Consider the following 57,671-nt stretch of genomic DNA (forward strand, 5'->3'; position numbering starts at 1 on the left):
CCCCAAGCTTGTCCAGCAGGCCCTTCTTGGCCTTGATCCGCGAAGCCTTGGCCGCGGCCTTGGGGTCGTTGACCAGCTGGCCCAGCGTCCCGTCCTCGTCGCGCGCGCCCCACTCGGCCTGGTACTCGCCGGCATAGAGGCCTTCGGACCCCAGCACCCGCCGCGCCAGGGCCACGTCGTAGCCCTCGCCCGTGCGTCCGTCGGCCCACACGAAGCTGATGGTGTTCTGCACGAAGCTGTCGGTGGTCATCTCGCGGGTGTAGCCGGTGGCGGCCCCGCCCAGGTTGATGGCCTTGATCCCGGCCTCTTCCAGGGTGCGCAGCTCCTTGCTGGTCGAGCGGCCGTTCTGGTTGGCGTCGACGAACAGCAGGATCCTGCCGAAGTCCTTGTCGGCCTTGTCCAGCACCCCGTCGGCGTTGGTGTCCCAGGTGCGCAGGCCTTCCAGGTCGCTGGTCGCGCCCGGCTTGTCCTGCACGAACGAGATCTCCGACAGCGTGTTGATCGCCCCGTCGCCGTTGCGGTCCACCGCCAGGAAGCCGTCCGTGGGTCCCACCCAGCCGATCCTCGACAGCCCGCCCTGGGCCGTCTTGACCACCACGTTGGAGGTCTCCACCGCCGCCAGGTTCAGCCCGTCGCCGTCCAGGTCCAAGGCGATCGGGTAGTAGTAGTCGTAGTTGTCGCTGTACTGGATGGTCCAGGCGATATCGAGCTTGCGCAGGTCGATCGAGGTCCCGCCGGCGATCACATATTCCACCGTGTTCAGGCTCTCGTACATCACCGTCTGGGTGGAGCCGTCGCGGACGATGGTCTTTACCCCGCCGTTCCAGATCTGGACGTGGTCGGGAACCCAATACGCGGTCTGGGTGGCGTCCAGAGGGTTCTTGGCCCCGATATAGAGGTGGTCGCCGACTACCTGGTAGATCACGTCCTCGGCCGCCACCGTCGGGCCGAACACCAAGGTGTCCTCGCCGCCGGCGTCGTTGATGCTGTCGAGGCCATCGCCGCGGTCGTAGGCGAACTGATCGTCGCCGCCCGAGGTGGTGATCACGTCGTTGCCCAGGCCGGCGATGATGACGTTGCCCTTGTCCTCCCAGGCTCCGCCCGAACCGGTGATGGCGTCGTCGCCGTTGTAGGCCAAGATCAGGTCGCGCCGCCCAGACCAGCCGTTGACGGCCTCGCTGTAGTCGCTGGCCGCCGGCGCGTACTCGATGCCGTCCAGATCCAGCTGTCCCGCACCGTTCAGGTCCAGGGTCTTGATCTTGCTGCTGTTGAGGTTGGCGAAGTTGGCCGCGACGCGGAACTGGGCGTTGTCGCCGCGAATCCCCACGTCCAGCCAGCCGCCCGACCCGCCCGCCGTGCCCATCCACAGGTCCGAGAACTTCACGTTCTCGCCGAACGACAGCACGTTCCAGCCGGTGTTGTCCTCGGTGACCGTGTCGTAGCCGTCGCCGCGGTTCAGCACATAGGTGTCGGCGCCCGCCGCCCCGGCCAAATAGTCCGATCCCCGTCCGCCCACGAAGGTCTGGTCGCCGTCGCCGCCGTACAGGTAATCGGTGAAAGCGGTGCCGACGACACCCTCGATGTTATTGTATCGATCACCCGCGGCCATGCCGCTATAGCCGTTGCCGTCATACTGGAAGGTCGGCGTATAGGAGCTGAGGACCAGATAGACACCCTCGGCGGCTTCCGAATAGTCGATGAAGTCCTTGCCCTCGCCGCCATTGTAGAAGCTGGATCCGCCCACCGTCGCCACGAACCAGTCGTCGCCGCCCAGGCCCTCGATGCTGTCGCCCCACTGGTGACCTTTCAGCTGATCGGCGAACTGGCTGCCGCGAATGGCCAGCAGATTGACCAGGGTGTCGCCGTCGGCGTCGCCGCCGAACACCTCGCCAGTCCCGAGATCGACATAGACGCCCGCGGACGAATGCTCGTAGCTGACCGTGTTCCAACCCGTGCCGCCATCCATGTAGTCGGCGCCGGCGCCGCCTTCGAGGATGTCGTTGCCGTCGCGCCCGAACAGCTGGTCGTCGCCGGCGAGCCCCCTGAGCACGTTGTCCCCGACAGTGCCGTAGAGCCGGTCATTGAAGTTCGAGCCCGTGCCGTTCTCGACATTGACCAGGCCGATGGAGCTGTAGAACCTGCCCGTCACGGCGTCGTTGACGATCGCCGCCCGGCTGGCGGAATTGCCGGCCGTGGCGTCGGGGTGCCCGTTCCAGTCCGGCGGCCGGTAGTCGAGGTCGAACGTCACGCCGCTGGTCATCCGCTCGGCGCTGAGCGTGTCCTTGCCAGAGGGGTCGCTGGCGAAGTTGAAGTTCCCGCCCACGAACCAGTTGAACGTATAGTCGGCCGAGATCAGGTAGGTGTCGTCGCCATCCTCGCCTTGGGTGGTGTCGCCGCCCGTTCCGCCCACGATCGTGTCGGCGCCGGCTCCGCCCAGGATCGAGTCGGCGTCGTCGCCGCCCGAGAGATAGTCGTCGCCGTTCTCGCCGTAGAGGGTGTCTCCGCCGGCCCCGCCGATCAGCACGTCGTTCTGGTCGCCGCCGAGCAAGGCGTCATTGCCCGCCCCGCCGTCCAGCCAATCCCAGCCGGACCGGCCGATGAGCGTGTCGCTGCCCGCCCCACCGACGAAGATGTCATCGCCGCCGTCGCGCGTCTCCCAAGTGGAGGTGTCGATCCACTCGTAGTCCCAGCCGTTGTACTGATAGTAACCGCTCTCGACATATTCTTGGTGACTGTCGTCGATCGTCACGCCGCCGATCGCCAGGCGCTGATCGATCAGGTCGTTGCCCGAAGTGGCCCCGCCGAGCGCGCGCACGCCGTAGCCGACCAGGGACATGTCCTCGATCCGCACCGCCTCGCCCTTGGTCGTCCAGTCCGGAAGGATGTTGGCGATTGTTCGCGATACGGGATGGGTGAAGAAGGCATAGGGCGTGGTCTGGCCGGTTGAGGACAGTCGCAGCATCTCGCGGCGGAAAGCCGTCCCCGTGGGCGCGGTGGCGGTCACGGACAGCTTGTTATAGGTGGCGATATCGCCCTGGGAACTGCCGGATTCCTGCGCGCCCCCGACGACTGAGGAGTTGCCCAGCCAATTGGAGTTGGCGTCATAAAAGGCCACGTAGAGCTGGGCCAAGCCGCGATGCTGCGCGGCCATGACCGACGTCTCATAAGTCTCACCTCCCTTGGAGGCGATCATGGCCGAGGCGTGATCGATATATCCGGTGGGCGAGCTCTCGGGGATCACCGTCCACAGCACGTCGTTGCCGTTGCCCGACCAGCCCGCGAGATTGACGCCGTGCTGGGGCGTCGCGACCTGCCAACTGGACATCGACCAACTGGCCAAGTCCTGGAAACGCGCATCCACGATGTCGTTCGGAACGGTCCGGGACGTCGGCTGCGTGAAGAAGGCGAAGGGATCGCCGCCGCCGGTCGAGGCGAGACGCAGCACGACTCGCCGATACGCTGTACCGGTCGGGGCCGTCGTCGCGCCGGTGAGCAGGCCATAGGAGGCCAAGTCTCCCTGACTGGAACCGCCCTCGGTCGCCGCGCCGTTCAGCATGCCGTAGCTGATGAAATTGCGGTTGGCGTCGTAGAACTCAACAAAGGCGCTGGCCTGGCCACGATGTTGCGCGGCTCGGACCGATGTCTCGTAAGTCTCCCCGGCCCGGCTGGCGATCCAGTCTGATCGCGTGTCGATCAGGGACGCCCCAGCAGCGGTCGCGCCCGGCATGTGAACCCAGTAGCTGTCGTTGCCGCCGCCGGACCAGCCGGGCATGTCCACGCCGCGCACCGGATTGGCGACGTTCCATGTCGCCATGTCCCAGCCGGCTATGCCGCTCTGGAAGCGGGCGTTGAGCACGTCGTTGTCGCTGGCGCCGTCCATCGCCTGGGGCAGGATCGAGAACACCCCATCGGTGGTCTGGCCGCGCGCCTGGATCTCGGCCGTGTTGCCCTGAGCGCTGATCTTGACGTTCTCGAACGCCGTGCCGTGACTGGCCAGGTCGAAGCTGGAAAGGAACCCTTGCAGGCCGCCGTAGAAGTCGGATGTGGTCCACTTGTCCAGGCCGAGCTCACTGACCCGCTGCAGGGTGATGATCCAGGGGTTGGCCACGGCCTGGTTTTCCAGGGCGGTGATGATCTTGTCGATGCTGGGCTTATAGGTGTTGTAGAAGCCCAGTTCGCTGGCGGTCAGGGCTGCCTGTCCCTGGGTTTTCAGCTTGTCGATCAACGCCTTATGTGGCGGATGACCGTAGAAATCCTGCTCCCATTGGCTCAGGCTGGCGTAAGCGCCGGTGATGAAACTGTTCACGTGAGCTCGATTGCTCCCGTAGAACCGATAGTCACTCGCGATCTGCAGGTCGCCGCTCAGCGACGTCAGGTCGGCGGCCGGCGAGCGGGCGATCGCCCGCTTGGCGAAGATGTCGCCGCCGACGATCTTGGTGTTGCGGATCGCCGCCAGGGTCCCGAATTCGACGGCCTGGTCGGCCGAGGCGAAGTTGGTCTGGACGCCGTTGATCTTCACATAGATCTGGCTGCTGGTGTGGCCGTAGGCCTGGGTCGTGCCATAGCCATTGAGGTTGGACACATAGGCGGTGGTGTCGGTGTAGGCCACGAGGGCGATCAGGCCGTTCAACGTGTCGCGGGCCGCCGTCGCCATCGAGGTGACCAGGTCTCGATTGCCGTTGTTGGTGACCGTGATCGCGCCCAGCTCATAGCGCGCGTAGGGAAGCTGCAGCACCGTCTCGGCGCTGGCGCTCGGAATCTTGGGCTTTTTCTTGCCGAACAGGTTGCCGATGAGAGCGCCCAGCACGAAGCCAACGAAAGCGCCAATACCGGGAACTACAAAGTTGCCCAGCATGGTGAGTTGATAAAGACCACCTTGCAGGGCGATCTGGACCGCCGCATATGAGCCGACAGCCGAACCGATTGAAGATAATGCCACCCCCGCTTGGGTTTGCGGGCTCACCACCATCGCGCCAAGTTTGGCGCCAAGGAACGAGCCAATGGCGTTGGCCAGAAGGCCGCTGATCTGCGACGGGCCCGTTGTGGCCGAGAGATCCGGCTTGAGCGTCGTCTCGGGATGGAAGCCATCCCAAATAGCCGCCGGCCCGTTCGCCAAGAGATTGTTGATAACTTGACCAGTTACGGTCGATCCGACCGTCGTGAAGAGCTCAGCGCCGAAACCTTTCAAGCCAAGCGCTTCGCCCACCTCCATCGACAACCATGAACTAATGGAACCGATCGCGGCCTGACCGGCGCGAGCTCTAACTTCGCTACCGAACGAGGCCAACCCACCTTCCACGGCAGCGTGCATTGCTCCTTCCACGGAGGTGGCTGTAATGGCGGCGGCAAGCCGCTCGCCGATCTCACCCAAAAGTGAGCTATAAATAACACCCTTAACTGGATCTCCGTCAGATAGATACTGCCCAAGCGAAGACCCAAACATGTCACCATAAACTGACGCCATCTGCTGCTTAGGGGTCAGCTCAAACGGGTTGATAAGTTCAACTATATTTGAACCATCAAATTGCGGCGACCCGGACGTCAACCCCAAACCGGTATCCATAAGCCCAGCATCGTCATTATTCATAGCCATCAGCCCATAGGCTGGAGATTCATTAGCTATGGCGCCCTCTATACCATGCTGGGCTATATACTTCGCCGCACCCTTACCCCAGTAGACAAATTTACCATCTACCACAAATTTAAATATAAGACCTTCATCATATAACGCTCTCGTCACAATAGGATTTATATCCTTGTTGTGATTATCAATTACACCTTTTCGAAACTTATCATTCGCTTCGGCATATCCAACAGGTCCGGAATTTGCCAAATTAATATCGTAGAATAAAGGGTTTGCCGCGTGGCCATACTCATGGCCCAATATGAATGCTAGGAATTTACTTGCAAGACCTCCAGCATTTGCCCAACCTTTGGATGAGACCACTATAACTGCGTCATAAACCCCATTTGTCGCCCCAGGCACAGATCCCGGATCAAAAGCCACGCCAGCATTTACAGAACCCGACTGAGCAACATAGCCAGTATTGGCATACACGCCACCGTAGTCACCACTACCTCTTGCCCAGGATACATTAGAATTATTGAAGTTCCAATAAGATCCATCGCTCGCATAATCGACGTAAATTAGAACATTTCTGCCCTTCTTGTTTAGTTCGTTAATCCAAGCAGCCATTCCTTTGTAGGAAGGAACAGATCCAAGCCTCTTCAGGGCATTATTAATATTGTCAATATCTGCAAGCGTTCCTTGTATGGTCGTTCCCGCGCCAATCTTTCCGGCATTGGCATGAGCCCGATATGTTCCAGGCTGAGACGGCGGAGCTAATGGCATTCTACCTGACCCCAAACTCTGAATAGATTGGCCAACATTTCCCATCCACAGATGGTACAGCTGCATTGCGTCGGTTGATTTCCGAAATCTTCGCCACGACACGCCCGCTGTCCTTAGCGTTCGGCGACATGGCGGCCAGATAGATCGTCCTATCCATCAGGGTGCTACAATTGATTCCGGGAGTTGAATAAGACACCCCATGACTGGGGCTTGGAGCCTCCATTACGACAATGGCACCATTCGCAGGAATATCGGCGTCAGAAATATCTCTATATTTTTCAATAAATAACACTCTAGCCCTACTAGAGCATTCCTTTGATTTGCGAATTGCGCTCTGCTCTGCTATTTCATCATTTCGATAGGTCCAATCTGCAAACTTCTTGCACATGAAATCCACCCTAGATCTATCGCTTGGATTTAGATTTTCATCTCGGACGCCGCAAGAAGCCAGCAACGAAACAACTAGACAACACCCGAATAAACTCGCCGCCGTCTTCAGCATGGTTCTCGTTGATCCATCAAACTCAGACAGAATGAGCGTCGACGACGGGCCGTCCGACAGTTGCCTCACCGCTCTCTCCCCGCCTCGGAAACCGTCTTCGCCACCGGCGACCACAGGAAATCAATCACCCGACGTTTCCCCGTCACGATCTCGACCGACGCGCTCATGCCAGCCGATAGCAAAGCTTGGCGTCCGTCAACCCTAAGTCGCGTTTGTGACAGCTTCACACGCACGGGAAAGACGAGTCCGCGCTTCTCGTCGACGATGGCGTCCGGCGAAACCTGGACCACTTCGCCCTCCAGCGTGCCGTAGCGGGTGAAGGGATAGGCCTCCAGCTTGACCACCGAGCGGTCGCCGACATGGACGAAGCCGATGTCGCGGCCCAGGACCAAGGCCTCGACCACCAGGGCCTCGCCGTCGGGCACGATGGTGACGATCGGCTTGCCGGTCTCGGCCACCTCGCCGAGCGTGGTCACCGACACCGCCTGGATGATGCCGCCGACCGGGGCGGTCAGGGTCTGCAGGCCGCGCTTCTGCTCGGCCTTGCGCAGGGCGTCGCCGCGGGTGGCGGCCAGGCCTTCGGCCTCGGCGCGCTCCTGGGCGGCCTGGCCGACGAACTGCTGGGTGAGCTCGGCGCCGTCACGCGACAGCGAGGCGACCTGGGCGCGGGCTTCGTCCAGGCGGCCGCGCTGGGCGATCAGGTCCTGCTCGGCGGTGACCATGGCCTGTTCCTGCTGCAGCAGTTTCTGGCGGGCGCCGTAGCCCTTGGCCTCCAGCATCTTCTGGTCGTCCAGCTGGCGTTGCAGGATCGGCAGGGTGCGCTCCAGCTTGACGATCTCGGCCTGGGCCGAGCGGGCCGAGGCCTCGGCGCCGGCCCGACGCTCCACCAGCGAGGCGCGCTTGGCCTCGTAGGCCTGGATGCGGGCGGACACCACCTGGCGCTCGGCCTCGGCGGCGCTGCCCTCGGATCCGGGCGGGGCGATCACCGCCGCGCCGCCGCCGCGGCTATAGCTGAGCAGTGCGTTGGCCCGGGCCAGGGTCAGGCCGGCGGTGGAGAGTTCGGTCGTGGCGCTCTCGGCGTCGGCGTCGGCCACCGTGGGGTCCAGGGCGATCAGCAACTGGCCGGGGCGCACGTGCTCGCCCTCGCGCACGGCGATGGCGCGGACCGTGCCGGGATCGGACGGCTCGACCGAGCGCAGACGGCCCGTCGGCACCAGCCGTCCTTCGGCCACGGCCACGGTGTCGACCTTGGCCCAGCACGCCCAGACCAGGGTCCCGACGGCGCCGGCGACGATCGTCCAGGTGATGGCCCGACCGATCGGCGAAGGCGGGGTTTCGGCGATCTCCAGGGCGGCGGGCAGGAACTGGGTTTCGATGCGGGCGCCGGCGCCGGTCCGGCGGCGGACGGTCTCATCCTTCCAGGCCTGGACCAGGGCGCGGGCGTGGCCGAGCAGGCTCATTGGTCAGCTCCGTAGCCGTGCGTCTGGGCCCGCCAGAGTTGGGCGTAGCGACCGCCGGCCGCCATCAGGGTCTCATGGTCGCCGGTCTCGGTGATGGCGCCGTTCTCCATGGTGACGATGCGGTTGGCGATCCGGATGGCCGACAGCCGGTGGGCGATGATCATCACCGTCCGGCCACGGACGATCTGGCGCATGTTCTTCTGCAGGATCGCCTCGCTCTCGGCGTCCAGGGCGCTGGTCGCCTCGTCGAGGATCAGCAGGCGCGGGTTGGTGATCAGGGCCCGGGCGATGGCGATGCGCTGGCGCTGGCCGCCGGAAAGGTTGGCGCCGCGCTCCTCCAACACGGTGTCGTAGCCCTCGGGCAGTTCGAGGATGAACTCGTGGGCGCCGGCCATGCTGGCGGCGGCCATCACCGCCTCCATCGGCAGGGCCGGATCGGCCAGGGCGATGTTGTCGCGCACCGAGCGGTTGAACAGCAGGTTCTCCTGCAGCACCACGCCGACCTGCCGGCGCAGCCAGGCCGGATCGACCTGGGCCAGGTCCACCCCGTCGACCAGCACCCGGCCGCTCTCGGGCACGTAGAGGCGCTGGACCAGCTTGGTCAGGGTCGACTTGCCCGAGCCGGAGGGACCGACGATGCCCAGCACCTCGCCGGGCTCGACCGACAGGCTGACGCGGCGCAGGGCTTCGCGCCCGCCGGGCTTGTAGCGGAAGGTCACGTCGTCGAAGGCGACGCGCCCCTCGATGCGCGGCAGGGCGGCGCGCGACGGCGAGAACTGGGCCTCGGTCGGGGTGTTGAGCACGTCGCCCAGCCGCGCGACGCCGACCCGGGCCTCCTGGAACTGCTGCCACAGGCCCGCCAGGCGCAGCACCGGTTCGGCGACCCGGCCCGCCAGCATGTTGAAGGCCACCAGTTCGCCGACCGTCATGTGGCCGCCCAGGGCCAGGCGCGCGCCGATATAGAGGATCAGCACGGTCGAGGCCTTGTTGATCAGCTGGATCGCCTGGCCGCCCCAGATGTTCAGCCGCGCGGCCTTGAAGCCGGCGGCGACATAGGCGGCCAGCAGGCGCTCCCAGCGGCTCTGCATCTGCGGCTCGACGGCCGAGGCCTTGAGCGTCTGCATGCCGGCGACGCTCTCGACCAGGAAGGCCTGGCTCTCGGCGCCGCGCTGGAACCGTTCCTCGATGCGTCGGCGCAACGGGCCTGTCAGCAAGCCGGCGACCAGGGCGTAGAGGACGATGGCGATCAATACGATCAGCATCAGCCACGGCGAATAGAACCACATCACCACCAGGAAGATGACGGTGAACAGCAGGTCGATGACCAGGGTCACCGACGAGGAGGTCAGGAACTCGCGAATGGTGTCCAGCTCGCGCACCCGGGCGATGGTGTCGCCCACCCGGCGGCTCTCGAAATAGGCCATCGGCAGGGCCAGCAGGTGGCGGTAGAGCCGCGCGCCGAGCTCGACGTCGACCCGGCTGGTGGTGTGGGTGAACAGCGCCGCCCGCAGCCCGCCCAGCAGGGTCTCCATCACGATCACCGCGCCCAGGCCGATGGCCAGGACGTCCAGCGTGGTCAGGCCGCGATGCACCAGCACCTTGTCGATCACCACCTGGAAGATCAGCGGCGTGGCCAGGGCGAACAACTGCAGGGTCAGCGACGCGGCGAGGACCTCGCCCAGCAGGCCGCGATAGCGGACCAGGGCGGGAATGAACCAGGTGACGTCGAACTTCGCGCCGCCTGGGATTTCGGAGCGGGTGGTGACCAGCACCGCCTCGCCGGCCCAGATGGCGGACAGGTCGCTCAGCGACAGGGTCTTGGGCGGCTGGCCGGGCCACTGGACCAGGGCCTCGCCGTCCTTGACCCGGGCCAGGATGAAGAAGTCGCCGCCGCGTCCCCGGGCGATCGCCGGCAGCGGGGCGTCCTCCAGGCGGGACATCGGCAGGGACGCGAGCTTGGCCTTGGCGCCGAGTCGGCGAGCCAGACGCACAAGGTCGCCGGCTTCGGCCTTGCCGGCCTGGCCCAGCGCATGCCGAAGTTGCTGCGGATCGGCGCCGATCTGGTGAAAGCCCAGCAACAGAACCAGACACGCGAGGCCTTCATCGGCCTCGACTTGGTACTCACTCACACGCCGCCCCCGCAACTTACGGACGCAAAGTCGCGGAGCTGCAACATAATTGCAAGGGGGATGTCAGCTGAAATCTTTGCCGTCGTCCGGAGGGCGTGATCGCCCCCTTCGACGGCCCGGCTGACCTGTTGGAACTAGCGGGGGTAGCTGCGCTCGGCGAGCGGCCGGGGCGCGTAGTCGACCTGGAAGTGGCAGGCCTCGCCATAGGCGGCGACAGCCGCCTGGCAGCCCGCGGCCAGCGAGGTCGGCGACGGCTTTTCGCCCCGCTCGATCCAGGCGCTCATCGCCCGAAGCAGCGCGGCGTATTCCGGCGTGGCCAGCTTGCTGTGCTCATGCTCGTCGGTGAACGACTGGACCAGCAGGTCGCCGGCGCCGGCCTTGGCGACGGTGTCGTGGAACACCTGGTCCAGCTCGACAAAGGCCGTGGGGTCGTCGATCGCGTGCATGGTCAGGGTCGGAACCGTCAGCTTGCCGGTCAGGTCGGCGTCGAAGGCCAGGCGGCGCACGCCCTCGGGGTCGGCCGCGAACCGCGTCACGCCCTTGTTGAGCGCGGCGTCGTCGTCGGAGCCGGCATAGACCACGCCGACATTGCTGAACGGATTGTGGCCGTCCAGGCGCTTGTTGACCATGTCGGCGAAGGTGAAGGTCGCCCAGCCCAGGTGGCTGTCCAGCGTCCGTTCGGGAATGCGGGTCACGGCCAGGATGTTGTCGAGGTTGCGCTGCTGGGCAGGCGTGCGCTGGGCCTTTGGCAGGTTCACCCCGGTGCAGGCCTCCAGGCGCTCGTCCAACTGCTTGTTGGTCAGGGTCGAGCCAACCGGCTGGCCCTGCCATAGCGGATAGGCCGGCTCGTCGGGCCGGGGATGGTTCTGGCAATAGTACTGGTAGACGGCCCGCAGGTCGGCGCGGAAGTCGTACGACCGCGTGCCGCCGGCCAGCACCGCGCTGGTCAGGATGACCCCGTCATAGACCGGCTTGCCGTCGGCCCCCTGCCCGTACAGCTCGGCCGTCTTGGCCGCGACGTTGCCGCCCCAGGACTGGCCGTGCAGGATCGTGCGCTTGGGCCGGCCGAACTGGTCCCAGAAGATCTTGCGCAGGTTGTCGCTGTCCTCGGCGGCGCTGCGCACGCCGTAGCCCGCGCGGCGGTAGTTCGTGCCGGCCCAGGCGAAACCCTCCTTCACGGTGACCGAGAACCGCTCCAGGTCCTCCAGGGCGTCGTCGGGCTTAGGGGCCTTAAGGCGCGGCCCGCCGTGGGTGTGCACCACCAGCGCGCCGTTCCAGGCCTTGGGGATGACGATCCAGTAGTACGCGCCGTTGGCGTCCTGACCGGCGAAGCAGCGGGACTCGGCCGGCAGGTAGTCGGGACAGTCCTTGGTCGCTTGAGACGCCGTCTGGGCAACCGGGGCTGGAGCCTGGGCATGGGCGCAGCCGCCGGCCATCAAGCCCAGGGCCGCGATACCCATCCAAACTCGGCGAAGCGGAGAACCCATGGCGGCGTCTCTTGAAAGCGGATCGAAACTAGAGGGCGGCCCCGGCGCCCAGGGGGGAGGAAGCGCCGGGGCCAGAGGTACGTCAGAACGACTTGCTGACGTTGACGTACCAATAGCGGGCATAGGGGTTGTACAGCGAGCCGATGTAGCCGCTCGACGACAGGGGCGGATCCTTGTCGAAGATGTTGCGCGCGCCCACCCGCAGGCGGGTGTCGTCCAGCGGGCTCTTCTTGTCCTCGATCCGGTACTGGACGTAGAGGTTGGCCGTGGTCAGCGACTTGACGGTGTAGGGCGTGCCGTCGGCGGCCAGGAAGTCGGTGTCGAGCACCGAGCCGGTGTAGAGCACCGAACCGCCGATCTGCACCGGACCCTGGCGCCAGGTCATCGTCGCCGTGCCCTTCCATTCCGGCTTGCCGTTCTTGCGCAGCAGGTCGCCCGGATCGGTCAGCGGCGTGGCCGGATTGATCGTGCCGGCCCCGCGGGCGTCGAACAGCTCCTGGATCGGCGGGGCCAGGTCCTGCGAGAACTTGTCCATGTAGGTCGCGTCGACATTGACCGTGAAGCGGCCGTAGTCCTCGGTGCGCAGCACCCAGTTCACGCCGATGTCGACGCCGCTGACCGTCTGCGGCTGCAGGTTCTTGAACTGGTCGCGGATTTCGGTGATCTGGCCGACCGGCGCCAGGCCGGTGCCGGCGAAGAAGGCCACGTCGTCGGCGTTGGGCGCGGCGCGGATCGTGTTCGGATTGCTCGAGCCGGTCATGCGCGCCAAGTAGTCCTGGACCGCGATGTTGGTCGAACCCAGCGTGCCGACGATGCCGTCCTGCTCGATCTGCCAGCGGTCGACGGTGATCGTGAAATCACCGAACCGCTCGGGGATGAACCGGGGCTGCAGGACCAGGCCGACCGAGTAGCTTTCGCTCTCTTCGGCCTTCAGGTCCGGGTTGCCGGCCGTGGTGAAGCGGATGCCGACGCCGCGGTTGCAGGCCCCGAAGGTGGCGATGCGGCCGGCGCGCAGGTCGGCCTCGCAGCGGTAGTAGTCGGTGACGCTGTTGGTCCGCGAATAGCTGAACGGGTTGGTGGTTTCCAGGTTGGGGGCCCGGAAGCCCTGCTGCCAGGAGCCGCGCACCCGCACGCCGTCGACCAGGTCCCAGGCGAAGGCCACCTTGGGTTTGGCCACCGATCCGAAGTCGCTGTAGTTCTCGAAGCGGCCGGCCAGCTGCACGTCGATGGCCCGCACCAGCGGGATGTTCATCTCCGGCGAGACCAGCGGCAGGGCGAACTCGATGAAGGCCGAGCCGACGTCGCGCGAGCCCTTGGTGCTGGGCGTGTCGTTGACGCCCGTGACGTTGCTGTTGCTGGTCGCGCCGGTCACCGGATCGGTGAAGGGCGTGCGGCCGTCCAGCTGCGGGTCGCGGCGGTCCTGCTGGGTCTCGTGGCGGAATTCGACGCCGGCGGCGACGCCGACCGGGCCGGACCAGATGGTCAGCAGGTCGGGCTTGGAGACCTTGAAATCGGCCAAGGTCAGGGTGGTGGTCGAGTGGCGCTTCAGGCGGAAGCGGATGGCGTCGGTCGCCGCCTTGGAGCTGGGCGTGCAATCACGGCCGCCCTCCCCGTTCAGGCACCCGCCGTTGAAGGGGTTGTAGGCGTCGGGGGTCGACAGGGCCAGCTGGGCGGCCAGCTTGGCGCTGTCGATGCCGTCGGACTCGTCCTTGGCGTCGGCCTTCGAATACAGCAGCGCCGAGTCCCAGTCCCAGCCGAACGCCTCGCCCTTCAGCCCGCCCAGGAAGCGGGTCTGGTAGTTCTCGACCTCGACCTTGTTCGGGCCCAGGTCGTTGAAGCGGTAGTTGGTGAAGGTCACCGCGCGGCCGGCGGCCGGCACGTTGGTCAGGTTGGGCAGGCGGTTGGGATTGACCGTGCCGTTGGCGAACACCGCCATGCCGAACGGATTGTAGTAGTTGCTGGCCGGCACGCCGATCGCCACCAGGCTGGTGCCCTGGGTCGTCAGGCCCTCGGACTCGGCGTGGTAGAGGCCCAGTTCGCCGTAGGCCGTGACGGTGTCGGTGATGTCGTAGTGGCCGTTGAGGAAGACGTTCTGGCGGCTGATCTTCGGGGCCACGGTGATGGCGTCGTTCTGCGGCGCGTTGTAGCGCAGGAAGTTGGCCGTGCTGCCGGTGGCCAGGTTGCCGGTGCCCAGGCACAGGCCGTTGCCCAACTGGGCCGCGCAGCCGGCGATGGTGTTGGGTTGGACGTGGGTGGCGCCCGCCGCCGTGGTCAGGGCCGTCGCGCCCTGGCGGACGATCCCGCCAGCGTTCAGCACCGTGATGTTCGAGAACGAGTTCTGGTTGCCGCGGTTGTCGGGCGTGGCGCTGTCGGTGTAGCGCGGATCGTTGTCGAACAGCGGCCGCAGGTCCTGGGTCGCCGTATAGGGCCGGTCGCTGGGCCGCTGGGCCGTGCGCTCGGTGAAGTTGGCGTTGATCGACACGTTGCCGCGACCGTCGGCGAAGTTGCGGCCGGCGAAGATGTTGCTGGTGTATTCCTTGCGGTGCGTGCCCTCGGCCCAGCCGTACTGGGCGTCCATGGTCAGGCCGTCGAAGTCGGTCTGCAGCACGGTGTTGACCACGCCGGCCACCGCGTCGGCGCCGTAGATGGCGGCCGCGCCGTCGCGCAGGATCTCCAGGCGCTCCAGGTTCGAGGTCGGGATGGCGTTGGCGTTGTAGCCCAGCAGCGGCACCGTGCCCGACGACTGGCTGGTCGGGTGCGACACCAGGCGGCGGCCGTTCAGCAGCACCAGGGTGTTGCCCACGCCCAGGCTGCGCAGGTTGATCGAGTTGACGTCGCCGCGCGTCGAGTTGCTGGTCTGGGCCGCGTTGCTGGGGTTGATGAACACGTCGCCCATGATCGGGATCGAGCGGAACAGGTCGTCGCCCGAAACCGCGCCGGTCGCGGCGATCTGGGTGTTGTCCATCACCGTGACCGGCAGGGCCGCCGTGGTCTTGGCGCCCTTGATCTGGCTGCCGACGACGACGACTTMCTCGACCTTGGTGACGTCGTCGGTCGCGGGCGCCTGTTGGGCGTGGGCGGCGCCGGCCAGCAGCAGGCCGGCGAAGGCGGTCCCGCAGATGAGCCTTTGGCGAATGTTGGTGGTGGTCATGAGAGCTCCCCGATTTTCTTGTTTTGGTGGTTCTAGGTTGAAAGTTTGGCCTATGGCCGGGCCCTGCCGGCCGCCGGGATCGCCGACGCGGCCTGTTCGGCGGCCAGCTTGGCGGCTTTCTTGGGATTGAGGGCGGCCCGCAGCTGGTCGGCGTCCAGACCCCGCTCCCAGCGCGAGACCACGATGGTGGCCACGGCGTTGCCCGTGAAATTGGTCAGGGCGCGGCACTCGGACATGAAGCGGTCGACGCCCAGGATCAGGGCCATGCCGGCCACCGGCACCGACGGCACCACCGACAGGGTGGCCGCCAGGGTGATGAAGCCCGCGCCGGTGACGCCCGCCGCGCCCTTGGAACTGAGCATGGCCACGCCCAGCAGCAGCACCTGGTCTTCCAGCGACAGGTGCACGCCGGTGGCCTGGGCGATGAACAGGGCCGCCAGGGTCATGTAGATGTTGGTGCCGTCGAGGTTGAACGAATAGCCCAGCGGCACGACCAGCCCGACGACCGACTTGGGACAGCCGGCCTTCTCGAGCTTCTCGATGAGGCTAGGCAGGGCCGCTTCCGACGAGCTGGTGCCCAGCACCAGCAGCAGCTCGGCCTTCAGGTAGCGGATCAGGCGGAAGATCGAGAAACCGTTGGCCCAGCACACGAGGCCGAGAACCACGATCACGAAGAACAGCGAGGTCAGGTAGAAGGTCCCCACCAGGAGCGCGAGATTGGCGATCGAGCCGATGCCGTACTTGCCGATGGTGAAGGCGAACGCCCCGAACGCCCCGATCGGCGCGGCCTTCATCAGCACGTGGACCAGGCGGAAGAACGCCTCGGCGGTCGCCTCCAGCACGGTCAGGACCGGCTGGCCGCGATCGCCGACCATGGCCAGCGACAGGCCGAACAGGATCGAGAAGAACAGCACCTGCAGGATCTCGCCCTCGGCGAAGGCGCTGACCACGGTGTCCGGGATGATGTGCATCAGGAAGCCGACGATCGTCTGGTCGTGGGCCTTGGCCTCGAAGGCCGCGATCTTGGTGGTGTTCAGCGTGGCGGGGTCGATGTTCATGCCGGCGCCCGGCTGGACGACGTTGGCGACGACCAGGCCGACGATCAGGGCCAGGGTCGAGAACACCAGGAAATAGACGAAGGCCTTCAGGGCCACGCGGCCGACCTTGTCCAGGTCGCGCATGCCCGCGATGCCGGTCACCACCGTCAGGAAGATCACCGGCGCGATGATCATCTTCACCAGCTTGATGAAGGCGTCGCCCAGCGGCTTGAGGCTTTCACCCAGCCCCGGATAGTAGTGGCCGACAGCCGCGCCCGCCGCGATCGCGAGCAGCACCTGGAAGTACAGGTGCCGATAGAACGGCGTGGGCCGCGCAGGGGCGGTCGGGCTGATCGTCTTCACTGGCGCCTCTTGGCCGGCCGGGTGGCCGCGTTTCCATCCCGCGTCCCTTTGCGAAGACGCTTGGTTAGACGATCCTTGTTGCGAAGAAGCGGCGCAAGCACGCCAGGTTGAAGCTTCTTTCGTTTGTTTTCATTGATGTTTATCGAAAGCGCCCTTAGCTCGGCCGCCCCACGGGCGGCGATTTTCCGCCCAGGATTTTGTGATTTGTGCGAAAATCCGCACATCTTGCCGAAGCGCCGCCGATGAACAGACCCGCCATGCCGAATCCGGCCGACCCGATCGTCCGTCGCTGGGCGGTTTTCTGCGGCGTCTGCGCCGTCCTGCTGGGCGCGGCCCTGTGGATCGCCGGCGAGGTCGCCGAGCGTCGCGCGACCGCCGACCTGGCCCGCCAGGCCCAGGCTTCGGCCGCCTTGCACGCGGCGGTGCTGCGCAGCGAATTGGCCAAGCACCGCTCCCTGCCCTTCGTCCTGGCCCAGGACCCCGACGTCGCCCAGGTGCTGCGGGCGGCCGACGCGCGCGGGATCGATGCGCTGGACCGCAAGCTCGAGACGCTCAGCGGCGGCACGCGCGCCGCCGTGATCTACGTCCTGAACGCCAAGGGCATGACCATCGCGGCCAGCAACTGGCGCGAACCGACCAGCTTCGTCGGCTCCGACTACAGCTTCCGCCCCTACTTCCGCGACGCGCGGGCGGCCGGGGTGGCCGAGTTGTTCGCCCTGGGCACGGTCAGCCGTCGTCCCGGCCTGTTCATGTCACGGCGGATCGACGGCCCGGACGGCATGCTGGGCGTGGTGGTGGTCAAGGTCGAGTTCGAGGCGCTGGAGGCCGATTGGTCGGCCGCCGAGCCGGCCTTCGCCGCCGATCCGCGCGGCGTGATCCTGGTCACGTCGGTGCCGGCCTGGCGCTTCTCGACCCTGACGCCCCTGCCCAAGTCCGAACAGCAGCGACTGCGCGCCGAGCATCGGTTCGGCGAAGCGCCGTTCAACCTGCTAGACGTGCGTCCTCCGACGGTCGCCGGAAGACCGCCGCGCCTGACGACCACCGCCCTGCCCGGCCAGCCGCCCGCCCACTACATGGCGGCCAGCGCCGACCTGGGCGCGTCGGGCTGGACGGTCTTCACCCTGACGCCCACCGGTTCGATCCTCAGCGGCGCGGTGGCCGGCGCGCGGGCCGTGGCCCTGCTGGTCGGCCTGGCGATCTGCGGCGTGGCCGGAGCGGTGCTGCGCTGGCGCGGCCAGGCCAGCCTCCGCGCCGCCCGCCAGGAAGCCGCCCGCGCCGAGCTGGAGGCCCGGGTCGAGGAGCGCACCGCCGAGCTGCGCAAGTCCAACCGCCGCCTGACCGTCGAGATGGAGGAGCGCCGACGAGCCGAGGCCCACGTCCACCTGATGCGCGACGAGCTGGTCCAGTCCAACAAGCTGGCGACGCTGGGCCAGATCGCTGCCGGGGTGGCGCACGAGATCAACCAGCCGGTGGCCGCGATCCGCGCCTATGCCGACAACGCCTCGATCTTCCTGGACCGCGCCGATCCCGACACCGCCAAGAGCAATCTGGGCCTGATCTCGGGCCTGACCGACCGCATCGGCCTGATCACCGACGAGCTGCGCGCCTTCGCCCGCAAGACCAGCGCGCCGGCCGCCCCGGTCGCGGTGCGCGAAGCCGTCGACGGCGCCCTGCTGCTGGTCGGGCCCCGCCTCCGCCAGACCGGCGTCCGCATCGTCCGCCGCGAGGCCGACGAGGAGGCCCTGGTCATGGCCGAGCGCTTCCGGCTGGAGCAGGTGCTGGTCAACCTGCTGCAGAACGCCCTGGAAGCCCTGGAAGGGGCGGCCGATCCGGAGATCGCCATCCAGGTCGCGGCCCGGCGCTCGCAGATCCGGATCATGATCGCCGACAACGGTCCGGGCCTGGCGCCGCAAGCCGCCAAGACGCTGTTCACCCCCTTCGCCACCACCAAGCCCCGGGGACTGGGCCTGGGCCTGGTCATCAGCCGCGACATCGTCGCCGAGTTCGGCGGCGAGCTGTCGCTGGATCCCGACGCCCCGGTCGGGGCGCGGTTCGTCATTTCATTGTCCAAGGCGCGTTAGATGCAGATTTCCGTCAACCAGGTCGCCTTCATCGACGACGACGACGCCCTGCGCGGCGCCAATGTCCAGACCCTGCAGTTGGCCGGCCTGGAGGTGCTGGAGTTCGCCTCGGCCGAGGCGGCCCTGGCCGTCCTGCCCGAAGGTTTCGCGGGCGTGGTGATCAGCGACATCCGCATGCCCAACATGGACGGCCGCCAGCTGTTCCGTCGGCTCAAGGACCAGGATCCGGACCTGCCGGTGATCCTGATCACCGGCCACGCCGACGTGGCCGAGGCGGTAGAGGCCATGCACGACGGCGTCTACGACTTCCTGCCCAAGCCCTACGCGCCCGAGCGGCTGGTCAGCAGCGTGCGGCGGGCCCTGGAGAAGCGCCGTCTGGTGCTGGAGAACCGCTACCTGCGGACCCAGGCCGAGGCGGCCCAGTCCGACTGGCCCCTGATCGGCCAGACCCAGGTGATGGAGCGGCTCCGGTCCACCCTGCGCCAGCTGGCCAGCGCCGATGTCGACGTCCTGCTGGAGGGCGAGACGGGCGTCGGCAAGGAGCTGGCGGCCCGGGCCCTGCACAACTGGGGTCGGCGACGCGACCGCGAGTTCGTCGCCGTCGACTGCGCGGCCCTGCCCGCCTCGACCCTGGAAAGCGAGCTGTTCGGCCACGAGCTGGGCGCATTCAACGGCGCGGTGCGCCAGCGGGTCGGGCGGATCCAGCAGGCCGACCGCGGCACGCTGTTCCTCGACGAGATCGAGACCCTGGCGCCCGACGCCCAGGGCAAGTTCCTGCGCGTGCTCGAGGAGCGCGAGGTGGTGCCGCTGGGCTCCAACCGCGTCCACACGCTGGACATCCGGGTGGTGGCGGCGGCCAAGCCGGCCCTGATCGACGCGGTGGCCAGCGGCGCGTTCCGCCAGGACCTGTTCCATCGCCTCGACGTCGTGCGTATCCGCATCCCGCCGCTCAGGGAGCGCCGGGAGGACGTGCCGCTGCTGTTCGCGCATTTCCTGGCGCGGGCGTGCGAGCGCCTGGGCGGCCCGCCGCCCGCCGTCGACGACGCCATCCGGTGGCGGCTGCTCAACCACGACTGGCCCGGCAACGTGCGCGAGCTGAGCCACTACGCCCAGCGGGTCGCCCTGGGCCTGGCGGCGACCGCCGGCGATGCGTTGGACGAGCCGGCGCCCCTGCCCGAGCGCATCGCCGCCTACGAGGCCCACCTGATCGAGGAGACGCTGGCCGCCTGCGGGGGCGACGTCCGCACGGCCCTCGAGGTCCTGAAGGTTCCGCGCAAGACCTTCTACGACAAGGTCGAGCGCCACGGCCTGGACCTGGCGCGGTACCGCCAGAAATCCAGCGCCCGCTGATCCCTCTAGGCTTGTGGCGCGCCCTTGCCGCACACCTGAAGGAAGCCCGCCGCCATGAACGACGCCATGCGCTCCTTCACGGCCATGAAGTCGTCGGACCGGCACACGCCGCCCGACAACTTGTCGATGCGGCCCGTGCGCGCCAAGGTCAGCATCAGGGCCCCGGTCACGAAGTGGTAGCCCCAGAAGATGTCGGCCTCGCTGCAGCCGGGCAACGCCTTCCGGAGGATGGAGATCAGGCGCAGCACGACGGGATCGAAGTGCTCGTCCATCAGGGCCGCGCCCCATTCGGGCGTGTTGGCGACCAGGGCGCCCAGGGCGGCGTAGTTCTTCCAGCCCTCGCCGCCCTCGGTATAGAGGTCCAGGTCGGTGTCCAGGAACGCGCGCAGCGCCCCCTCGACCGTGGGCTTGTCGCCGGTCGCCGCCTCGTATTCCGCGAGCGCCTTCATCCGCCGCTCGTTGGTGATCACCGCCCGGCGGGCGAAGACCGCGTCGAACAGCTTCTGCTTGTCCTCGAAATAGTAGTTGAGCAGCGTGTGGTGAACGCCGACCCGCTTGGCCACGTCCTTCAGCGTCACCCCGTAGAGCCCGTGCTTGGAGAACAGGTATTCGGCCGCGTCGAGGATCTGCTCCATCGTCTCGGCGCGCTGTTCCGCCTTGGTGGAGCGCGGCCGGGGTTTCACGTCTTCGGACACTAGGCTTCTTTCCGTCTCAGCTTGGGCGAGGTCGACTGGGCGGGACACCTTACCCGCCTCCGAATTCGAACCTTGGTCTTATCTTGTCGATCTTGCCGATGGACGCCAGAGGCATGTGCGGCAGGCGGACGATCGCATCGTCGCCGTCAGCATCGAGGATCTCCGGGCGGCAGCGGCGGCGAAAGGATTCCGACGTTCCAGTTCCAGGGCACGCCGCCCTTGGCGCGGCGTCGGCAGACGACCTGTTCGTTCAGTTCGTACATGCCGGGCATCAGGTGCGCGCCGGGCTTGGGCGCGTCGGCGAAGGCCATGTAGGCGCGGCCCTCGCCATAGGGACGCCAGGCCGGCTGGCCGGCCGCGCTGGGTGCGCCGTCGCGGGCGAAGGCGGTCCAGTAGCCGACCATGGCGTCGGAGAGCCCAGCCTCTTCCGCCGTCGCCGGAACCTTGGGCCAGGCCGGGGGCGTCCGGTCGGCCGTGCCGAAGACGTAGGGGATCTCGCTGGCGTGGAAGGCGCGCAGGCCCGCCGTGTCCGCGGCCGGATAGCCGTGATCGAACAGATAGAGGAAGCCGGGCGCCCCCGCGGCCGTCTGCTTGGCGACCAGCCGCTCGGCGGTCCAGCCGTAGAGCGCGTCGCGCGGCGTCGCCAGCACGCTCTCGGCCAGGTCGGTCGGCGGATAGAGTTTGAGATAGGCGTCGGCGAGGTCGCCGTAGCGCTTGCGGATCTCGGCCTCGTAGGTCGCCGCGTCGGCGGGCGGCGGCGGGGCCAGGACGCGCAGCGAACGGATCTCGCCGCTGTTGAAGCCGGCCAGGATCGGCACGCGGGCCTGTTCGCCCAGGTCGAACACGTCGACCAACTGGCGGGGCAGCACCCGGCCGTCGACCGTGCCGAACGGGGCGTAGCCGGCCTTGGCGGCCGCGTCCGTGATCTCCCCGGGACTCATCGCCCGCAAGGCGGCGACGTCCTTGGCGCCCAGCTTGTAGGCGACATAGGTCCCGACCGTCTCGGCCGGATAGTCGCCGAACGCGCCGGCCCGCAGTTGCGGCGTCGAGATCATGTAGGCGCTCTGGGCGATCGCCTTGGCGAACAGTCCGCGCGCCTGAGGCGCGGCCATCAGGTACATGACGCTGAGCGCCCCGGCGGACTCGCCCGCGATGGTGACGTTCGAGGGATCCCCGCCGAACGCCGCGATATTGGCCTTCACCCAGCGCAGCGCGGCGATCTGGTCGAGCAGGCCGTAGTTGCCCGAGACGCCCTCGCGCGATTCCGCGCTGAGGCCGGGATGGGCCAGCCAGCCCAGCACGCCGAGCCGGTAGTTGATCGACACGACCACCACGCCCTGACTCGCCAGCTTGGCGCCGTCATAGACCGCCTCGCTGCTGGAGCCCGTCACCAGCGCGCCGCCGTGGATCCAGACCAGCACCGGCGCCTTCTGGGCCTTGGCCGGGGTCCAGACGTTCAGCGACAGGCAGTCCTCGCTCATCGCCCCCAGATCGTTGGCGTAGATGCTGCTGCCAGCTTGTGACCTGGGCTGGTAGCAGGCCGGACCGAACTTGGTCGCGTCGCGCACGCCCTTCCAGGCGGGCGCCTCGGCCGGCGGACGCCAACGCCGCCAGCCGGTGGGCGGCGCCGCATAGGGCAGCCCCTTGAAGACGTTCAGATCGCCGATCGCCTCGCCCTGGACGGCGCCGGCCGGGGCCTGGACCACGGGTCCAGGCTGGGCCAGCGCGGGAGCCGCCACGAACAGCGCGGCGATCAGGATCAACGCCTTGGGAAACAACGACATCGGAAGGTGCCTCCTGATCGCGCCGTGCGCCTGGGCGCCCCTCCCCGGCCGCGCGGAAGGCGCGGCCGGGGACAGGACGACGACGCCCGCGTCCGTCATCTAGAAGTCGTAGCCCACGCGCACCCCGAACGTGCGCGGCCGCAGGGTCGCGTAGCGGCTGGCGAGGAACGCCTCGGGGTGGACATAGGTGATCGAGTGGTTGTCGAAGATGTTCTCGACATAGGCGCCGACCGTCAGCTTATCCATCGCCACCGCGAACGTGGCGTTGACGTTCTCATAGGCGTCGGTGAAGCCGTAGGTCGGGCTGACCACGCCCGGCTGCCCCGGCACGTTGGGGAACGAGCCCGGATAGTTTCCGACGTGCTGGAACACCACCGAGGCGTTGGCCCTGGCCTTGGCAGACAGGTCGAAGCCGTAGTTGATGTACATCGAGCCCTGGAAGTGCGGGGCGGACAGGCGCGCGTCGTCCACCGCGCCCGAGATCGCCGCCTCGGCCGGCGTCAGCTTGGTCACCTTGGCGTCGTTGAACGAGCCGTTCAGCCCCACCGTCAGGCCCGTCGCGGGTATGGCCACGACTTCGAACTCCACACCCGTGCTCTTCGCCCCGCCGATGTTGGTGGCGAACTGGACGGAGTCCGAGACGCGGTTGGCCTGGACCTGGATGTTGCTCCAGTCGATCACATAGGCCGCCAGGTTGGCGCTGAGCGCGCCGTCGAACCAACGCCCCTTCAGACCCACTTCGTAGTTCGTCAGGTCGTCCGACGAGGCGCCGTAGGGGATGATCAGGTCGTTGGGATTGACCACGCTGGGGCGGCCCGCGAAGGCGTTGACCACGGGGGTGCGGAAGCCGGTGGACATGGTGGCGTAGGTGGTCAGGTTCGACGACGGCTTGTACGACAGGCTGACCTTGTAGGACGGCTTGGTCGCCTTGGCCTTGACGCCCGTCGCCGCCGGGATCGGCACCATCGCCAGCGGACCCGAGATGCCGAAGATCGCATAGGTCAGATAGGCGCTGTTGTAGCCGCCCTCGGTGAAGCCCTGGGCGTCGGTGCCGCCGTAGCGCATGCCGGTGGTCAGCCAGAGCTTGTCGTTGATGTGGTAGGTCAGCTCGCCGAAACCCGCCAGTTCGTGCGAATTGATGTGGGTGTACTGGCGTTGATAGTACTCGTCCGGCAGGCCGGTGATGCCGTGGGACGCCAGGTACTGCGGCGAGGAGCGGTAGAAGTAGTCCACGTCCAATCGGCGATCGAGATAGAAGCCGCCGACCACCCAGTCGAACTTGCCGCCGGGATCCGACGCCAAGCGCGCCTCCTCGACGAAGGTCTTCTGGTAGCCGTTGGCGTCCAGCCCGAAGGCGATCCCGGCGGCGCCGAACGTGCCGGCCAGGTCGACCCAGAACTTCTGGTCGAACTTCGAATAGGTCGACGAGCTGGTGAAGTGCGCGCCGTCGAACTGGTAGTCGACCGTGGCGTTGTAGCTGGTCAGCTTGCCCACGAAGAGGTCGGGCCGGTCGCTGATCCGCTTGTTGCGGCCCAGCGACGGGATGATCAGCGAGGAGTCCTTGGGATTGCTCTTCTCGTACGAGGCCAGCAGCTTGACCGACAGGCGGTCGTTCGGCTTCCACAGCAGGGTCCCGCGCCCGCCGCCGTCGACCAGGGTGTTGGAGTTGTGGATGCCGGTTCCGAGGTTGTCGACGTAGCCTTCCTCGTTTCGGTAGAAGCCGACGACGCGCAGGGCCAGCTGGTCCTTGATGATCGGAATATTGACCATGCCGTTGTAGCGCTGGCGCAGGGAATCCGACCCGGTCAGCCCGAAGTCGACCAGGGCCGAGGCGTCGTACTCGTCCAGGTCGGGGCTCTTGGTCAGGATGCGCAGCGCGCCCGACAGCGAACCCGACCCGAACAGCGTGCCTTGCGGACCGCGCAGGAATTCGACCCGTTCCAGGTCGTACAGATTGGGATCCAGCACCGTCGTGTTGCCGATCGTCGAGATCGGCAGCTCGTCGATATAGATCGCCACCGTGCTCTGCAGGTTGGCGCCGTAGCCGTTGGTGGCGATGCCGCGCGCGGTGAAGTTGTTGAAGTTGGCGGTCGGCTTGTTGAGGACGACGCCGGGCGTCTCCCGCGCCAGGCCCTCGTATCCGACGATGCCCTTGGCCGTCAGGTCCTTCTGGGAGAAGGCGGTGACGCTGAGCGGCACATCCTGCAGGCGCTCGTTGCGGCGGGTGGCGGTGACCACGACCTCGTTGAGCAGGGTGGTGTCGGTTTGGGCGGCGGACTTGTCCTGGGCTGCCGGGGACGCGGTCTGCGCCTGGGCGGTCATGGACGTCGACACCAACGCGGCGGCGCAAGCCGACGCGAGAAGAATTACCTTCATGCGCTTTCTCCCCGTGCGTCGATCGTGAATGCCGACGCTACCCCGCGAAGCTGCACCTGAGATCGACTCCTGTCAACACTCACTATCACGTGCGTGAATGTTGTGGCCAAGCTGGTAGAACAACGGTCTCCGGGCTTGAAGGGAGTTGGTCGGGACGGAGACGCGGTTACCCTCTCGCCGGGACGAGCGTCCGTTCGTCATGTCGAATTTTGGCGTCGCGAGAGATCGCCGGCTGCCAGAACCCGCCGGCCCTAGCCCGCCTTGAGCGCGACCTGGCCGACTGCGGCGACCGTCTTGGCCGCCGGCTTGCCCATGGCGGCGCGGGCGACGGGCTTGGCGACGGGCAGGAACGCCTCGAGGAAGTTCCAGGCGCCCTCGTCGTGGTCGAGATGGTGGGTCAGCAGGCCCAGCGGTTCATCCCACGCGCCCTTGCGTCGACGTTCGGCAAGCAGGCGGCGGGTTCGCAGCAGGAACCGGACCGCGCCTCGGAAGCGCGGCTCTGGCTTCCAGCGCATGACGTCCAGGTGGGCGTCCAGGCGGTCGGCCTCGCCACGCGGCTCGCCGTAGCAGGACAGGGCCAGGCCCCGCAGGCCCAGCGCCTGTTTCAGGAGCGGATGGGCGTTGTTCCAGGGCGGCACGAACAGGCGCGGCGTCACGCCAGCCCGGCGAAACACCTCGATCGCGGTGCTCAGGTCGGACATCACGTCGGCCAGGCGATCCAGGTCGTTGACCTCGCCGGACGGCCAGCCCGGCGGCGCGCGGTTCTCGTGCCGGAACCCATGGATCGCCAGCTCGGCGCCGGGAACCCCGCGACAGGCCTTGGCCAGGGCCGCGATGTCGCCGTCAGGCACGGCCGCGAGGGTGATCGGCGCCTCGAAGCGGACAGACAGAGCCAGCAGTCGATCCAGCGCCGGCGTGGACCGACGCGCGTCGTCGTCGCGCCACCAGAACACCGGCGCGTGGCCGCCGGCCTTCCAGCGGGCCAGTTCGGGCCCGATCAGGGTCGCGATCAGAAGACGGTGCAACGGCATGACGAACGTCTAGGCCGAATGACCCAGCCGAGTCTCCTCGAGGCCCAGGCCGATCACGGAGCCTCCGGCGGAACGTTCGGCCTGGATGCCGTTCAGCGTCCGGATTTCACGCGCCTTCAGGTTCGAGAGCAGCGGATAGAGGCCCGCCATGACGGCGATCAGGAAGCCCATGTCGCCCTCCTTGTAGCCCTTGCGCGAGACGTAGCACTTGTAGAACCGGCGCACGCCCCGGAACAGGTCGTCCCACAGGCTCTTGATCTTGCCGCTGTCGGCCAGGTCCTGGCCGCGCAGGGCCGTATAGCGGTTCAGGCGCTGGACCATGTCGGCGATGTCGTCGTCGACCTTGTGCAGGATGGCGTTGTTCAGCCGGCCGCCATAGACGCCGGTGAAGGTGGTGCCGGGATGGACCCGCTCGCTCTTCCAGGTCTTCACGCCCTTGCGGAACAGCCGGGCCACCGAGGAGGCGCCGAACGAGCCGCCCCAGCCATGGCGCACCAGCTGCGCGCCCACGAAGTTGTCCACAGGCACCTGGTACCAGTCGCCGGCGTCGGGACGGGCGACGGTCTCGCGGATCTCCCGCGCCAGGGCCGGGGTCACCGCCTCGTCGGCGTCCAGCTCCATGATCCAGTCGCCGCGGCAGGCCTCGACGCCCGCCGCCTTGCGCAGGCCCTCGACGGGAAAGATGCCCGAGACGACCCGCGCGCCCATCTTGCGGGCGATGGCTTCACTGCGATCCGTGCAGCGGTCCGCGACCACGACGATCTCGTCGCAGAACGCCAGGCGTTGCAGGCAGTCGGCCAGACGCGCCTCTTCGTTGTGGACGCAGACAAGCCCCGACAGGACAGACATGGAATTTCCCCGACCTGGGGACGGCCCTACGTGCGCGCCCCCGTCGAGAAATAGACGTCGCGGAAATCAGGGAACCTCAGAACTTTTTTCGCGTTCGCGCGTGGCGCGAGGTTCGTTGTTCCGGCTAACTCCAGCCTAGAAGGCGCGCGAAATCAATACGCTCCAGGTGCGGGGACGCAGTGGCGTGACCTGGCGCACCTGGCCGAAGCTGAACGGATTGCCGTAGGCGAAGGTGTCGCTCGACGCGTTGGCGGGGTTTGTGACCGCGAAGGTCCAGCTCCAGTCCCGCGTCACCAGTTCGGCGGACAGGCGTCCGGTGACATAGCCGCCCATCGATGGGGAAAGCCGCCGGTCGAACGTCAGGCGCGACTGGCCCACATATTCCAGCTCGGTGGTCAGCACCAGCTGCCGGTCCGCGGCCAGAGCGGTCTGGTATCGCATCATGGCTCCCGCGGAGACGTCCGGAACGCCCGGCAGCTCGCTCTGGGCGGCCGAGGCGAAATTCGGATCCACCTGGCTCAGGCGGGGACGATTGAACAGCGCGTTGGCTTCCAGGGTCAGGCCCGGGGCCGCCAGCACCGTCGCCTCGACCTCCAGCCCGGTGTTGCGCCCGTCGCCGACATTGGCGGTGTAGGACAGGCCCGAGGGGGTCAGATACTGGTCGGTCTGGATGTCCTTCCACACGTCATGGAACAGGGCGGTGCGCAGGATCATCCGCCCGTCCCAGGGCCGGAGGCTGGCGCCGATCTCGTAGTTGCGAAGATGGTCGGGCTTGAACGAGGCGCGCAGGGCCGACGGGGCGATCAGGCCGCCCGAGTTGAAGCCGCCCGAACGATAGCCTTCCGAGGTCAGCAGGTAGACCAGCCCGCCGCCGCTCCAGGTCCGTTGAAGCGAGAACTTCGGCGAAATGCCCGTGAAGCGCGCCTGCCGGTCCAGCTCGCGCGACTGGCCCGGGGCCGGCGCCTCGACCATCGAGGTCGTATGCACCTCGCTGCGGAAGGCCCGGCCGCCCAGGCTGGCGGTCCAGCCGCCGCCGAGGTCGTAGGCGGTCTCGCCATAGATCGCCAGTTCGCGCCGCCGATCGCGGCGGGCCTCCAGATAGATCAGGCGTGAAGGGTCGTAGGGCGTGCGCGCCCGCAGTTCGCCGTCGCTGTCCTCCAAGCTGGCCAGGCCGTAGAGCCCGAACAGCCAGCGGAAGCGATCGGTGTCGGGCGACGACAGCACCGCGTCCTCGACCAGCAGCCGCACCTTGCTGGCTTCGTCGAACAGGCCGACGTCCAGCGAAGGCGAGCCGGCGCCGTTCAGCGCGGCGGTGGCGTCGAACCGGCTGGCGAACCGGTGGCGGACATAGCCGGTCGACGACACGAACCGGCCCCAGTCCCCCGCCCCGGTGATCGTCACCGCGCCTTGCTGCAGGACGTTGTCGTGGGTTTCGCGCACCTGGTTGGCGCGCTTCTGCCCGCCCAGGCTGGGGGTGGTGTACTGGCTGTCCGTGGCGTGCAGGTCCTGGCGCGCGCCGGACACCAGGATCGACCAGTCCGGATCGACCACCACCGACAAGGCCGCGCGACCGCCGGTGCGCGTGGTGCGGTCCACGTTCGAGAGGCGCAGATTGACGTCGTCGACATAGCCGCCTTCCACGTCGCTGTAGGCCGCCAGTCGAAGGGCGGCGCGATCGGCGGCCACCGGCAGGTTGAGCACGCCCTCCAGGCGGCTGCTGGGCGAGCCGGACTCGGTCGCGGCCGCGCCGGCCAGGACCGATCCCGACCACGCGTTCAGCACCGGCTTGGTGGAGACGATCCGATAGACCCCACTGAGCGATCCGCCGCCATAAAGCGCTCCCTGGGGTCCGCGCAGGATCTCCACGCGGTCGACGTCGAGCAGGCGCAGGTCCGGGTCGGGGGCGTTGTAGGTCAGGGGGATGTTGTCGAGATAGGTGCCGACGGTCTGCTGGGTGCGGCCGGTGAAGGTGCCGTCCGACAGGCCGCGCAGCATGATCTTGTTGCGCGCCGCGCCGAGGTTGGTGGTGATGAAGCCGGCGGTCTGTTGGGAGATGCTGGTGGTGTCGATCGCGCCGGTGTCGCGCAACCGCGCCGCCCCGATCACGCTGACCCCGCCGGCCGCCGCGCCCAGGCGGGTCGGGCGCTTGGTGGCGGTGACCATCACGCTATCGAGGGTCGGGACGGCCGCCGGCGCCGGTTGGGCGACGACCGGCGGCTTGACGCGCGCCGCGGGCCGGGCGGGCGGGACCTGGGCCGGCAGGATGCTGACCGTGGCGTTGTCGAGGACCTCGAACCGGCACGGCCCGCCGGCGGTCACCGCGTCGAGCGCCTGGCGCAGGGTCAGGACGCCGACGACGGCCGCGCTGCGTCCCGGGCACGACGAGGCGCCCCCGAGGGTGACGCGTGCCTGGACGCCGACGTCGATCAGCGCCTCCGACCTGGGCTTGGCGGGAATGTTGAAGCGGAAACGCGCCGGCGCCGCATCGGCCTGCCCGGCCAGGGCCAGGCTCGAAGCCAGGGTCAGAACGAGGACAGAAGCGGCGGAGCGCAGGCGGCCGAACGCGATCGCTCCGGAAACCGGATCGTCAGGTAGACGTCGAAGCTGGGATTCCGTGTCCGAAATCATCGGGCTCCAGCTCTATCCCCCTAGAGCTCAAGCTTCGCGCATCGAACGATTCCAGGCCCGTCAGCAAGGCTTAGCGCGCCCGGATCACGATAGCGTCTTTGGTCGTCGTCGTTCGGACGGGAAGCAGGTGTGACAGTCGATCGACCATCGCATCCTGTTCATCGACGATCAACACGCCGGAAAGTCGCATATTGGCGGCCTCGGCGTCGCCCAGCTTCACCGGACGCGGGAAAAGCCGGTTCATGTCGCCGGCGATCTGCGAAAGCGGCTGATCGCGATAGATCAGCCGGCCCTGACGCCAGCCCGCGACCTCTTCGACGGCCACCGTCGAGAGCCGCGCATCGTCGGTCCGGCCCTTGCGGTGGGAAAGCCCCTGCCCCGGCCGCAGCCGGAACGACGCGGCGTCGCTGGACAGGTTGGGACGCACCTCGACCAGACCGCGCTGGACGTTGACCGCCACCTGTCCGTCGCGATGCCGGACATCGAACTGCGTGCCGACGACGCGCACCTGGGTGTCGCCCGCCGAGATCAGGAACGGACGCGAAGTATCCTTGGCCACGTCGAAGAACGCCTGGGCGTCGCCCAGGTGGACACGGCGCGCATTGCGCTCGAACCGCACCGTCAGGCGCGAGGCGGCGTTCATCTCGATCCGCGAGCCGTCCTCCAGCGCGATCGTCCGGCGTTCGCCGACGCCGGTCGAATAGGTGGTTTCGTGCACGCCCATCAGGCCGCCGTTGGGCAGCAGGATCGCGCCGGCGACGAAGGTCGCGGCGATCGCCGCCCCCGCCGACCAGAGCCAGGCGCGTCGCGCCGGCCGCAGCGGGACCACGTTGGAGGCGACCAGGGGAGCGCCGATCGGCGCGCCCTCCGCGAGGCGCGCGTCCAGATCCAGGCGGTGGTCGAAGGCGAGCACGGCGTCGTAGGCCTGGGCATGGACGGGCGAGGCCGTCAGCCAGGCGTCGAAATCCAGCCAGTCGCGCTCGGTGACCGTCTCGCCCTGCAGGCGGACCAGCCAGTCGATCGCGGCCTCGGCGATCTCGGCGTCGATGTCCGTTTGGGGACGCGTCATTTCGCTCCGTCCTGACGCCACGCGGCGTCCTCGCAAGGATAAGACGTCACCAAGGCGGCGGAACCTCCAAAAGCCGTTCCAGAAACAATAATCGCCCTCATGACAACTTAGCCATCAGCGCCTTCAAGGCCGCGCTTACATGCTTTTCGACCGAACTGCGGCTGACTCCCATCGCGACGGCGGTCTCAGCGTGACTGAGACCTTCCAGCTTGTGAAGCTTGAACGCGCGGGCCACCTGCGGCGGCAGGGTCTCCAGCGCCGCCATCATCAGCTTCAGGCGCTGCCGGCTGGCCACGACCTCCTCGGCCGAGGGAACGTCGGCCACCTGCTGGTCGCCCAGCACAGCGCCCTGAAGGCTGCGCCATCCACCATCACGCGCGCTGGCGCGGTTCTGGCTGCGCAGCCGGTCCAGCATCAGGTTGTTGGCCATGCGGAACAGCAACGCCGAGCCGTCGCCTTCGACCTCGAGGTCGCCAAGCGCCTGCACCTTGAGGAACAGGTCCTGGATCAGGTCCTCGGCTTCGCTGACCGAGCGCAGTTTCACGGCGAAGACGCGCACCAGATTGGCCCGCTTCTCGCCGTACAGCCGGGTCATCGGCGTGATCGTCGAAGGTGGGGCGGACAGCGCGGACTCCAAAGACTCAGTGCGGCGAACAGGTTGCGACGGCTCCTTAACCTAGGCCGCTGACGGTCGCCGGTCCAGCATACCGGATGTTGTTGTTGCGATTGACTCTCAACAACTTCGGGGACTAGATATTGCGAACCAGTCGCAACAACGGACGCGACATCCTCCCGGCAGAGGTCGCCATGACTCCCGACACCGCAGCGCTTCGATGGACTTCCGGCCCGACCGTCGGCGAAAGGCTGCTCCTGAGCGCCATGCGGCAATGGGCGGCGTTGAGGTCGGCGGGCGAGCATCCCACCCGCCTGGTCGCCCAGGCCCTGGCGTTTCGGTCGTCGAACCGGACAGGCGGGCTGTTCGTCGCCTGGATGCAGGCGGTCGAGGCCAGCCTGCGCCGGCCGATCCAGGTGGAATGTCCGGCCTGCGGCGGCATCTCGACGGACGAGCAGCGGCTGATGGTGTCGTGCGGCCTGGCGGGAACCGCGACCGCGGCCGGCGAGGCCCTGCTCGAACCGCTGCTGGTCGATTCGCAGCCGACCATGGTGCTGGCGCGCGCCCTGAACGCGGCCCTGAGGGTCGACGGCTATCCCCTGCCCGTCCGCCTGCGCGAGGAGCAAGGCGCCGGACCGGGCGAACCGCCGCCCGAGCGGGCGACCGTCCACTAGCTGGCGGTATTGTAGGGACGGCGCGAGGGTGACTCGGGCGCGAAAGCTCGTTATGTAGCTCGACTACATAGCCCGACGCCCGCCCGGACCAAAGCCATGCAGAAACGTCCGCCGCCGATCGAATTCCGGGTCCGCTGACCATGCTCGAGATCGCGTGGCTGACGGCCAAGCTGGCCGGGATCACCACCATCCTGCTGCTGATCCTGGCCACGCCCCTGGCCTGGTGGCTGGCGCGCGGACGCTCGCCATGGAAGACGCCGGTCGGTGCCCTGGTCGCCCTGCCGATCGTCCTGCCCCCGACCGCCCTGGGCTTCTACCTGCTGATCGCCCTGGGCCCGCAGAGCCCGTTGATCGCGTTGTTGCATCCGTTCGGGGTCCGCACCCTGGCCTTCACCTTCCAGGGGCTGGTGATCGGCTCGCTGATCTATTCGCTGCCGTTCGCGGTCCAGCCGCTGCGCAACGCCTTCATCGCCATCGGCGACGAGCCGCTGGAGGCCGCCGCCACCCTGGGCGCCTCGCCCTGGAGCGCGTTCCGCAAGGTGGCCCTGCCGTTGGCCCTGCCGGGCTACGCCGTCGCCGCCCTGCTGGTCTTCGCCCACACGATCGGCGAGTTCGGCGTGGTGATGATGCTGGGCGGCGGCATTCCGGGCCAGACCGAGGTGCTGTCGATCGAGATTTATCGGCTGGTCGAGACCCTGGAGTGGACCAAGGCCCACCAGCTTGCGGGCGCGCTGCTGGTGTTCGCCTTCCTGGTGATGCTCAGCCTGCTGCTGATGGAACGCCGGGTCGACACGCGCGCCTCGCGCTCCTGATCGCCCACCGGACTTCGCGACAACCCACTGGCTTCCCTGCCGATTTCACAGCCAAGCTAAGGTCGCTTCAGAACGGGACGTCGCCCTGGATCGTCACCCGCTCGACGATGCGTTCCTGCGGCCAGTAGTCGAGGATGGCGTAGTGCTGGGTGGCGCGGTTGTCCCAGAAGACGATGGCGTTGGGCGTCCAGCGGAAGCGGACCTGGTATTCGGGGGTCTTCACCCGCTCCAGCAGGTCGGCCAGCAGCTTGGCGGCCTCGTCCTCGGGCAGGCCCAGGATCCGGGTCGTGAAGACCTTGTTGACGAACAGGTGCTTCTCGCCGGTCTCCGGATGGGTGCGGACCACCGGATGGGCCTGCACCGGGTGGGCCGCGCGCAGCTCCTGCCGCTTGGCCTCGTCGACCCGGTAGCCGTAGCTCTGCAGGATGTCGTGCTCGGCGCTCAGGGTCGCCAGCTGGTCTTTCAGCGTCTGCGGCAGGTCGCGATAGATGGCGGCCGTGTCGGCGAACAGGGTGTCGCCGCCCAGCGGCGGCATGTGCCGCATGCGCAGCACCCCGCCCATCGACGGCGCGGGGCGGAAGGTGACGTCGGTGTGCCACTTGTTGGCGACGCGGACGATCGGCACGATCTCCTCGCGCAGCTTCATGCCGTCGGCGGCCTCGATGTGCAGGATCTCGGGAAACCCTGGGACATGAGCGGTGACAGGATGCCCCTCCAAGTCCCCGAAATATCGGCCGAAACGGACGTGATCCTCATGGCTTATGTCCTGGTCGCGGAAGAACACCACCTTGTGCCGCAGCAGCGCCGTCCGGATCGCCGCCACGATCTCGGGAGCTAGAGGCTGGCGCATGTCCAGGCCCGAGATCTCGGCCCCCAGGACGGGACCGGCGGGGGTGACCGTCAGGCCGGCGTAGTCGGGCGCTTCGGAAGCGGTGATGGGGGCAATGGCGTTCATGGCGTCCTCTTGGAGCACCACCCGTCTCCGCGGGCGGCCGCTGCTTATCCACACCTTAGACGTGGGATATCAGCGCTCAATGGAGTTTTTCTCACTTCAGGCGCAGCGTAAGCCCCGCCACCACCAGGGTCACCGCGTCGGCGACCTGCGCCAGTGCCTGGTGCAGCCGCCCGGCCTCGTCGCGGAACCGCCGCGCCAGGGCGTTGTCGGGCACGATACCGAACCCGACCTCGTTGGACACCAGCCACAACCTCCCCTCGAACCGCTCCACGCCGGCGACCAGTTGGGCCATGGCCGCCGCCACGTCCCGCTCGTCGAGCATCAGGTTGGAAAGCCACAGGGTCAGGCAGTCGACCACGACCACGTCGCCGGCCCCCAGGCCGTCCAGCGCGCCGGCCAGGTCCAGCGGGGCCTCGAGCGTCGTCCAGGCCGGGCCGCGATCCTGGCGGTGCCGGTCGATGCGCTCGACCATCTCCGAATCGAAGGCCTGGGCCGTGGCCACCATGACCAGCCGACCGCCGGATTCGGCGGCCAGCGCCTCGGCGGCCGCCTGGGCGAAGGCGCTCTTGCCGGATCGGGCTCCGCCCAGGACGAGGGTAAACGGCAAGACGCGCTCCAGATTGCCCAGTCAGATTGACCGTGTGCGGCGCAACATATAGTGCAGCTCTCGCGACAGGTTCCTCGAAAGAGGATGAAAAGGGAACTCGGGTGTGAAACCCGGGCTGCCCCCGCAACTGTAAGCGGCGAGCCCGCGTGTCATTAGCCACTGGCCTTTCTTCCCAAGAACACCTGGGGAAAGCGGCTGGGAAGGCGACACGCACCGGCATTGACCCGCGAGCCAGGAGACCTGCCCGTCGCGGTCGTCCTTCGTCCGGCCGGGGTGCGCCGTACGATGGGGTTCTTTTCCCCCGAGGCGACATCGTCAGGCCGGTCCGAATCTTCGGGCCAGCCTTCGTTGCTGCGCACGGAGGATTTGAAAATGCGCTCGATTTCCGTCCTGGCCCTGGTGGCCGCCCTTCCCGTTCTCGCCCTGCCGAGCCAAGTGCTGGCCGCCGAGACCATCGATGACGCCAACGCGGTCGACCAGGTGGTCGTCACCGCCGGCCGCGCCGCCGACAAGCTGTCCGAAGTCCCGGTCAGCATGACCGTCATCACCGCCGAGACCCTGCGCCAGCGTCAGGCCGTCGTGGTCTCCGACCTGCTGTCGCGGACCCCCGGCGTCACCGTCACCCGCAACGGCGGCGTGGGCGGTTCGACCCAGGTGCGCATCCGCGGCGCAGAGACCGACCAGACCGCCGTGCTGATCGACGGCGTCAAGCTGAACGACCCGTCCTCGACCGGCGGCGGCTACAACTTCGCCACCCTGCTGGCCGGCGACGTCGACCGCATCGAGGTGCTGCGCGGTCCGCAATCCACCCTGTGGGGCAGCCAGGCCATCGGCGGCGTGGTCAGCATGATCACCAAGACCCCGGACGGTCCGCTGTCGGGCGACGCCGTGATCGAAGGCGGCTCGCGCGCCACGGCCTATGCCCGCGTCGGCGTCGGGGCCGGCGGCGCCTGGGGCGGTTGGCGCCTGGCGGGCGGGTCCTACACCACCGCCGGCGTCTCCAACTTCGACGAAGCCATGGGCGGCAAGGAGAAGGACGGCTACCGCAACACCGCCGTCAGCGGCCGGGTGGACCTGAACGTCACCGACTGGGCCAGCCTTGACGCCCGCGTCTCCTACGCCGCCGGCCGCAACGAGTTCGACGGCTTCCCCGCCCCGGCCTTCGCCTTCGCCGACACCGCCGAGTACGGCAAGACCAAGGAGCTGGTCAGCTATCTGGGCGCGCGCCTGTCCAACTTCGACGGCGCCCTGAACAGCCGCGTCGGCTATTCGTACACCCAGACCGACCGCGACAACTACAACCCCGACCAGGCCGTCACCACCAAGACCTTCGACGCCCGGGGCACCGACAACAGCCTGGAATATCAGGGCACCTGGACGATCAACCCGGTCTGGCGCGCGGTGTTCGGGGCCGAGACCGAGCGCTCCTGGTTCCGCACCGCCGCGCCGTCCGATTTCGACCCGAACCCCACGCCCGGCCGGCATGCGGCCAGCATGGACAGCGTCTATGGCCAGCTGCAGGCCAAGCTCGTCGAGGGCCTGACCCTGACCGGCGGCGTCCGCCACGACGACCACGACACCTTCGGCGGCGCCACCACCTACCAGGCCGGCGCGGCCTGGAGCCTGAACGACGGCGCCACGATCTTCCGCGCCAACTACGGCGAAGGCTTCAAGGCCCCGTCGCTGTACCAGTTGTACAGCGACTACGGGAACACCGCCCTGAAGCCCGAAGAGGCCAAGAGCTGGGACATCGGCGTCGAGCACAGCATCCTGGACGGCCGCCTGCGCGGTGCGATCATCTATTTCAGCCGCGACACCAAGAACCAGATCGACTTCCTATCGAACAACACCCCGCCCAACTTCGGCGGGTACGCCAACACGGCCAAGACCCAGGCCGACGGCGTCGAGGTGGAGGGCAGCTTCGAGGTCAGTTCGCTTCTGACCCTGTCGGCCAACTACACCAACATGGACGCGGTCAATAAGTCGGCCGGCGCCAACTACGGCAAGGACCTGGTGCGCCGGGCCGGCGAGACCGCCAACGCCGACGCGGAACTGAGTCTCCCGAACGGCCTGACGGCCGGCGTGACGATGCAGTATGTCGGCCACAGCTTCGACAACGCGACCAACACCCGGCGGCTGAAGAGCTACGTGCTGACCGACGTGCGGATCGCCTATCCGATCAACGACACGTTCGAGCTGTACGGCCGGGTCGAGAACCTGTTCGACCAGCAGTACGAGACCCTCTACCGCTACGGGACCCTGGGTCGCGGCGCCTTCGCCGGCGTGCGGGCGAGGTTCTAGCCATGGCGACGCCGGCGGCCCTTCTCGGCCACGGCGGACGCCTCGGCGCGGCGCGGACGGCCTGGCCGGACGCGCCGACGCCCTGGCTCGACCTGTCGACGGGGATCAACCCCTGCCCCTATCCGGTCCCGGCCCTCTCGCCGGAGACCTGGTCGCGCCTGCCCGATCCGGAGTCCCTGCGGGCCCTGGAGACGGCGGCGGCGGCCGCGTTCGGTGTCGAGCATCCCGCAAGGGTGGTCGCGGCGGCCGGCAGCGAGGCGCTGATCCGCCTGCTGCCGCGCCTGCTCGCGTCCGGACGGGTCGCGATCTCGACAAGGACCTATGGCGGCCACGCCGACGCCTGGCGCGCGGCGGGCGCGCGGATCGTCGACCCGGGCGATCCGACCGCCGACCTGCGGGTGCTGGTCAATCCGAACAATCCGAGCGGCCGCGTCCTGTCGCCCGACCAGGTCGTCGATCTGACCGAAGGCCCCTTGCTGGTCGACGAGGCCTTCATGGACGTCGATCCGGCCTATTCCGTCGCGCCCCTGGCCGGCGGACCGGGCCACGGGTCGTTGATGGTCCTGCGGTCGTTCGGCAAGTTCTACGGCCTGGCCGGCGCGCGCCTGGGCTTCCTGGTCGCCGAGCCGGCCCTGGCCGCGCGCGTCCGCCAGGCGCTGGGCGACTGGCCGGTGTCCGGTCCGGCGATCGCCGCCGGCCTGGCGGCCTACGCCGATCCAGACTGGGCCCGCCAGACCCGACGCCGCCTGATCGAAAGCACGGTGCAACTGGACAGCCTGCTGCGCCGGGCCGGGTTCGAGATCGTCGGCGGGACCCGGCTGTTCCGCCTGACCCGCGCCGCCGACGCGCCGCGCCGCTTCGAGGTCCTGGCCCAGGCCGGGATTCTCACCCGCCCCTTCCCCTGGGACGAGACGCTGATCCGCTTTGGCCTGCCCGGGCCCGACCAGGATTGGCTCCGCCTCGCCGACGCCCTGGAGAGCCTCTGATGACCGAAGACCTGAACGCCAAGCACGCCGAAGCCATGAAGGCCCTCAAGGCCGAGCGCGAGGCGATGATGGAGACCAAGACCCTCGAGAAGGGCCTGCTGCTGGTCCACACCGGCGACGGCAAGGGCAAGTCCTCGGCCGGCTTCGGCATGGTGGCCCGCCACCTGGGCTGGGGCCTGAAGGTCGGCGTCGTCCAGTACATCAAGGGCAAGTGGAAGACCGGCGAGCGCCTGTTCTTCAAGAAGTTCCCCGACCAGGTCCGCTACGAGGTCATGGGCGAGGGCTTCACCTGGGACACCCAGGACCGCGAGCGCGACATCGCCGCCGCCCAGGCCGCCTGGCTGGTGTCGCAAGAGATGATCGCCGATCCGAAGCTGGATTTCGTGCTGCTGGACGAGATCAACATCGCCCTGCGCTACGACTATCTCGACATCGACGAGGTGGTAGCGGTGCTGAAGGCCCGCCCCAACGACAAGCACGTCTGCCTGACCGGCCGCAACGCCAAGCCGCAACTGCTGGAGATCGCCGACCTGGTCACCGAGATGACCCTGGTCAAGCACCCGTTCGAGCAGGGCTTCAAGGCCCAGCGGGGGGTCGAGTTTTGACCCACCCGAGCCTGGCTGGCCTCACCCGTCGCGCGGCGGTCGGAACGGGTCTGGCGGCCGGCCTGTCGGGCGGGGTCGCCAGTGCCCGCGCCCTGCCCCGCGTGATCTCGCTGAACCCCTGCCTGGACTCGGTGCTGGTCCACGTGGCCGACCGCGCGCAGATCGTGGCGCTGAGCCACTACGCCCGCGATCCGCAGCAGTCGAGCATCGCTAGGATCGCCCTGACCTACCCGATGACCTACGAGAGCGCCGAGGAGGTCATCGCCCTGCGGCCCGACGTGGTGCTGACCGCCGCTCACTCCTCGCCCGCCACCCGCGCAGCTCTGAAGAAGCTCGGCATCCGCACCGAGCTGTTCAAGGTGCCCAACAGCTGGGTCGAGAACCAGGCCCAGATCCGCCGCATCGCCGAGGCCGCCGGACACCCTGATCGCGGCGAGACCTTGATCGCCCAGGTCGAGGCGGCGATGGCCAAGGGCGCGCCGCGTCCCGGAACCCGCCCGATCACCGCTCTCGTATTCCAGCCCAACGGCTTCGCGGCCGGCCACGGCACCCTGGTCGACGAGATGATGCGCCGCGCCGGCTTCGTGAACGTCGCCCAGCGTTATGGCCTCAAGAAGTGGGGCAACGTCTCGCTGGAGCGCCTGCTGGACGATCCCCCCGAGGTGCTGCTGGCCGGCCAGGCCGCGCCCAACGCCCCTACCTTCGCCGAACGCATTCTCAACCACCCGGCCCTGGCCCGCGTCTCGCCGCGCATGACCCGGGCGGTGTTCCCCGAGAGGCTGCTCTATTGCGGCGGTCCCGGCCTGATGGACACCGCCGCCGCCCTGGCCGCCGCCCGCCGACAAGTCCTTGGAGCCGCCGCATGACCAAGCGCCTTCTGCTGCTGGGCGGCCTGTGCCTGCTCGTGCTGCTCCTGAGCGGCCTGTCGCTGATGGCCGGCCGCGTCTGGGTTCCGTGGAGCGCCTGGTCGTCGGCCGCCCAAGATCCCCGCTGGGCTATCATCTTCGAACTGCGGCTGCCCAGGACGATCCTGGCGATCGCGATCGGCGCGGCCCTGGGCCTGTCGGGCGCGGTCATGCAGGGCTACACCCGCAACCCGCTGGCCGACCCCGGCGTGCTGGGCGTCTCGTCCATGGCCGCCCTAGGCGCGGTGATGACCATGTATCTGAGCATGAGTCTTTCCACGCCCTGGCTGCTGTTCACGGCGGCGATGATCGGCGCGGTGATCGGCGTGGCCGTCATGCTGGTCCTGGCCGGCGGGACGGGCGGGACCATCACCTTCATCCTGGCCGGCGTGATCCTGAACACCGTGGCCAGCGCCGGGGTCGCTCTCGCGCTGAGTTTGGCCCCCAGCCCCTGGGCGGCGCAGGAGATCATCAACTGGCTGCTGGGCTCGCTGGCCGACCGCAGCGCCGACGATGTCTGGCGGGCCCTGCCCTTCATCGTCGTGGGCAGCGGACTGATGCTGATGCTGGGTCGGGCGCTGAACGCCCTGACCCTGGGCGAGACCGGGGCCAAGGCGCTGGGCGTCGACCTGAACCTGACCCGGGTGCTGCTGGCCGTCGGCGTCGGCCTGGCCTCGGGCGCCAGCGTGGCGGTGACCGGCATGATCGGCTTCGTCGGCCTGATCGTGCCGCACCTGATGCGGCCGCTGGTCGGCCACCAGCCAGGAGCCCTGCTGGCGCCCAGCGCCGTGGCCGGAGCGGCCCTGGTGCTGGCCGCCGACATCCTGGTGCGACTGACGCCCTCGGCCGCCGAGGTCCGCCTGGGCGTGGCCATGGCCGCCGTGGGCGGGCCGTTCTTCCTGGCCCTTCTGATCTCGATGCGCCGGAGGCTCGCGTGAAGGAGCCTGGCCCGAAAGAGACTGGCATGAGCGATCTGGTCGCCGACAACCTGACCGTCGCCCTGGGCGGCCGAAACGTGCTGGCCGGGGTCGGGGCGCGCTTCCGTCCCGGCGAGGTCACCGCCATCGTCGGCCCCAACGGCGCGGGCAAGTCGACCCTGCTGGCCTGCCTGGCCGGGCTGCGCCGACCCGACGCCGGCCAGGTGTCGCTGGGGATCGAGCCGATCCTGACCCTGGCGCATCGCGAGCGGGCCCGCCGCGTCGGCTTCCTGCCCCAGACGCCTGAGGTGGCCTGGGCGGTTGACGTCGAGACCCTGGTCGGCTTGGGCCGCATCCCGCACAGCGGCGCACGCGGCCTCAGCGACGCCGACCACGCCGCCGTCCAGGTCGCGCTGGTCCGCACCCGCATGACCGGTTTCGCGCATCGCGACGTCACAACCCTGTCCGGCGGCGAGCGGGCCCGCGCCCTGCTGGCCCGGGTGCTGGCGGGCGAGCCGTCGTGGCTGTTGGCCGACGAGCCGCTGGCGGGGCTGGACCCCGGTCACCAGCTGGACACCGTCGACCTGATGCGCGCCTTCGCGGTCGAGCACGGCCAGGGCGTGGTCATGACCCTGCACGACCTGGGCGTGGCCCTGCGCCTGGCCGACCGGGTGCTGGTGCTGCGGGAAGGCGCGCTGATCGCCGACGCCGCGCCGCTGGAGGCCCTGACGCCCGAGGTCCTGGAACGGGCCTATGGCGTCAAGGCCGCCATCTTGGCGGGCTCGTGGGGCCCGCTGATCGAGCTGATCGGGCGGACGGATGGCTGAGACGGCGCCCTGGCCCTGGGTGGTGGCCCTGGCCCTGGGCCTGGAAGCGGTGCTGGGCTATCCGGCCGCGCTCAAGCATCCGGTCGCCTGGCCGGCGATGTTGATCGAAATGCTGGAGCGGCGCTGGAACCAGCCGACGGCGTCCGGTCCGCGCCGTAGATGGCTGGGCGTCGTCCTGGTCGCCCTGCTGGTCGCGGCCGCCGTCCTGCTCGGCGCGGCGATCCGGGGCGTCCTGGGCTCCAGCCTTCCGGCGTTGACCTTGGTCGCCCTGATCGCCACGACCGGCCTGGCCCAGCGCAGCCTGCACGACCATGTCGCGGCCGTCCTGGCGCTGTTGCAGGCCGGCGACCTGCCGACCGCCCGCGCGGCGGTGGCGATGATCGTCGGCCGCGACACCGAACCGCTCGACGCCGAAGGCGTGGCGGCCGCCGCCCTGGAGAGCCTGGCCGAAAGCTTCAACGACGGCGTCGTGGCCCCCGCCTTCTGGCTGCTGGTCGGCGGCCTGCCGGGCCTGTTCGCCTACAAGAGCGTCAACACCGCCGACAGCCTGATCGGCCACAAGGAAGCGCGTTGGCGAATGTTCGGCTGGGCGGCCGCGCGCACCGACGACCTGATGAACCTGATCCCGGCGCGGGCGGCCGGCGCGCTGATCGCCCTGGCCGACGCCAAAAACCAAGCCAGGGGGTGGCGCACCATGGTCCGCGACGCCCGCCTGCACGCCTCGCCCAACGCCGGGTGGCCCGAGGCGGCCATGGCCGGCGCCTTGGGCGTCCGCTTGGGCGGCGAGGCCCGCTACGACGGCGTGCTCACAGACCGGCCGACGTTCGGCGACGGACCGCGCCCGACGCCCGCCGACCTCGAACGCGGCCTGCGCCTCTACCGCCGGGCCTGCCTGCTGCTCTGGCTGATCCCACTGGCGATCGGCCTGATCGTCGCCCTCGCCCCTCGACCCTAGCTCGTCTATCCAGGACCCCGTCATGATCGTCCTTTCCGTTCTCCAGACCGCCATCACCCCCGTCGACGCCGCGCTCGAGCCGGCGCTGCGGGCTCTGCTGGACGGCAAGGCCAAGCCGCCAGGATCGCTGGGGCGACTGGAGGACCTGGCCGTGCGGATCGGCCTGATCCAGAACCGACTGGACCCGCGCATAGCCCGCACCGACCTCTATGTGTTCGCCGGCGACCACGGCCTGACCAACGAGGGCGTCTCGGCCTATCCGGCCAGCGTCACCGCCGCCATGGTCGGGCTGTTCCTGTCGGGGCGTTCCAGCGTCGGCGCCCTGGCCCGGGCCACGGGCGTCCATGTCCACGTGGTCGACGCCGGGGTCGACGCCGACCTGCCCGACCATCCCGACCTGATCGTCGCCAAGATCCGGCGCGGAACCGCCAACGCGGCCCGCGAGCCGGCCCTGACCGCGCGAGAGGTGCAGGCCGCCATCGCCAAGGGCGCCGAGATCGCGCGGGGCGCGGCGGCTGACGGGGCCGACGTCATCGCCCTGGGCGAGATGGGCATCGGCAACACCTCGTCCGCCGCCCTGATCATGCACCGCCTTGCGCCCGCGCCGCTCGACGACTGCATCGGCCAGGGCACGGGGCACGGCGCCGAGGGCATGGCTCGCAAGCGCGCCGGCATCGCCCGCGCCGCCCAGCGCTCCGACGCGACCGAGCCCCTGGACGTGCTGGCCCAGTTCGGCGGTTGCGAGATCGCCATGATGGTCGGGGCGGTGCTGGGCGCGGCCTCGATGCGGCGGGTGGTGCTGGTCGACGGCTTCATCAGCACGGCCGCGGCCCTTGCCGCCGTGCGCCTGGTTCCCGCCGCCCTGGAATACTGCGTGTTCGCCCACGGCTCGGCCGAGCGCGGCCATCCGGCCATGCTCCAGGCCCTGGGCGTCCGTCCGCTGCTGGACCTGGACCTGCGGCTGGGCGAAGGCACCGGCGCGGCGCTGGCCGCCCCGCTGCTGGTGGCGGCCGCCAACCTGCTGACCGACGTCGCCGCCCTGGCCGACGTCCTGGCCGGGCCCGATTGATGCCGCGCCAGCTGAAGCTGTTCTTTTGCGCCCTGCAGTTCCTGACCCGACTGCCCGCGCCCTCGTTCGCCGACTTCCAGCCGGACTGGATCACCCGCGCCGCCCGCTACTATTCGCTCGTCGGGATCCTGGTGGGGGCGATCTGCGCCGGCGTGCTGCTGGCGACGGGACAGCTGTGGAGCGGCCTGCTGCCGGCCCTGCTGGCCGTGGCGGCGGGCGTATTGGTGACCGGCGGCTTCCACGAGGACGGCCTGGCCGACACCGCCGATGGCCTGGGCGGCGGCCAGACGCCCGCGCGTCGCCTCGAGATCATGAAGGACAGCCGGGTCGGAACCTACGGCGTCCTGGCCCTGGGCCTGGTGCTGGCGATCAAGGTCGCGGCGCTCGCGACCCTGCCCCTGGCGGCGGCGGCCTTGGCCCTGGTCGCCGCCCACGGCGCCGGCCGCGTCGCCGCCGTGGTGGTCATGGTGCTGGGACGCCATGTCAGCGACCGCGACGACGCCAAGTACAAGCCCGCGCCCGACGGCGTGCGACCGTTCGAACTGCTGATCGCCGCCGTGCTGGGCCTATGGCCGCTGGCGCTGCTGGGCTGGTCCGGCCTGGCGGGCGCGGCGGTCGGCGCGGTGCTGGCCGGGGTCCTGGCCCTGACCGCCCGCCGACTGATCGGCGGCCACACCGGCGACGTGCTGGGCGGGATCGAGCAAGCCTGCGAACTCGGTGTTATGCTGGGCGTCTCAGCCGCGATGGCGATGCGATGACCCTGTTCGTCTGCCCGCTCAGCCAGGTCGAGACGGCCCGGACGCTGCACCGGCCCTCGCACCTGATCAGCCTGTTGTCGCCGACCGACGACAAGGTCTGGCCCGCCGCCGACGCCGATAGCGAACACCTGCGCCTGGCCTTCCACGACATCGCCGAGCTCCGCGAAGGCTTCACCCCGCCCGACGCCGCCCTGGTCGCCCAGTTGCTGGACTTCGCGGCCGGCTGGGATGCGGGGCGGCCGATGCTGGTCCATTGCTGGGCCGGGGTCAGCCGCTCGACGGCGGCGGCCTTCGTCATCGCCTGCCAGCGCGCGCCCGAGCGGTCCGAGCGCGGGATCGCCCAGGCCCTGCGCGCCGCCGCGCCCTACGCCACGCCGAACGCCCTGGTGGTCAGCCTGGCCGACGCGGCGCTGGGGCGGGCCGGCCGGATGTCGGCCGCGATCGTCGAGATCGGGCGGGGCGCCGACACGTTCGAGGGCGCGTTGTTCGAACTGCCGATCGCCTAGCCGCTACCGGGCGGCGGCGTCCTTCTCGCCCCTGACGCGGTAGGTCATCGTCTCGGCTGAGACCGCGTCGATATCGATGGCCAGGTCGCGGATATGGATCGCCTTGAGCTCGGCGGGGAAACGCTCCGTCTGCCCCATGGCGGGATGGATCAGGTCGTCGGCGCCGTAGCCCCGCACCTCGAACTTCATCTCGCCCGCCTCCAGGCCTTCGAAGGTCACGTCATAGGCGTCGCCGGAGCTGTCGGCGGGATAGTCCGCGGGGTTGGGGACATCGGTCCCCTTGGCGTAGTCGCGCGGGGGAACCAGCGGCTGTCCGACCTTCGCCGTCTGGCGCCGGCCGAAGGTTTCCGGTCCGGGCGCGGCGGAGCGGACGATCGGGGTGGCGGGATCGGCGGCCAGTCGGTCGTACACCGCACGGGGCGCCTCGTCGCCGGCGGCGATCAGGGCGTCGGCGAAGGTCCGCGCATCGACGGCGACCGCGAACGCGCCGGCCGCTTCGCGATCGTCGGGACCGGCGCAGACGAAGTTCAGTTCCGCCTCGCCCAGGGTGCCGGGCTCCACCGCCGCCAGGGCGGGCTTGGCCAGGCTGTCGACACCGCCCTGTCGGTCGTCGCGGTCGTAGCGGACGATCATCGCCCAGCCGCCCCGCGCCTTGGCGCAGTCGGCCAGCATGTAGCTCTTGGTCATCCGTACGCCGTCATCCGCGCCGTCCGCGACGACCTGGGTGTTCCAGTAGGTCAGCTGGCCGCCCTTGCCGGGCTTGATCGACGCGACGTCGATCAGCATCACCCGGTCCTGGCCCTGGTTGACGTACCACCAGTCCGCCGCGTCGGCCGGTACCGCGCCCAGGGCCGCGGCGCCGACCAGCGCGAAGCCAAGCGCCGCCGACGCCTTGTTCCGGAGGGGCGAGGCGTCGGTCATGGCGATCTCTCACGGTTAAGCTACGCCCAGGAAACGCCCGGATCGTCGTGAGGTTGCGCGCCCTACTTCGCGTAGCGCGCCGCCACCGGCGCGTAGCGATCCCACACTTGGCCGTCGCTGACCGAGCGCAGCAGCTTGACGTATTCGGCGTGCGACCAGGCCAGGGGCGTGGCCGAGTCCGTGCCCTCGCCGCGCGCATAGCCGTGTGGGTTGGGTCCGATGCCGTCCCAGACCTGTTCGGGGATCAGCAGGCCGTCGTTGGCGAACAGCTCCATCGCCTTGACGTAGCGGTCGCGGATCTTCTGGATCGCGGCGGCGTCCGGCTTGCCGTTCAGGCCAGCGAGGGCCAGTTCGTAGTGACCGCGCTCACCGGTGAAGATCGGCCAGACCCGGCCGCGCTGGCCCGGGGTCATCTTGCCACCGACACCGTAATTGGCGCCGGTCTTGGCGTCCTCGCCGTAGCCGTCGACGTCGTAGCGCCGCCAGCCGGGGAACTCGCCTGTCACGCCCGGGAAGGCGAAGTCGTAGCGCACGCGGTAGAGGTCGGCGCGGCTGGTGTCGTCCAGCTCCGGCAGGCTGCCGACGATGGCGGCGTCATCGGCCCGGCGCACGCCGTACCGCACCAGTTCCAGGAAGCCGCCGTCGACCACCTGGTCCTTGGGCGGCGCGATCTGGCCGTTGGCGGCGCCGATCGGAGCGTGGTCGTTGGGGTCTTCGTTCTGGTTCAGGCGGACATAGTAGGTCCCGTCGCCGAACGGGCCCTTGGTGGTGACCATCCGCGCCTCGACCTTGGCCGAATAGGCGTCGGCGGTGGCGCGGTAGCGGGCCGCGCCGGCTGTGTCGCCGGCCAGCTCGGCGATGTCGCCAGCCACCACCAGGCCGGCGATGGTGGCCGCCGTGGTCGAGGGCGAGTGGCCGCCCTGCTCTTCCCAGCGCTCCTGCTGGGTGAACGGGGGCTTGATGGTCTCATGGTTCCAGCCGACGCCGACCTTGCCGCCGTCGACCAGGAAGTCGGCGGCCGGCTTGATCATCTTGCCGTAATGGGCTTTCAGGTCCGCCTCGGGCAGCCAGCCCAGCTTCCACAGCTTCCAGCCCAGCATGATCGGCATGGCGGTCTGGTCCAGCTGGACGCCGACCCACTCGGTGGTGCCGTCCACCCAGGTCTTCTGCAGGAACCAGCCGCCGACGCCGGTGTTGCCCTTGGTGTCGGCCTTGACCTGCACCTGGGGCAAGTAGTGGAAGGCCGCCAGCGGCGTCTGCTTGTCACCCAGGGCCGCCAGGGCCATGGCGCACTGGTAGAAGTCGCGCGGCCAGACGGCCTTGTAGCCGGTCGAGGGTTTGGAGGCGTCGACCGTGTCGCCCCAGGGGTTGGACAGCGAGGCGATCAGGGCGCCGGCATAGGTGCGGTCCTCCTGCACCTTCAGCATCAGGGCGCTGGCCTGGACCAGCTTGCCGCCGTCCTCCGAGGCCTCGCGCAGGCGCGGCAGTTCGGTCAGCGAGGCCAGATAGTCCTCCCAGCCCACGCGGTCGCCCTCGCCGTTGTAGCGGGCCAGGACCTCGTCGTAGCCCGTCTTGAGGGTGGCCGAGGCGGCCTGGTCGGCGGCCGCCGCGTCGCCGCCGAAGCCGATGACGAAGTCGTAGGTCGCCTCGCCCGAGGCCTGCTGGGGCAATTGGGCGGTCAGGACGATCGCGCCCTTGGCCGAGGCCGCGCCGGTCAGGGTCGCGGCCTTCACCGCCGCCAGGGCGTCGGCGCCCAGCGGCGCGGCGACGGCCTTCACGAACGGCTTGCCGCCCTTCAGGCTGAGGAACGCCTTGCCCTCGGACGCGGTCATGGCCGCGGCGGTCGCCGCGCCCGTGTCGCCGCCGCCGGTGTTGGCCATATGCGGCTCCAACACCAGGAACGGCGTGACCGGACCCTTCAGCGCGCGGACCGTGACCCGCACGAACAGGGCGTTGCGGTCCGGGTCGGTGAAGATCCGCTTCTCGATCTCGAAGCGTCCCTGCTTGTCGGTGGTGGTCACCTTGTAGGCGGGCGACAGCGGCCGGCCGGCGGCGTCGAGGTGCAGGTATTCGGTCTTAGACGTGGTGTCGGCGCCCTCGACGGCCACGCCGGTCGACGTCTTCACCGCCACCCGAAGTTGCTTGATCTGGGCCTCGTGGATCAAGCCGTACATGGTCTCGGTCACGGTTCCGTCGGCGATCGAGAACCAGACTTTCGACACCGCGCCGGTCGGGCCTCCGTCCTTGTAGGCGCCGTCGACATAGGCTTCGTAGGACGCGCCGACGCCGGTCTTGGCGGCATAGGCCCAGGTGGTAGGCGTCTCGGCGTGGGCGACAGCGCCCAGGGCCGTGGCGGCGACCGAAACCAGGGCGAGCATCTTCAGGCAACGCATGGAACTACCTCGTGAAATGATGGCGTCGATAACGACGTGGATCAGGCTTTTGACAGCGCTTCGGAAGACGAGGCTTGGACCGGCGTCGCCTTGGGTTCGCCCACGTCGCGGACCAGGAACACGCAGGCGGCGGCCGCCAGCATCGAGCCCGCGCCCAGCACCAGCGCCCAGATCGCCCCGCCGCCGAAGAACGCCTTGAGCAGCAGGCCCAGGATGGTCGCCGCCAGCAGTTGCGGGATGACGATGAAGAAATTGAAGATGCCCATGTAGACGCCCATCTTCCGGGCCGGCAGCGCGCCCGACAGGATCGAGTACGGGGCCGACAGGATCGACGACCAGGCGAAGCCCACGCCGATCATCGGGATCCACAGCAGGCCGGGCTCGCGGATCAGCGGGAACGCCGCAAGGCCCAGGCCGCCCAGGCCCAGGCACAGTGCGTGGCTGGCCTTGCGGCCGAAGGCGCGGGCGATCAGCGGGATCACCAGGGCCGCCAGCGCGGCCACGCCGTTGTAGAGGGCGAACAGCACCCCCACCCAGTCGGCGCCGTCGTTATAGGCCCGCGAGGCCGTATCGGCGGCGTGGTAGTGGAAGGCGGTCACGGCCGGGGTCGTGTAGATCCACATGGCGAACAGGCCGAACCACGAGAAGAACTGCACCACCGCCAGCTGCTTCATGGTGGCGGGCATGCGGAACAGGTCCTCGACCACTTCGGAGAAGCCGTTCGCGGTCCGCCCGCTCCGTCGCAACAGGCCGGCGACGAGCTGGGCGACGCCGAACAGGCCGATCATGGCGGCCAGGACGTAGACTTCCTTCTCCAGCCGCGTGACGAAGATCGCGACGGCCAGGGCCAGGCCGGCCACAGTCCAGACAAGGCCGCCGACGATGTAGGCGCGGACGGCGCGGGTCGGTGCGTCGGCAACGGCCGCCAGCGCGTCGCCCTTCAGCGCCCGCTCCGACGCCTCGAAGGCCGCCAGTTGCTCGGGGCTGTATTCGCGGGTGGTGAACACCGTCCACAGCACCGACAGCAAAAGGCCCGCCGCGCCGGCGTAGAAGGCGATGTGCACCGCGGGCGGGACGCCGCCGTCGGCCGCCACGTTGCTGACCGAGAACCCGTTCGTCAGGATCCACGGCAGGGCCGAGGCCAGGACCGCGCCCGTGCCGATGAAGAAGCTCTGCATGGCGTAGCCAGAGGCGCGCTGCTCGTCGGGCAGGTTGTCGCCGACGAAGGCCCGGAACGGCTCCATGGTGATGTTGATCGAGGCGTCCATCACCCACAGGGCGGCCGCGGCGATCCACAACACGGGCGCATTGGGCATCACCAGCAGCGCGGCGCTGGTCAGGATCGCGCCCCAGAAGAAGTACGGACGACGCCGGCCCAGGCGCCCCCAGGTCTTGTCGCTGAGATAGCCGATGATCGGCTGCACCAGCAGGCCGGTGGCCGGCGCGGCGATCCACAGGATGGCCAGGTGGTTCACCTCGACGCCGAGGCTCTGGAAGATTCGCGAGGTGTTGGCGTTTTGCAGGCCGAAGCCGATCTGGATCCCGAAGAACCCGAAGCACATGTTCCAGATCTGGAAGAAATTCAGCCGGGCCTTGGTCGCCATCCGCTCCCCCTGATAGCTCCGTTTCGTCAGAGCTTTGCGCAAATTTTTTCAGCGCTTTATGTGCGTGCATTTGTGCACGCGACGCCCTCCCTGGCAACGAGATTTTCCAGGATTTCCCGGCATTTCCAGGGTCGTGTTTCGGCAGCCTGACACCGAAACACCGCGAGAGCCATGCGAAGAGACGCTCGGACCACCGTCAAGTCGGCAGAAGATTGCATAAATTTTCAAGACTTGCCGACACCTTGCCCGAGCTTCGCGGAGTCTTGCCCGCCGACGGTCTCGGATCCCGGCCGATCAAGGCGCGTGATCCGCCCTCGACGGCGCTTGAAAACCATGGCCACGGCGCCTTAACAAAGGTCTGAAAAGATTTGCGGCAAAATTTGCAGCGACTCACGGACGGGGCGGGATAGTGACCAAGGGCGCGACGCGGCTTGAAGACTTGGCCAGGCTGGCCGGCGTATCCATTTCCACGGCCTCGCGGGCGCTGAACGACAGCCCGGCCGTCAATACGCGCACCAAGCAGTTGATCTGGAAGCTGGCGCGCGAGATGGACTACCCGTTCCGTCGCTACATGCCCGCCGGCCCGATCGGGGCCGAGGGCACGATCGCCATCGTCGTTCCCCGCCCCCAGGGCCGCGAAGGCCGACTGTCGGACCCGTTCTTCCTCGAGCTGCTGGCCGGCGTCGGCGAGGCGGCGCGCGAACGCGGCTGCGACCTGATGATCAGCCACGTGGCGCCGACCAGTTTCGAGGACCTGTCGGCGGCCATGACCACCAGTCGGGCCGACGGCGTGATCTTCCTGGGTCAGAGCTGGCTGCACACCGCCTTCAACCGCCTGGCAGAGACGGAAGGCCGCTTCGTGGTCTGGGGCGCGCAACTGCCCGACCAAGCCTATTGCTCGGTAGGCTCCGACAACCCGCTGGGCGCCAAGCGCGCGACGCTGCACCTGGCCCGCCTGGGCCGCAAGCGCATCGTCTTCCTGGGCGACACCGAAGCCCCCGAGGCCATGCAGCGCCATCGCGGCTATCTGGACGCGGTCGAGCAGTTCGGCCTGGGCGTCGATCCCGAACTGATCGTGCCGGCCCATTTCGAGGTCGAGTCCGCCGAGGCCAGCGTCGACTCCCTGATCCAGCGCGGGGTGAAGTTCGACGGGGTGGTCGCCGCCTCCGACCTGATCGCCCTGGGCGCCATCCGCGCCCTGCAACACGCGGGCATGTCGATCCCCGGCGACGTCTCGGTGATCGGCTACGACGACGTGCCGTTCGCCCGCTATTCGCGCCCGGCGCTCAGCACCATCTCGCAAGACACGGCCAAGGCCGGCCGGCTGATGGTGTCCAAGCTGCTGGACGCCAGCGGCCAGGGGGCCAGCCGCTCGGAACGCGTGCCGACCGACCTGATCATCCGCGAGTCCTGCGGGGGCTGACACCTGGAGCGTGGCGGGCGCCGAAACCGGCATCCACTTTCGGGCGCCACGCTCTAGGCGATTTACGGGGTCGAGCCTGAGGCGATGACCCTATGGAGCCCCTCCTGGGGCAAGACAAAACTGCGCGCTCAACCTGCGACGGGGCCCAGAAGGCCTGGTCCGGAAACCGTGAGCGAGGCAGGCGTGAAGAACTGGCTGGCAGTGGGCCTGGCGTTGTCGATGGCGGCCGAGGCGGGCCTCGCCGGGCTGTCCGGCGGCGCGTGGAACCTGAGCTTGGCGATGGCGGCCGAACCGGCCGATACGGCGCCCAAGACCATCGACGCCCGACCCTGGCCCCGCCCCTATCAGGTCGATGGCGTGGAGTTCTCGCTCTATCGCCCGGAGATCGACTCCTGGAACGGCGACACGCTGAAGGCTCGCGCCGTCATGGCGGTGAAGACCGGCGGGGCCAAGGACGCCTCCGGCAAGGCGATCGCTCAGCAGGAATTCGGCGTCCTGTGGCTGACCGCCCGAACGGAAACCGATAAGGAAGCCCGTGAGGTGGTGCTCAGCAACCTGACCATCGACCGCGCCAGTTTCCCGACGGCCAAGGATCAGGAAGCACGCTATCTGGCCCTGGCCCGCAAGGTGGCGCCGACCACCAGCCTGGTGGCCAGCCTGAATCAGTTGGAGGCCTCCCTGGCCCTGACCCAGGCCGGCAATACGGCGGGCGCCTCGCAGCCGGTCGACAACAATCCGCCCGAGATCCTGTTCGCCTTCGCGCCGACCATCCTGGTGTTGATCGACGGCCAGCCGGTCCTGAAGCCCTCGGGCGTGACCGGCGTCGAGCGGGTGATCAACACCCGCGCCGTGCTGCTGAAGAGCCAGAGCGCATTCTATCTGTCGCGCGACGGCCAGTGGGCGACGGCGACGTCGCTGGACGGACCGTGGACCGCCGCCGCCAAACCGCCCGCCGCCGTGACCCAGGCCGCGGCCAAGTTGGCGCCGGCCAAGCCGCCCTCGGCTCAGGCCGAGGCCCAGCCTAGGTCTCCAGCCACCCTGCCCGGCGCGAAGATCGCCGTTCGCACCCACCCCGCCGAACTGATCATGGTCGACGGCGATCCCGCCTTCGCCGCCCTCCCCGGCACCTCGCTGAAGTACGTCTCCAACACTCCGGCCGACGTCCTGATCGACCCCTCGGGCGGCTGGTACGTGCTGATCGCCGGACGCTGGTTCACCGCCTCCTCGTCCAAGGGGCCGTGGCGTTGGGTCGATCCCAAGACCTTGCCCGCCGACTTCGCCAAGATCCCCAGCGACGGCCCCAAGGGCGCGGTGCTGGCCTCGATCCCCGGCACGCCGGAGGCACGGGAATCCCTGGTGGCCAACGCCGTTCCGCAGACGGCGACCGTCAGCCGCAAAGAGGCCCGCTTCCAGCCCCAGTACGACGGCGCGCCGCAGTTCAAGCCGATCGAGGGCACGGGGCTGAGCTATGCGATCAACTCGCAGGCCCCGGTGATCAGGGCCGGGGCGGCGGGCTACTACGCCCTGCAGAACGGCGTCTGGTTCAGCGCGCCCGCCCCGACCGGCCCCTGGGTCGCCGCCACCCAGGTGCCGGCCGAGATCTACCGGATCCCCAGCAGCTCGCCGCTGCACTACGTGACCTATGTCAGCATCTACGGGACCAATGGCGACGAGGTCTATGTCGGCTACACCCCCGGCTACTACGGCGCCGTCGTCAGCGACGGGGTCGTGGTCTACGGCACGGGCTATCCGTGCTCCAGCTGGACCGGAACCTACTGGTACGGCTGCCCGACGCCTTATGGCTACGGCGCGGCGTTCGGCTACGGCGTGGCCCTGGGCTGGGCGCTGTCGTTCGGATGGGGCTGGTACGATCCCTGGTACGACCCGTGGTGGGGCCCCTGGGGCTACTATCCGGGATACTATCCCGGCTATTGGGGCGGCGGGGCCGTCGCCGGCAACGTCTACGGCCGCTGGGGCAACAGCGTGGTGGCCGGCACCGGGGCGGCCTGGGCCAACCCCTACACCGGCAACTACGGGCGCGCCGGACAGGGCGGCTACTACAACACCGCCACCGAAGGACGGGGCTATGGCTATGCCGGGCGCAACACCAATGTCTATACGGGCCGCTCGACGGCGGCGGCGGGCGGGGTGCGCTACAATCCCCAGACCGGCCGCGTCGTCGCGGGCCAGGGCGGCTCGATCTCCAATATCTACACCGGCGAAGGCGTGGCGGGCGGTCAACGCACCGTGGTCAACACCAACACCGGCCGCGTGACCAACCAGGCCGGCGTCGCCGGACGCGGTCAGGAAGGCGCGGGCGCGATCGGCGGGTTCAACACCCAGGGCCCCGGCGGCGGCCAGGCGGCCGGGGCGGGCTACATCCACTACGACCGCGACACCGGCGACATCTCCAAGGGCGGGGTCGTCGACATCAACGGCAACGTCTACGCCGGCAAGGACGGCAATGTTTACAAACACGGCGCCGACGGCTGGGAACAGGCGGGCGGCGGCGGACAGTTCAAGAAGGCCGACCGCCCCGCCCCGTCGCTGGACGCCGAGCGGGCCAGCCGGGACCGCGGCTTCGAACGCGACCGCAACTCGGGCGGCGGGTTCGAGCGCCAGGCCGCCAGCCGGCCGTCCTTCGATCGCGGGGCCTATGGCGGCGGCTTTGGCGGTCACATGGGCGGCATGCGCGGCGGCGGGCGGCGGCGCTAGGCCTTCACGGCCACCAGACCGGCCATCGGCGGCAGCGCGCCCTCCCCGGCCAGGTTGACGCTCTCGACGATGCGCCAGCCGGCCGGCAGGTCCCAGGCCGTGGTCTCGAAGCCCAGGTTGAAGGCGCACAGCACCTGGTCCGCGCCCTCGCCGCGCAGGAACACCAGCAGCGGCTCGGGGGCCTCGACCAGGGTCATGCCGCCCGTCCGCAGGCCCGGCAGCCGGCGGCGCAGGGCCACGACGCGGCGGGTCAGGTTCAGGGTGGAGTCGCCGTCGCGCTCCTGGCGATCGACGGCCAGGTCGATGTGCGAGGGATCGATCGGCAGCCAGGGCTCGACCTTGGAGAACCCGGTGTGGGCGGCGACCGCCACCCACGGCATCGGCGTGCGGGCCCCGTCGCGACCCAGGGTCTCGGGCCAGTTGGCGATGGCCTCGGGGTCCTGCAGCCGATCATAGGGCACCTCGGCCTGGGGCAGGCCCAGCTCCTCGCCCTGGTAGATGAAGACGTTGCCGCGCAGGCTGACCAGCAGCAGCAGCGACATCTCGGCGAAGGCCTTGGGATCGCGACCCCGGGCCCAACGCGACACCGCCCGCGGCGCGTCGTGGTTCGAGAAGGTCCAGGACGGCCAGCCCTGCCCTTCCTCGCCCGACCACATGGCCGTGCCCCGCCGGATCAGGTCGGCCGCCAGGGTGTCGGCGTAGAGGTAGAGGAAGCCGTAGGCGCTGTGCAGGCGGTCGGGCCCTTGGGTGTACAGCTTCATCTCGCTGTCGGCCCGCTCGCCCCCGACCTCGGCCACCATGAAGCGGCCGCCGTACGCCTCGCCCAGCTGACGCAGCCGGGTCAGGAAGGCCGGGATGTCGTCGTGCGACTGGTTGTGGAAGTGGTGCTGGAAATCGAACGGCCGGGTGCGCTTGCCCTCGCCGTTCAGGATCGGCGGATTGTCGGTCAGGGCCTGGTCGTGCATCGCGAAATTGATCGCGTCGAAGCGGAAGCCGTCGACCCCGCGATCCAGCCAGAACCGCGCCGTGGCGACCAGGGCGTCCTGCACCTGCGGGCTGTGGACGTTGAGGTCGGGCTGGGCCGACAAGAAGTTGTGCAGATAGTACTGGCGACGGCGCGCGTCCCAGGTCCAGGACGGACCGCCGAACACCGATTGCCAGTTGCTGGGCGGCGAGCCGTCCGGCTTGGCGTCGGCCCAGACGTACCAGTCGGCCTTGGGATTGGCGCGGTCCTGGCGGCTGGCCTTGAACCACGGATGCTCGTCGGAGGTGTGGGAGAACACCTGGTCGATGATCACCTTCAGGCCCAGGGCGTGGGCCTTCTCGATCAGGCGATCGAAGTCGGCCAGGGTCCCGAAGATCGGGTCGACATCCTCATAGTTCGAGACGTCGTACCCGAAGTCCTTCATCGGCGAGGTGAAGAACGGCGACAGCCAGACGGCGTCCACGCCCAGCGAGGCGACGTGCTCCAGGTGGGCGGTGACGCCCGGCAGGTCGCCCACGCCGTCGCCGTTCGAGTCCGCGAAGCTGCGCGGATAGATCTGGTAGATCACCGCGCCGCGCCACCAGTCGCGGTCGTGGATCAGATGGGCCGACGGCTTTGAAAGGGTCTCGACCGTCACTGGCCAACCTCCGAAACGCAAATCAGGTAATCGAGCGGGCCGATCTCGACCCGATAGCTGCCGGGCGCCGTGGCGGCGGCCGCACAGGATCCGTGAGCGGAACGCCAGGCCCGCGAGGTCGAGTCGACCTCGATCTGGACCGCGACCGACGTCAGGCCGGTGTTGAACGCCACCAGGGTCTCGCCGGCGTCGGTCATCCGCGAGACGGCGAACAGGCCCGGCTTGTCGCCGGCGGCGCGCACGACCTGGCGGCCGCCGCGCAAGGCCGGCTCGGCGGCGCGCAGCCGGGCCATGGCCGAGATCGCCTTGTAGAGCGTCCGGTCGGTCTTGAAGTGATCGCCGGCCGCCGGGGCGCCGTCGACCAGCCGGGCGGAGGCGTATTCGGCGACCTTCGTCGCGAACATGTCCTGGCGGGAATCCTTGTCGCCGCCCACGCCGACCAGCCCCTGCTCGTCGCCGTAATAGAGAACCGGCGCGCCGCGGGTGAACATCAGGAAGGCGTGGGCCAGGACCACACGCCGGGTGACCTCTTCGTCCGAGGCGTCCGGATGAGCGGCGCGAACGAAATGGCCGATGCGGCCCATGTCGTGATTGCCCAGGAAGGTCGGCAGTTGCAGCGCCGCCTGCTCGCCGCCCTCGTAGAGCGCGTCCTGCGCGAACAGCTGGGCCAGGCCGTCGGTCCCGGTCTTGCCGTTGACGGCGTCGGTCACCGCGCCCTGGAACGCGAAGTCCAGCACGGCGGGATAGCCGTCCACCCGCGTGAACCGGGCCAGCATTCCGGGCGTGGTTTCAGCGACCTCGCCGAAGATATGGAAGTTGGGAATCCCCCGCGCCTTGGCCCGAGCCAGCATGGCCGGCACGAAGGCCTGCCAGAACTCGGGATTGACGTGGCGGGCGGTGTCGATCCGGAAGCCGTCGATCCCGAAGTCGTCGATCCACTGGCCGTAGATGTCGATGAAGCCCTGGACGACGCGCGGGTTCTCGGTGGCCAGGTCGTCCAGGCCGGAGAAATCGCCATAGGTCGAGCTCTCGCCCACGAATCGGCTGTTGCCGCGGTTGTGGTACCAGATCGGGTCGTTCAGCCAGGCCGGCTTCTTGACCGTCGCCTCGCCCTTGGGAATATCGACCGCGTAGGCGAAGTCCGGCCGCGTCAGCCGCGCGAAGTTCTCGGCCGTCTGCCGCTCGGCCTGGTCGCCCAGGAAGCCGTCGTTGATCGCGAGCCCCGCGACGCCGCCCTTCCGCACGAACGGATAGTCGGCCTTGGACCGGTAGTCGCAGCCGTCGGCCGGACAGTCGCGATACTGGATCACGTCGGCGGTGTGGTTGGCGACGATGTCCAGATAGACCTTGATGCCGCGTGCATGGGCGGCGTCGACGAAGGTCTTCATCTGGGCCCGCGTGCCGAGGTGCGGATCCACGTCGGTGAAGTCGGTGATCCAGTAGCCGTGATAGCCGGCGGACTCCTGGCCGGGCGGTCCCTGCACCACCTTGTTCCTGAAGATCGGCCCCAGCCAGATCGTCGTGGCGCCCAGGCCCTGGATGTAATCGAGCTTGCCGGTCAGGCCGGCCAGGTCGCCGCCGTGATAGAAGCCCTTGTCGGCGGGATCGAAGCCGGTCTTCAGGCGATCACCGACCAGACCGCCGCGATCATTGGCCGCGTCGCCGTTGGCGAAGCGGTCGGGCAAGACGAAATAGATCACCTCGTCCCGCGGCGCGCGATCCAGATACGCCGCCGAATTGACCGGATGAACGGGCGTCGCGGGCTGCGCGAAACCGGCGGTCGTGATCGCGGCGGCGACGAACGCGGCGCCCGCCGATCGACTCATCCATGCCCCCGAAACTGCCACGCCCCCTGCCCCTTCCCTGCTGTCCAGGACCGTCCGACATCGCGCCGATCCATTGTTTGCAATCTTTTGCAGAAACCGAGCAAGCCTGTCAATCAGCCTCTCATCGCCCCAAACAAGCGGCTCCCACCCAAATTTCGATGCCAATCGCGCAGGAACCTCGACCAAAAAGCCACACATGACATTTTGTCCATTTTTCCAGTTGCAATCCAATGCGTTTATTTGCAGTAATTTTCACAACGAAGCTTGGATCACCGCGGCGAAACCGCGGGAACCGATTGGGAGGGAGCATCAGATGACGACCAATTCCGTGCCGCGCCGAGCGCGGCTGATGGGCGGAGCGGCCACCGGCCTAGCGCTGCTTTTGACGGCCGCCGGCGTCGCCCACGCCCAGGACACGACCGCGCCGAGCGCCGACACCGTCGAGGAAATCACCGTCACCGGCATCCGCGCGGGCATCGAAAACGCCATCGCGATGAAGAAGACCTCCAGCTCGATCGTCGAGGCTGTGTCGGCCGAGGACATCGGCAAGCTGCCCGACACCTCGATCGCCGAGTCCCTGGCCCGCCTGCCCGGCCTGACCGCCCAACGCCTCGACGGCCGCGCCCAGTCGATCTCGATCCGCGGCCTGGGTCCCGACTACAACACCGTGCTGCTGAACGGCCGCGAGCAGGTCTCGACCGGCGACAACCGCGGCGTCGAGTTCGACCAGTATCCGTCGGAAATCCTGAGCGGCGTGCTGGTCTACAAGACCCCCGACGCCGCCTTGATCGGCCAGGGCCTGGCCGGCACCGCCGACCTGCAGACGATCCGCCCGCTGAAGTACGGCAAGCGCGTCCTGTCGGCCAACGCCCGCTACGAGTTCAACAGCGAAGACAAGCTGAACCCGGACGCCAAGGACACCGGCCATCGCTTCAGCGCCACCTATGTCGACCAGTTCCTGAACGACACGCTGGGCGTCGCCGTCGCGGTCTCGGACATCTCGACCCCGACCCAGAGCCGTCGCTTCAACGCGTGGGGTTATCCGACCACCGCCTCGGGCGACCTGGTCATCGGCGGCGCCAAGCCGTACGTGCAGTCCAACAACCTCAAGCGCACCGGCGTGATCGGCGTGCTGGAATACGCCCCGACCGACAAGTTCCGCACCTCGCTGGACCTCTACTATTCGGAGTTCCGCGAAAAGCAGATCCTGCGCGGCATCGAACTGCCCCTGTACTGGAGCTCGGCCGTGCTGCAGCCCGGCTACACCGCCCAGGACGGCCTGATCACCCAGGGCACCTATACTGGCGTGAAAGGGGTCATGCGCAACGACCTC

General features: G+C 68.6%; 39 protein-coding genes and 1 riboswitch (1 of these 40 running past the window's edge). Of the genes, 17 read left to right on the forward strand and 22 right to left on the reverse strand.

The features are described from left to right. The 7 genes from AC1DMQ_RS23070 to AC1DMQ_RS23100 all read right to left on the reverse strand — a co-directional run. A partial coding sequence (locus AC1DMQ_RS23070; RefSeq protein ID WP_477035872.1) for a calcium-binding protein occupies positions 1-4,807 on the reverse strand: 4,807 nt, incomplete at its 3' end. 1,546 nt (positions 4,808-6,353) lie between these two features. Further along, positions 6,354-6,854 (reverse strand): hypothetical protein, encoded by a 501-nt coding sequence (locus AC1DMQ_RS23075; protein ID WP_477035873.1) that lies wholly within the window; start codon positions 6,852-6,854, stop codon positions 6,354-6,356. Between the two features lie 65 nt (positions 6,855-6,919). Then, positions 6,920-8,314: an HlyD family type I secretion periplasmic adaptor subunit gene (locus AC1DMQ_RS23080; protein WP_477035874.1), complete on the reverse strand. Its 1,395-nt coding sequence runs from the start codon at positions 8,312-8,314 to the stop codon at positions 6,920-6,922. Then, complete coding sequence (locus AC1DMQ_RS23085) at positions 8,311-10,443, reverse strand: type I secretion system permease/ATPase (RefSeq protein WP_477035875.1); 2,133 nt, start codon at positions 10,441-10,443, stop codon at positions 8,311-8,313. Before AC1DMQ_RS23085 ends, AC1DMQ_RS23080 begins: the two co-directional genes overlap by 4 nt. A gap of 134 nt (positions 10,444-10,577) precedes the next feature. After that, positions 10,578-11,903, reverse strand: a complete 1,326-nt coding sequence (locus AC1DMQ_RS23090) for an alpha/beta hydrolase (RefSeq protein ID WP_477035876.1) — start codon at positions 11,901-11,903, stop codon at positions 10,578-10,580. A gap of 109 nt (positions 11,904-12,012) precedes the next feature. Continuing rightward, a complete protein-coding gene (locus AC1DMQ_RS23095) occupies positions 12,013-15,081 on the reverse strand; it encodes a TonB-dependent receptor domain-containing protein (protein WP_477035877.1) in 3,069 nt (1,022 codons plus the stop codon). 50 nt (positions 15,082-15,131) lie between these two features. Next, a complete protein-coding gene (locus AC1DMQ_RS23100; protein ID WP_477035878.1) occupies positions 15,132-16,481 on the reverse strand; it encodes a dicarboxylate/amino acid:cation symporter in 1,350 nt (449 codons plus the stop codon). A gap of 242 nt (positions 16,482-16,723) precedes the next feature. Here AC1DMQ_RS23100 and AC1DMQ_RS23105 point away from each other — a divergent pair, with 242 nt between their 5' ends. Both AC1DMQ_RS23105 and AC1DMQ_RS23110 read left to right on the forward strand, forming a co-directional pair. Next, positions 16,724-18,562 carry a sensor histidine kinase gene (locus AC1DMQ_RS23105; protein ID WP_477035879.1) on the forward strand — a complete coding sequence of 613 codons (1,839 nt, stop codon included), beginning with the start codon at positions 16,724-16,726 and terminating at the stop codon, positions 18,560-18,562. After that, complete coding sequence (locus tag AC1DMQ_RS23110) at positions 18,563-19,912, forward strand: sigma-54-dependent transcriptional regulator (RefSeq protein ID WP_477035880.1); 1,350 nt, start codon at positions 18,563-18,565, stop codon at positions 19,910-19,912. Between the two features lie 5 nt (positions 19,913-19,917). Here the strand turns inward: AC1DMQ_RS23110 and AC1DMQ_RS23115 are convergent, their stop codons facing one another. The 8 genes from AC1DMQ_RS23115 to AC1DMQ_RS23150 all read right to left on the reverse strand — a co-directional run bounded on the left by AC1DMQ_RS23115 (position 19,918) and on the right by AC1DMQ_RS23150 (position 30,939). Further along, positions 19,918-20,607, reverse strand: coding sequence for a TetR/AcrR family transcriptional regulator (locus tag AC1DMQ_RS23115; protein ID WP_477035881.1), 690 nt, complete (start codon positions 20,605-20,607; stop codon positions 19,918-19,920). Between the two features lie 146 nt (positions 20,608-20,753). Further along, positions 20,754-22,391, reverse strand: a complete 1,638-nt coding sequence (locus AC1DMQ_RS23120) for a carboxylesterase/lipase family protein (protein WP_477035882.1) — start codon at positions 22,389-22,391, stop codon at positions 20,754-20,756. Positions 22,392-22,490: 99 nt separating this feature from the next. Further along, positions 22,491-24,767, reverse strand: a complete 2,277-nt coding sequence (locus AC1DMQ_RS23125) for a TonB-dependent receptor (protein WP_477035883.1) — start codon at positions 24,765-24,767, stop codon at positions 22,491-22,493. A 251-nt stretch (positions 24,768-25,018) separates the two neighbouring features. Continuing rightward, complete coding sequence (locus tag AC1DMQ_RS23130) at positions 25,019-25,798, reverse strand: polysaccharide deacetylase family protein (RefSeq protein ID WP_477035884.1); 780 nt, start codon at positions 25,796-25,798, stop codon at positions 25,019-25,021. Positions 25,799-25,807: 9 nt separating this feature from the next. After that, positions 25,808-26,647 (reverse strand): glycosyltransferase family 2 protein, encoded by an 840-nt coding sequence (locus tag AC1DMQ_RS23135; protein ID WP_477035885.1) that lies wholly within the window; start codon positions 26,645-26,647, stop codon positions 25,808-25,810. A 135-nt stretch (positions 26,648-26,782) separates the two neighbouring features. Continuing rightward, the gene (locus AC1DMQ_RS23140) at positions 26,783-29,275 is read right to left on the reverse strand and encodes a TonB-dependent receptor (protein ID WP_477035886.1); all 2,493 of its coding nucleotides are present in this window, start codon (positions 29,273-29,275) and stop codon (positions 26,783-26,785) included. Between the two features lie 70 nt (positions 29,276-29,345). Then, positions 29,346-30,344, reverse strand: coding sequence for a FecR family protein (locus AC1DMQ_RS23145; protein ID WP_477035887.1), 999 nt, complete (start codon positions 30,342-30,344; stop codon positions 29,346-29,348). 97 nt (positions 30,345-30,441) lie between these two features. Continuing rightward, positions 30,442-30,939 carry an RNA polymerase sigma factor gene (locus AC1DMQ_RS23150; protein WP_477035888.1) on the reverse strand — a complete coding sequence of 166 codons (498 nt, stop codon included), beginning with the start codon at positions 30,937-30,939 and terminating at the stop codon, positions 30,442-30,444. Between the two features lie 212 nt (positions 30,940-31,151). On the opposite strand from AC1DMQ_RS23150, the gene AC1DMQ_RS23155 reads away from it, so the two are divergent. Then, positions 31,152-31,631 (forward strand): hypothetical protein, encoded by a 480-nt coding sequence (locus AC1DMQ_RS23155; RefSeq protein ID WP_477035889.1) that lies wholly within the window; start codon positions 31,152-31,154, stop codon positions 31,629-31,631. Positions 31,632-31,771: 140 nt separating this feature from the next. Then, positions 31,772-32,443, forward strand: coding sequence for a molybdate ABC transporter permease subunit (gene modB / locus AC1DMQ_RS23160; RefSeq protein ID WP_477035890.1), 672 nt, complete (start codon positions 31,772-31,774; stop codon positions 32,441-32,443). 67 nt (positions 32,444-32,510) lie between these two features. Here modB and AC1DMQ_RS23165 read toward each other — a convergent pair whose 3' ends face one another. Both AC1DMQ_RS23165 and cobU read right to left on the reverse strand, forming a co-directional pair. Next, positions 32,511-33,398 carry a TauD/TfdA dioxygenase family protein gene (locus AC1DMQ_RS23165; protein ID WP_477035891.1) on the reverse strand — a complete coding sequence of 296 codons (888 nt, stop codon included), beginning with the start codon at positions 33,396-33,398 and terminating at the stop codon, positions 32,511-32,513. A 91-nt stretch (positions 33,399-33,489) separates the two neighbouring features. Next, positions 33,490-34,005, reverse strand: coding sequence for a bifunctional adenosylcobinamide kinase/adenosylcobinamide-phosphate guanylyltransferase (gene cobU / locus AC1DMQ_RS23170; protein WP_477035892.1), 516 nt, complete (start codon positions 34,003-34,005; stop codon positions 33,490-33,492). 50 nt (positions 34,006-34,055) lie between these two features. Continuing rightward, positions 34,056-34,267: riboswitch (cobalamin riboswitch) on the forward strand. A 110-nt stretch (positions 34,268-34,377) separates the two neighbouring features. Here cobU and AC1DMQ_RS23175 point away from each other — a divergent pair. From AC1DMQ_RS23175 to AC1DMQ_RS23220, 10 genes are read left to right on the forward strand one after another with little or no spacing between them, the layout of a single operon-like run. After that, complete coding sequence (locus AC1DMQ_RS23175) at positions 34,378-36,306, forward strand: TonB-dependent receptor plug domain-containing protein (protein ID WP_477035893.1); 1,929 nt, start codon at positions 34,378-34,380, stop codon at positions 36,304-36,306. 2 nt (positions 36,307-36,308) lie between these two features. Further along, positions 36,309-37,292, forward strand: a complete 984-nt coding sequence (cobD, locus tag AC1DMQ_RS23180) for a threonine-phosphate decarboxylase CobD (RefSeq protein WP_477035894.1) — start codon at positions 36,309-36,311, stop codon at positions 37,290-37,292. Further along, positions 37,292-37,897, forward strand: a complete 606-nt coding sequence (gene cobO, locus AC1DMQ_RS23185; RefSeq protein ID WP_477035895.1) for a cob(I)yrinic acid a,c-diamide adenosyltransferase — start codon at positions 37,292-37,294, stop codon at positions 37,895-37,897. Before cobD ends, cobO begins: the two co-directional genes overlap by 1 nt. Next, the gene (locus AC1DMQ_RS23190) at positions 37,894-38,763 is read left to right on the forward strand and encodes an ABC transporter substrate-binding protein (protein WP_477035896.1); all 870 of its coding nucleotides are present in this window, start codon (positions 37,894-37,896) and stop codon (positions 38,761-38,763) included. The genes cobO and AC1DMQ_RS23190 overlap by 4 nt, the downstream gene beginning before the upstream one ends. Beyond that, positions 38,760-39,740 (forward strand): FecCD family ABC transporter permease, encoded by a 981-nt coding sequence (locus tag AC1DMQ_RS23195; protein WP_477035897.1) that lies wholly within the window; start codon positions 38,760-38,762, stop codon positions 39,738-39,740. Before AC1DMQ_RS23190 ends, AC1DMQ_RS23195 begins: the two co-directional genes overlap by 4 nt. A gap of 26 nt (positions 39,741-39,766) precedes the next feature. Further along, positions 39,767-40,546 (forward strand): ABC transporter ATP-binding protein, encoded by a 780-nt coding sequence (locus AC1DMQ_RS23200; RefSeq protein WP_477035898.1) that lies wholly within the window; start codon positions 39,767-39,769, stop codon positions 40,544-40,546. After that, positions 40,539-41,501: an adenosylcobinamide-phosphate synthase CbiB gene (gene cbiB, locus AC1DMQ_RS23205; RefSeq protein WP_477035899.1), complete on the forward strand. Its 963-nt coding sequence runs from the start codon at positions 40,539-40,541 to the stop codon at positions 41,499-41,501. The genes AC1DMQ_RS23200 and cbiB overlap by 8 nt, the downstream gene beginning before the upstream one ends. Positions 41,502-41,523: 22 nt before the next feature. Further along, positions 41,524-42,570, forward strand: a complete 1,047-nt coding sequence (cobT, locus tag AC1DMQ_RS23210; RefSeq protein ID WP_477035900.1) for a nicotinate-nucleotide--dimethylbenzimidazole phosphoribosyltransferase — start codon at positions 41,524-41,526, stop codon at positions 42,568-42,570. Further along, a complete protein-coding gene (gene cobS, locus AC1DMQ_RS23215; RefSeq protein WP_477035901.1) occupies positions 42,570-43,328 on the forward strand; it encodes an adenosylcobinamide-GDP ribazoletransferase in 759 nt (252 codons plus the stop codon). The genes cobT and cobS overlap by 1 nt, the downstream gene beginning before the upstream one ends. Then, a complete protein-coding gene (locus AC1DMQ_RS23220) occupies positions 43,325-43,834 on the forward strand; it encodes a tyrosine phosphatase family protein (RefSeq protein ID WP_477035902.1) in 510 nt (169 codons plus the stop codon). The genes cobS and AC1DMQ_RS23220 overlap by 4 nt, the downstream gene beginning before the upstream one ends. Before the next feature lie 3 nt (positions 43,835-43,837). Here AC1DMQ_RS23220 and AC1DMQ_RS23225 read toward each other — a convergent pair whose 3' ends face one another. From AC1DMQ_RS23225 to AC1DMQ_RS23235, 3 genes are all read right to left on the reverse strand, one after another. Then, complete coding sequence (locus tag AC1DMQ_RS23225) at positions 43,838-44,755, reverse strand: surface-adhesin E family protein (protein ID WP_477035903.1); 918 nt, start codon at positions 44,753-44,755, stop codon at positions 43,838-43,840. 62 nt (positions 44,756-44,817) lie between these two features. Further along, positions 44,818-47,148 (reverse strand): glucan 1,4-alpha-glucosidase, encoded by a 2,331-nt coding sequence (locus tag AC1DMQ_RS23230; RefSeq protein ID WP_477035904.1) that lies wholly within the window; start codon positions 47,146-47,148, stop codon positions 44,818-44,820. Positions 47,149-47,189: 41 nt separating this feature from the next. Next, positions 47,190-48,752, reverse strand: a complete 1,563-nt coding sequence (locus AC1DMQ_RS23235; RefSeq protein WP_477035905.1) for an MFS transporter — start codon at positions 48,750-48,752, stop codon at positions 47,190-47,192. 358 nt (positions 48,753-49,110) lie between these two features. On the opposite strand from AC1DMQ_RS23235, the gene AC1DMQ_RS23240 reads away from it, so the two are divergent. Continuing rightward, positions 49,111-50,175 (forward strand): LacI family DNA-binding transcriptional regulator, encoded by a 1,065-nt coding sequence (locus AC1DMQ_RS23240; RefSeq protein WP_477035924.1) that lies wholly within the window; start codon positions 49,111-49,113, stop codon positions 50,173-50,175. 183 nt (positions 50,176-50,358) lie between these two features. Then, entirely contained in the window at positions 50,359-52,890 is a 2,532-nt protein-coding gene (locus AC1DMQ_RS23245) for a hypothetical protein (RefSeq protein ID WP_477035906.1), read from the forward strand. On the opposite strand, the gene AC1DMQ_RS23250 is transcribed toward AC1DMQ_RS23245, so the two are convergent. Next, positions 52,887-54,512 carry an alpha-amylase family glycosyl hydrolase gene (locus tag AC1DMQ_RS23250; protein WP_477035907.1) on the reverse strand — a complete coding sequence of 542 codons (1,626 nt, stop codon included), beginning with the start codon at positions 54,510-54,512 and terminating at the stop codon, positions 52,887-52,889. The two genes, AC1DMQ_RS23245 and AC1DMQ_RS23250, sit on opposite strands and share 4 nt — an antisense overlap. Next, positions 54,509-56,338, reverse strand: a complete 1,830-nt coding sequence (locus AC1DMQ_RS23255) for an alpha-amylase family glycosyl hydrolase (protein ID WP_477035908.1) — start codon at positions 56,336-56,338, stop codon at positions 54,509-54,511. The genes AC1DMQ_RS23250 and AC1DMQ_RS23255 overlap by 4 nt, the downstream gene beginning before the upstream one ends. A gap of 313 nt (positions 56,339-56,651) precedes the next feature. On the opposite strand from AC1DMQ_RS23255, the gene AC1DMQ_RS23260 reads away from it, so the two are divergent. Further along, positions 56,652-57,671 carry the 5' portion of a TonB-dependent receptor gene (locus AC1DMQ_RS23260; RefSeq protein ID WP_477035909.1) on the forward strand. 1,755 nt of this gene lie beyond the right edge of the window, so 1,020 of the gene's 2,775 nt are visible here — the first part of the coding sequence; it begins with the start codon at positions 56,652-56,654; the stop codon falls past the right edge of the window.

The sequence above is a fragment of the Caulobacter sp. 05L422 genome, assembly GCF_056397765.1.

What these genes read in the sequence shown, in the direction of transcription:
- AC1DMQ_RS23135 (WP_477035885.1), bottom strand. Translation starts at nt 26,647, where the DNA reads ATGTCTGTCCTGTCGGGGCTTGTCTGCGTCCACAACGAAGAGGCGCGT.
- cobS (WP_477035901.1), top strand. Translation starts at nt 42,570, where the DNA reads ATGCCGCGCCAGCTGAAGCTGTTCTTTTGCGCCCTGCAGTTCCTGACC.
- cobO (WP_477035895.1), top strand. Translation starts at nt 37,292, where the DNA reads ATGACCGAAGACCTGAACGCCAAGCACGCCGAAGCCATGAAGGCCCTC.
- AC1DMQ_RS23225 (WP_477035903.1), bottom strand. Translation starts at nt 44,755, where the DNA reads ATGACCGACGCCTCGCCCCTCCGGAACAAGGCGTCGGCGGCGCTTGGC.
- AC1DMQ_RS23140 (WP_477035886.1), bottom strand. Translation starts at nt 29,275, where the DNA reads ATGATTTCGGACACGGAATCCCAGCTTCGACGTCTACCTGACGATCCG.
- AC1DMQ_RS23120 (WP_477035882.1), bottom strand. Translation starts at nt 22,391, where the DNA reads ATGTCGTTGTTTCCCAAGGCGTTGATCCTGATCGCCGCGCTGTTCGTG.
- AC1DMQ_RS23220 (WP_477035902.1), top strand. Translation starts at nt 43,325, where the DNA reads ATGACCCTGTTCGTCTGCCCGCTCAGCCAGGTCGAGACGGCCCGGACG.
- AC1DMQ_RS23080 (WP_477035874.1), bottom strand. Translation starts at nt 8,314, where the DNA reads ATGAGCCTGCTCGGCCACGCCCGCGCCCTGGTCCAGGCCTGGAAGGAT.
- AC1DMQ_RS23165 (WP_477035891.1), bottom strand. Translation starts at nt 33,398, where the DNA reads ATGAACGCCATTGCCCCCATCACCGCTTCCGAAGCGCCCGACTACGCC.
- AC1DMQ_RS23125 (WP_477035883.1), bottom strand. Translation starts at nt 24,767, where the DNA reads ATGAAGGTAATTCTTCTCGCGTCGGCTTGCGCCGCCGCGTTGGTGTCG.
- cobD (WP_477035894.1), top strand. Translation starts at nt 36,309, where the DNA reads ATGGCGACGCCGGCGGCCCTTCTCGGCCACGGCGGACGCCTCGGCGCG.
- cobT (WP_477035900.1), top strand. Translation starts at nt 41,524, where the DNA reads ATGATCGTCCTTTCCGTTCTCCAGACCGCCATCACCCCCGTCGACGCC.
- cbiB (WP_477035899.1), top strand. Translation starts at nt 40,539, where the DNA reads ATGGCTGAGACGGCGCCCTGGCCCTGGGTGGTGGCCCTGGCCCTGGGC.
- AC1DMQ_RS23130 (WP_477035884.1), bottom strand. Translation starts at nt 25,798, where the DNA reads ATGCCGTTGCACCGTCTTCTGATCGCGACCCTGATCGGGCCCGAACTG.
- AC1DMQ_RS23255 (WP_477035908.1), bottom strand. Translation starts at nt 56,338, where the DNA reads ATGAGTCGATCGGCGGGCGCCGCGTTCGTCGCCGCCGCGATCACGACC.
- AC1DMQ_RS23235 (WP_477035905.1), bottom strand. Translation starts at nt 48,752, where the DNA reads ATGGCGACCAAGGCCCGGCTGAATTTCTTCCAGATCTGGAACATGTGC.
- AC1DMQ_RS23110 (WP_477035880.1), top strand. Translation starts at nt 18,563, where the DNA reads ATGCAGATTTCCGTCAACCAGGTCGCCTTCATCGACGACGACGACGCC.
- AC1DMQ_RS23075 (WP_477035873.1), bottom strand. Translation starts at nt 6,854, where the DNA reads ATGCTGAAGACGGCGGCGAGTTTATTCGGGTGTTGTCTAGTTGTTTCG.
- AC1DMQ_RS23150 (WP_477035888.1), bottom strand. Translation starts at nt 30,939, where the DNA reads ATGACCCGGCTGTACGGCGAGAAGCGGGCCAATCTGGTGCGCGTCTTC.
- AC1DMQ_RS23230 (WP_477035904.1), bottom strand. Translation starts at nt 47,148, where the DNA reads ATGCGTTGCCTGAAGATGCTCGCCCTGGTTTCGGTCGCCGCCACGGCC.
- AC1DMQ_RS23145 (WP_477035887.1), bottom strand. Translation starts at nt 30,344, where the DNA reads ATGACGCGTCCCCAAACGGACATCGACGCCGAGATCGCCGAGGCCGCG.
- AC1DMQ_RS23155 (WP_477035889.1), top strand. Translation starts at nt 31,152, where the DNA reads ATGACTCCCGACACCGCAGCGCTTCGATGGACTTCCGGCCCGACCGTC.
- AC1DMQ_RS23200 (WP_477035898.1), top strand. Translation starts at nt 39,767, where the DNA reads ATGAGCGATCTGGTCGCCGACAACCTGACCGTCGCCCTGGGCGGCCGA.
- AC1DMQ_RS23195 (WP_477035897.1), top strand. Translation starts at nt 38,760, where the DNA reads ATGACCAAGCGCCTTCTGCTGCTGGGCGGCCTGTGCCTGCTCGTGCTG.
- modB (WP_477035890.1), top strand. Translation starts at nt 31,772, where the DNA reads ATGCTCGAGATCGCGTGGCTGACGGCCAAGCTGGCCGGGATCACCACC.
- AC1DMQ_RS23105 (WP_477035879.1), top strand. Translation starts at nt 16,724, where the DNA reads ATGAACAGACCCGCCATGCCGAATCCGGCCGACCCGATCGTCCGTCGC.
- AC1DMQ_RS23090 (WP_477035876.1), bottom strand. Translation starts at nt 11,903, where the DNA reads ATGGGTATCGCGGCCCTGGGCTTGATGGCCGGCGGCTGCGCCCATGCC.
- AC1DMQ_RS23175 (WP_477035893.1), top strand. Translation starts at nt 34,378, where the DNA reads ATGCGCTCGATTTCCGTCCTGGCCCTGGTGGCCGCCCTTCCCGTTCTC.